At 64.4% G+C, this 57671-nt stretch carries 49 protein-coding genes, 1 pseudogene and 1 riboswitch (2 of these 51 cut by a window edge); of the genes and pseudogenes, 31 read left to right on the forward strand and 19 right to left on the reverse strand.

Going from position 1 to position 57671, the window contains the following annotated elements; translation table 11 throughout:
* Positions 1-1894: the 3' portion of a BCCT family transporter gene (locus VE25_RS06320; RefSeq protein WP_046107747.1), read on the forward strand. 110 nt of this gene lie to the left of the window's left edge; only the last 1894 of its 2004 coding nucleotides appear in the window; its start codon lies off the left edge, out of view; it ends in the stop codon at positions 1892-1894.
* A gap of 96 nt (positions 1895-1990) precedes the next feature.
* Here VE25_RS06320 and VE25_RS06325 read toward each other — a convergent pair whose 3' ends face one another.
* The gene (locus VE25_RS06325; protein ID WP_046107748.1) at positions 1991-3718 is read right to left on the reverse strand and encodes a hypothetical protein; all 1728 of its coding nucleotides are present in this window, start codon (positions 3716-3718) and stop codon (positions 1991-1993) included.
* A 131-nt stretch (positions 3719-3849) separates the two neighbouring features.
* On the opposite strand from VE25_RS06325, the gene VE25_RS06330 reads away from it, so the two are divergent.
* The 3 genes from VE25_RS06330 to VE25_RS06340 are packed head-to-tail and all read left to right on the forward strand — an operon-like array spanning position 3850 to position 6491.
* Positions 3850-4953: an inositol-3-phosphate synthase gene (locus tag VE25_RS06330; protein WP_046107749.1), complete on the forward strand. Its 1104-nt coding sequence runs from the start codon at positions 3850-3852 to the stop codon at positions 4951-4953.
* The gene (locus tag VE25_RS06335; protein ID WP_046107750.1) at positions 4950-5546 is read left to right on the forward strand and encodes a histidine phosphatase family protein; all 597 of its coding nucleotides are present in this window, start codon (positions 4950-4952) and stop codon (positions 5544-5546) included. The genes VE25_RS06330 and VE25_RS06335 overlap by 4 nt, the downstream gene beginning before the upstream one ends.
* Before the next feature lie 9 nt (positions 5547-5555).
* On the forward strand, positions 5556-6491 hold the full coding sequence (locus VE25_RS06340; RefSeq protein ID WP_046107751.1) for a glycoside hydrolase 5 family protein: 936 nt from the start codon (positions 5556-5558) through the stop codon (positions 6489-6491).
* 4 nt (positions 6492-6495) lie between these two features.
* Here the strand turns inward: VE25_RS06340 and VE25_RS06345 are convergent, their stop codons facing one another.
* Positions 6496-7833 carry a Coenzyme F420 hydrogenase/dehydrogenase, beta subunit C-terminal domain gene (locus tag VE25_RS06345; RefSeq protein WP_046107752.1) on the reverse strand — a complete coding sequence of 446 codons (1338 nt, stop codon included), beginning with the start codon at positions 7831-7833 and terminating at the stop codon, positions 6496-6498.
* Between the two features lie 41 nt (positions 7834-7874).
* On the reverse strand, positions 7875-8963 hold the full coding sequence (locus tag VE25_RS06350; RefSeq protein WP_046107753.1) for a polysaccharide pyruvyl transferase family protein: 1089 nt from the start codon (positions 8961-8963) through the stop codon (positions 7875-7877).
* A gap of 144 nt (positions 8964-9107) precedes the next feature.
* Between VE25_RS06350 and VE25_RS06355 the strand changes: the two genes are divergently transcribed.
* The gene (locus VE25_RS06355; protein WP_046107754.1) at positions 9108-9329 is read left to right on the forward strand and encodes a hypothetical protein; all 222 of its coding nucleotides are present in this window, start codon (positions 9108-9110) and stop codon (positions 9327-9329) included.
* Between the two features lie 8 nt (positions 9330-9337).
* Here VE25_RS06355 and VE25_RS06360 read toward each other — a convergent pair whose 3' ends face one another.
* Genes VE25_RS06360 through VE25_RS06375 form a run of 4 tightly spaced genes read right to left on the reverse strand, consistent with a single transcriptional unit; the run spans position 9338 to position 13028 of the window.
* Positions 9338-10366: a Gfo/Idh/MocA family protein gene (locus VE25_RS06360; RefSeq protein ID WP_046107755.1), complete on the reverse strand. Its 1029-nt coding sequence runs from the start codon at positions 10364-10366 to the stop codon at positions 9338-9340.
* Positions 10363-11349 carry an MDR/zinc-dependent alcohol dehydrogenase-like family protein gene (locus VE25_RS06365; protein WP_046107756.1) on the reverse strand — a complete coding sequence of 329 codons (987 nt, stop codon included), beginning with the start codon at positions 11347-11349 and terminating at the stop codon, positions 10363-10365. Before VE25_RS06365 ends, VE25_RS06360 begins: the two co-directional genes overlap by 4 nt.
* A 16-nt stretch (positions 11350-11365) precedes the next feature.
* Positions 11366-11632 carry a hypothetical protein gene (locus VE25_RS06370; protein ID WP_046107757.1) on the reverse strand — a complete coding sequence of 89 codons (267 nt, stop codon included), beginning with the start codon at positions 11630-11632 and terminating at the stop codon, positions 11366-11368.
* 22 nt (positions 11633-11654) lie between these two features.
* On the reverse strand, positions 11655-13028 hold the full coding sequence (locus VE25_RS06375) for a UDP-glucose dehydrogenase family protein (protein ID WP_046107758.1): 1374 nt from the start codon (positions 13026-13028) through the stop codon (positions 11655-11657).
* Between the two features lie 522 nt (positions 13029-13550).
* Here VE25_RS06375 and VE25_RS06380 point away from each other — a divergent pair.
* The 9 genes and pseudogenes from VE25_RS06380 to VE25_RS06420 all read left to right on the forward strand — a co-directional run bounded on the left by VE25_RS06380 (position 13551) and on the right by VE25_RS06420 (position 22353).
* Positions 13551-14654: an NAD-dependent epimerase/dehydratase family protein gene (locus VE25_RS06380; protein WP_046107863.1), complete on the forward strand. Its 1104-nt coding sequence runs from the start codon at positions 13551-13553 to the stop codon at positions 14652-14654.
* Between the two features lie 26 nt (positions 14655-14680).
* Positions 14681-15772, forward strand: a pseudogene (locus tag VE25_RS06385) (SDR family NAD(P)-dependent oxidoreductase); the annotation flags it as partial.
* On the forward strand, positions 15769-16914 hold the full coding sequence (locus tag VE25_RS06390; protein ID WP_046107760.1) for a glycosyltransferase family 4 protein: 1146 nt from the start codon (positions 15769-15771) through the stop codon (positions 16912-16914). The pseudogene VE25_RS06385 and the gene VE25_RS06390, both read left to right, overlap by 4 nt.
* Before the next feature lie 10 nt (positions 16915-16924).
* Entirely contained in the window at positions 16925-18055 is a 1131-nt protein-coding gene (locus VE25_RS06395) for a CgeB family protein (protein ID WP_046107761.1), read from the forward strand.
* On the forward strand, positions 18052-19146 hold the full coding sequence (locus tag VE25_RS06400) for a CgeB family protein (RefSeq protein WP_046107762.1): 1095 nt from the start codon (positions 18052-18054) through the stop codon (positions 19144-19146). The genes VE25_RS06395 and VE25_RS06400 overlap by 4 nt, the downstream gene beginning before the upstream one ends.
* Positions 19143-20267, forward strand: coding sequence for a CgeB family protein (locus VE25_RS06405; RefSeq protein ID WP_046107763.1), 1125 nt, complete (start codon positions 19143-19145; stop codon positions 20265-20267). The genes VE25_RS06400 and VE25_RS06405 overlap by 4 nt, the downstream gene beginning before the upstream one ends.
* Complete coding sequence (locus VE25_RS06410; RefSeq protein WP_046107764.1) at positions 20264-21298, forward strand: UDP-glucuronic acid decarboxylase family protein; 1035 nt, start codon at positions 20264-20266, stop codon at positions 21296-21298. Before VE25_RS06405 ends, VE25_RS06410 begins: the two co-directional genes overlap by 4 nt.
* Entirely contained in the window at positions 21295-22050 is a 756-nt protein-coding gene (locus VE25_RS06415) for a TIGR04290 family methyltransferase (RefSeq protein WP_046107765.1), read from the forward strand. Before VE25_RS06410 ends, VE25_RS06415 begins: the two co-directional genes overlap by 4 nt.
* Positions 22051-22110: 60 nt before the next feature.
* The gene (locus tag VE25_RS06420; RefSeq protein WP_046107766.1) at positions 22111-22353 is read left to right on the forward strand and encodes a hypothetical protein; all 243 of its coding nucleotides are present in this window, start codon (positions 22111-22113) and stop codon (positions 22351-22353) included.
* Positions 22354-22444: 91 nt separating this feature from the next.
* On the opposite strand, the gene VE25_RS22920 is transcribed toward VE25_RS06420, so the two are convergent.
* Positions 22445-22621, reverse strand: coding sequence for a hypothetical protein (locus VE25_RS22920; protein WP_160299956.1), 177 nt, complete (start codon positions 22619-22621; stop codon positions 22445-22447).
* Between the two features lie 220 nt (positions 22622-22841).
* Positions 22842-23912: a LacI family DNA-binding transcriptional regulator gene (locus VE25_RS06425; RefSeq protein ID WP_083988765.1), complete on the reverse strand. Its 1071-nt coding sequence runs from the start codon at positions 23910-23912 to the stop codon at positions 22842-22844.
* 190 nt (positions 23913-24102) lie between these two features.
* On the opposite strand from VE25_RS06425, the gene VE25_RS06430 reads away from it, so the two are divergent.
* The 7 genes from VE25_RS06430 (at position 24103) to VE25_RS06460 (ending at position 31339) form a co-directional block, all read left to right on the forward strand.
* Positions 24103-25386 (forward strand): ABC transporter substrate-binding protein, encoded by a 1284-nt coding sequence (locus VE25_RS06430; RefSeq protein WP_046107767.1) that lies wholly within the window; start codon positions 24103-24105, stop codon positions 25384-25386.
* Positions 25387-25466: 80 nt separating this feature from the next.
* Complete coding sequence (locus VE25_RS06435) at positions 25467-26360, forward strand: carbohydrate ABC transporter permease (RefSeq protein ID WP_046107768.1); 894 nt, start codon at positions 25467-25469, stop codon at positions 26358-26360.
* A gap of 4 nt (positions 26361-26364) precedes the next feature.
* Positions 26365-27204: a carbohydrate ABC transporter permease gene (locus tag VE25_RS06440; protein WP_046107769.1), complete on the forward strand. Its 840-nt coding sequence runs from the start codon at positions 26365-26367 to the stop codon at positions 27202-27204.
* A gap of 38 nt (positions 27205-27242) precedes the next feature.
* A complete protein-coding gene (locus tag VE25_RS06445; RefSeq protein WP_046107770.1) occupies positions 27243-28712 on the forward strand; it encodes an alpha-L-arabinofuranosidase C-terminal domain-containing protein in 1470 nt (489 codons plus the stop codon).
* A gap of 14 nt (positions 28713-28726) precedes the next feature.
* A complete protein-coding gene (locus tag VE25_RS06450; protein WP_046107771.1) occupies positions 28727-29767 on the forward strand; it encodes an ABC transporter ATP-binding protein in 1041 nt (346 codons plus the stop codon).
* A gap of 74 nt (positions 29768-29841) precedes the next feature.
* A complete protein-coding gene (locus VE25_RS06455; protein WP_046107772.1) occupies positions 29842-30573 on the forward strand; it encodes an SDR family oxidoreductase in 732 nt (243 codons plus the stop codon).
* A 40-nt stretch (positions 30574-30613) separates the two neighbouring features.
* Complete coding sequence (locus tag VE25_RS06460) at positions 30614-31339, forward strand: SDR family oxidoreductase (RefSeq protein ID WP_046107773.1); 726 nt, start codon at positions 30614-30616, stop codon at positions 31337-31339.
* Positions 31340-31816: 477 nt separating this feature from the next.
* On the opposite strand, the gene VE25_RS06465 is transcribed toward VE25_RS06460, so the two are convergent.
* Entirely contained in the window at positions 31817-32881 is a 1065-nt protein-coding gene (locus VE25_RS06465; protein WP_046107774.1) for a hypothetical protein, read from the reverse strand.
* A 434-nt stretch (positions 32882-33315) separates the two neighbouring features.
* On the reverse strand, positions 33316-39738 hold the full coding sequence (locus VE25_RS06470) for an ATP-binding protein (protein WP_046107775.1): 6423 nt from the start codon (positions 39736-39738) through the stop codon (positions 33316-33318).
* Positions 39739-40255: 517 nt separating this feature from the next.
* Between VE25_RS06470 and VE25_RS06475 the strand changes: the two genes are divergently transcribed.
* The 5 genes from VE25_RS06475 (at position 40256) to VE25_RS06490 (ending at position 44062) form a co-directional block, all read left to right on the forward strand.
* Entirely contained in the window at positions 40256-41428 is a 1173-nt protein-coding gene (locus VE25_RS06475) for a phosphoserine transaminase (protein ID WP_046107776.1), read from the forward strand.
* A 27-nt stretch (positions 41429-41455) separates the two neighbouring features.
* A complete protein-coding gene (gene alaE, locus VE25_RS06480) occupies positions 41456-41905 on the forward strand; it encodes an L-alanine exporter AlaE (protein ID WP_046107777.1) in 450 nt (149 codons plus the stop codon).
* Between the two features lie 89 nt (positions 41906-41994).
* On the forward strand, positions 41995-43584 hold the full coding sequence (gene serA / locus VE25_RS06485; protein ID WP_046107778.1) for a phosphoglycerate dehydrogenase: 1590 nt from the start codon (positions 41995-41997) through the stop codon (positions 43582-43584).
* A 38-nt stretch (positions 43585-43622) separates the two neighbouring features.
* The gene (locus VE25_RS22235) at positions 43623-43835 is read left to right on the forward strand and encodes a type II toxin-antitoxin system HicA family toxin (protein ID WP_244466877.1); all 213 of its coding nucleotides are present in this window, start codon (positions 43623-43625) and stop codon (positions 43833-43835) included.
* A 5-nt stretch (positions 43836-43840) separates the two neighbouring features.
* Positions 43841-44062, forward strand: coding sequence for a type II toxin-antitoxin system HicB family antitoxin (locus VE25_RS06490; RefSeq protein WP_052731772.1), 222 nt, complete (start codon positions 43841-43843; stop codon positions 44060-44062).
* A 15-nt stretch (positions 44063-44077) separates the two neighbouring features.
* Here VE25_RS06490 and VE25_RS06495 read toward each other — a convergent pair whose 3' ends face one another.
* On the reverse strand, positions 44078-44734 hold the full coding sequence (locus VE25_RS06495; RefSeq protein WP_046107780.1) for a hypothetical protein: 657 nt from the start codon (positions 44732-44734) through the stop codon (positions 44078-44080).
* Between the two features lie 170 nt (positions 44735-44904).
* The gene (locus VE25_RS06500; protein ID WP_052731773.1) at positions 44905-45873 is read right to left on the reverse strand and encodes a DMT family transporter; all 969 of its coding nucleotides are present in this window, start codon (positions 45871-45873) and stop codon (positions 44905-44907) included.
* Between the two features lie 217 nt (positions 45874-46090).
* Here VE25_RS06500 and VE25_RS06505 point away from each other — a divergent pair, with 217 nt between their 5' ends.
* Both VE25_RS06505 and VE25_RS06510 read left to right on the forward strand, forming a co-directional pair.
* Complete coding sequence (locus VE25_RS06505) at positions 46091-47380, forward strand: adenylosuccinate synthase (protein ID WP_046107781.1); 1290 nt, start codon at positions 46091-46093, stop codon at positions 47378-47380.
* A gap of 47 nt (positions 47381-47427) precedes the next feature.
* Positions 47428-49590 carry a hypothetical protein gene (locus VE25_RS06510; RefSeq protein WP_152664529.1) on the forward strand — a complete coding sequence of 721 codons (2163 nt, stop codon included), beginning with the start codon at positions 47428-47430 and terminating at the stop codon, positions 49588-49590.
* Between the two features lie 343 nt (positions 49591-49933).
* Here the strand turns inward: VE25_RS06510 and VE25_RS06515 are convergent, their stop codons facing one another.
* From VE25_RS06515 to thiB, 3 genes are read right to left on the reverse strand one after another with little or no spacing between them, the layout of a single operon-like run.
* Positions 49934-50566 carry an ATP-binding cassette domain-containing protein gene (locus VE25_RS06515; RefSeq protein ID WP_046107783.1) on the reverse strand — a complete coding sequence of 211 codons (633 nt, stop codon included), beginning with the start codon at positions 50564-50566 and terminating at the stop codon, positions 49934-49936.
* A complete protein-coding gene (locus VE25_RS22925; RefSeq protein WP_052731774.1) occupies positions 50553-52160 on the reverse strand; it encodes an ABC transporter permease family protein in 1608 nt (535 codons plus the stop codon). The genes VE25_RS06515 and VE25_RS22925 overlap by 14 nt, the downstream gene beginning before the upstream one ends.
* 43 nt (positions 52161-52203) lie before the next feature.
* Positions 52204-53208 carry a thiamine ABC transporter substrate binding subunit gene (gene thiB / locus VE25_RS06525; RefSeq protein WP_046107784.1) on the reverse strand — a complete coding sequence of 335 codons (1005 nt, stop codon included), beginning with the start codon at positions 53206-53208 and terminating at the stop codon, positions 52204-52206.
* A 95-nt stretch (positions 53209-53303) separates the two neighbouring features.
* A riboswitch (TPP riboswitch) is annotated at positions 53304-53402 on the reverse strand.
* A 27-nt stretch (positions 53403-53429) separates the two neighbouring features.
* Between thiB and VE25_RS06530 the strand changes: the two genes are divergently transcribed.
* Both VE25_RS06530 and VE25_RS06535 read left to right on the forward strand, forming a co-directional pair.
* Positions 53430-54119 carry a thiamine diphosphokinase gene (locus VE25_RS06530; protein ID WP_052731775.1) on the forward strand — a complete coding sequence of 230 codons (690 nt, stop codon included), beginning with the start codon at positions 53430-53432 and terminating at the stop codon, positions 54117-54119.
* Between the two features lie 95 nt (positions 54120-54214).
* Complete coding sequence (locus tag VE25_RS06535) at positions 54215-54493, forward strand: hypothetical protein (protein ID WP_046107785.1); 279 nt, start codon at positions 54215-54217, stop codon at positions 54491-54493.
* 69 nt (positions 54494-54562) lie between these two features.
* On the opposite strand, the gene rpoH is transcribed toward VE25_RS06535, so the two are convergent.
* Positions 54563-55447, reverse strand: a complete 885-nt coding sequence (gene rpoH, locus VE25_RS06540) for an RNA polymerase sigma factor RpoH (RefSeq protein WP_046107786.1) — start codon at positions 55445-55447, stop codon at positions 54563-54565.
* 554 nt (positions 55448-56001) lie between these two features.
* The gene (locus VE25_RS06545) at positions 56002-57027 is read right to left on the reverse strand and encodes an RluA family pseudouridine synthase (protein WP_046107787.1); all 1026 of its coding nucleotides are present in this window, start codon (positions 57025-57027) and stop codon (positions 56002-56004) included.
* On the opposite strand from VE25_RS06545, the gene VE25_RS06550 reads away from it, so the two are divergent.
* Entirely contained in the window at positions 57026-57379 is a 354-nt protein-coding gene (locus VE25_RS06550; protein ID WP_046107788.1) for a DUF6476 family protein, read from the forward strand. The two genes, VE25_RS06545 and VE25_RS06550, sit on opposite strands and share 2 nt — an antisense overlap.
* Before the next feature lie 65 nt (positions 57380-57444).
* Here the strand turns inward: VE25_RS06550 and VE25_RS06555 are convergent, their stop codons facing one another.
* Positions 57445-57671 carry the 3' end of a hypothetical protein gene (locus VE25_RS06555; RefSeq protein ID WP_046107789.1) on the reverse strand. 934 nt of this gene lie beyond the right edge of the window, so only the last 227 of its 1161 coding nucleotides appear in the window; the start codon falls outside the window, past its right edge; it ends in the stop codon at positions 57445-57447.

Raw genomic sequence — 57671 nt, forward strand, 5'->3', positions numbered from 1 at the left:
GGCGCTGCAGGGTTGGGTGCTCGCGTCCTTCGGCTGGTGGTATCTGCTTGCCGTGGCGATTTTCATCGGTTCGGCCATTCTCTTTGCCGCGAGCCGGTTCGGCAGCCTCAAGCTCGGGCCGGACGATTCCACGCCCGACTTCCACTACATGTCCTGGGTGGCGATGCTCTTTGCCGCCGGCATGGGGATCGGCCTCATGTACTTCGCGGTCGGCGAGCCCATGACCCATTTCGCCGCTCCGCCGGAAGCCGAGCCGCTCACCATCGCGGCGCAACGCCAAGCGATGAGCGTCACATTCTTCCACTGGGGGCTGCATGCCTGGGCGATTTACGCGGTGGTGGGCCTGTCGCTCGCCTACTTCGGCTACCGCTACAACCTGCCGCTCACCGTGCGCTCGGGCCTTTATCCGCTGCTCAAGGAGCGCATCGACGGGCCGATCGGGCACGCTGTCGATATCTTCGCCATCTGCGGAACGATCTTCGGCATCGCCACCTCGCTGGGCTTCGGCGTGCTGCAGATCAACGCCGGCCTCAGCTATCTGCTCGGGCTGCCCAATAGCGCCATCGTCCAGATCGTCCTCATCGCGATCATCACCGTCATCGCGACCATCTCCGTCGTCACGGGTGTCGACAAAGGCATCCGCCGCCTGAGCGAGCTCAACCTGGTCGTCGCGATCCTGCTCATGCTCTTTGTGCTCGTCGTCGGCCCGACAGCCCAGCTCCTGCGGGACTTCGTGCAGAATATCGGCTTCTATCTCGACACGATCGTGCTGCGCACCTTCAACATCTACGCCTACGAGCCGCGCCCCTGGATCGACGCGTGGACGCTGTTCTACTGGGCCTGGTGGATCTCCTGGTCGCCGTTCGTCGGCATGTTCATCGCGCGGATATCGCGCGGCCGCACGGTACGGGAATTCGTGATCGCCGTCCTCTTCGTCCCGGCGGGTTTCACCTTCATGTGGATGACGGTCTTCGGCAACACCGCACTCCACATCGACACGACGATTGCGAACGGGGCGCTGTCCACGGCGGTGGAAAGCGACCTCTCCGTCGCCCTCTTTCAGTTTTTCGGATACCTGCCGCTTTCGCCGATCACCTCATCGCTCGCGGTTTTGCTGGTCGCGGTGTTTTTCATCACCTCTTCCGATTCCGGCTCGCTGGTCGTCGACACGATAGCAGCCGGCGGCGAAACGCAGACGACCACGCTGCAACGCGTGTTCTGGTGTGCGCTGGAAGGTCTGGTTGCCGCCGTGCTTCTGCTGACCGGCGGCCTTGCCGCGTTGCAATCGGCCACGATCGCCACCGCGCTTCCCTTCTCGCTGATCATGCTCGCCTTGATCTGGGCTCTCTTTAAAGGCATGAAATCCGATCTGGCGCAGTATCGGCTCGGTCAGGCGGGGTCGGCACCGCAGGCGCATCCTGCCGCCGGGCTCACCTGGCAACGCCGGCTGGGCCTGATCCTCAACGCTCCAACCGAAAAGCAGGTCGCCACGTTCATCGACGATATCGTGACGTCGGCGCTCGGCAACGTGGCCGGCGAGATGGAAAGGCGTGGGCGCGAGGCGACCGTTTCCCCCGGGGACGCGGAGCACTCCGTTTCGCTCACGATCCCGGCCAGCGGCATGCGCGATTTCGTCTATGGCGTTCAGCCGGCCGCCCATCGTCTGCCGGTCTTCTCGGCGCTGGAGGCGGCGCAGGCCGACCAGCGTTTCGAAGCGCGCACATTCTTCAGCGACGGCAGCCGCGGCTATGATCTGATGGGCATGACGCACGAGCAGGTCATTTCGGACGTGCTGGCGCAATTCGATCGCTATCTGCAACTGGTCCAATCACCCGAAGCCTCGCTTGTGATCGGTGCACCCGAACATGCGCCCGAGGCGGACTCGTCCCGCTGACGGCTTTCGCCAGCCGGTAGCCTTCAATCTGGAGCGGTTCTTCGATCGGTAGCGTAGGATCTATGGACTCGTCGGCCGCCACGACCTGGTGCTGTCCTATCGCTGCATTTCGATCAGCTCCTCAAGCAATCGGGCATATCTCCCCGCCTGCTCGTTGCAGAGTTCGTCTCCCGTGCCTGCGGCGAACGTCCACAGGCCAAGCTGGAATGCGAGATAGCAGGGCTCCATCGTCTGGAGCAGGCGGTGGTCTATGGAACGGCCGGTGAGTTGGCCGATGCGTTGGACGAGAGCGTCGCGCTCCTCGCTTGAAAGGTCGAGCTCGACCATCGCGCCGATGATGTCCCAGGCCGGATCCTGGGGGCCAATGAGATCATGGGCGCCGCTGTGGTCGAGGGCGTCGGTCTTGAGCAGGCGCCCGTTGGGGGTGACCAGCCATTCCCAGGCGTGCATGCGGTTGTCGGTATCGACGGGATGGAAGGGCAGGTGGTCGATATCGGCGAGGGCGGCTTCGAGGCCAGCGGCACGGGATTCGCCGAGAGCTTCGCGGGTGTTGGCCACGGCCATGGCGGCGAGTGCGGACGGGTCTGCGCCGGGGGTATAGACCGGAAGGTGCTGGATGCGGAAGGCGATATAGTCCACCAGGCGCTCGATGAGGGCGGCGCGGTCGCCGGTACTCGAGTCGAGCGGTGTGCCTTCCTGCCACTCCTCGACGAGGAAGCCGTGGCATAAGCCCACGGGACGGGGCGAGAAGCCCGCCGCTGCGAGCTTGCTGGCTCTGACGAGCTTTCGTTCCGCATCCACGCCGAGGCCGGCGAACTTGACGAGGAAGCGCTGTCCATCGGCGTGGGCAAAGAACTTGCGACGCTCCAGCCGTCCATCCGCCGGCGGTGGGGGAGCAGGGTGCAGCTTACGCCAGGCGCCGCCGGAGATCTCCTCCAGCGGTGCTTGCAGAGGGCCTAGGAGGTCGGAAAGCCAGCTTTCGAGCTGGTGCTCGGGGCGTCCGGCGTGAAGGATGAGGGCATCGAAGTCGACGACGTGCCTCGGGCGGCGTTCCCATCGGGCGCGGTGTTCCGGGCGGGCTTGCGGGCCGAGGGGCCCGCTATGGCCGGGAAAGAAATGCAGACGTTCTTCATCGATGCCATGCTCGACGAGCCAGTCGGCGACGCCGCCGAAGGAGCTGCCGGAGAGGCCCGGGCCCTCATCGACGATGGCGAAATCGGCTTCCGGGTCGTTGAGGATGTGCGTGGCGAGCTCGGGTGAGATCTCCGGACGCCGTTCGAAGGGGTGACCGGTGGGGCGGAGCGTGATGGGAGGACCCGCGCCAAGGCTGGCGGCGACCATTGCGGCGAGGCTCGTGCCGATGCTGCGGATGCCGATGATGCGGGTGCGCGAGCTAAGGCCGGAGCGCTTGGCCGCGGCATAATAGGCTTCCGGATAAAGAGCGTAGAACGCGTAGCCCTCGGGGCGCCGGACGGTTATCGGCGATGGGCCGGCGAGGGCGGCGAGGAGTTCGGGCCAGCCCGAGGGCAGGGTGGGTGGAGCGGCAAAGCCGCTCTCCCAGGAGAGCGCTACGGCCTTCGCGAGCGCCAGCAGAAACTTGCTTTCGGTTATATCGGCTGACGACCAGCCATCGGCGCCGGCGTGCGCAAAGCGAGCATCGGCAAGACCTTGCGCCAGTTCGCCGGCGAGGATGAAGGCGCCGACCAGACGTTGGTGGCGGGCAAGGCCCGGTGGCGCGGCGAGGCCCTCCGAGAGCGCGTCAAGGACGGCGGCACGCAACTCTGTGGGGTCCGCCTGCAGTTCTCCATCGCCATAGACCAGCATCGTTCGCTCCCGCGCTCGCGCGGGCACAACGCGGTGAACGGGCTGCCGATCCACCGATTTTCCTGCCGGAACAAATCTCCGGTGGCTCCGTTGAGGCCAAGTAGATGCTCACCGCCTCAAAGGAAACGGACATGACCGCAAGTACCGTCCGCGTCGGCATCGTCGGTGTCGGCAATTGCGCCTCATCGCTCGTGCAGGGCCTGACCTATTACCGCGATGCCGAGGGCAACGAGCCGATTCCCGGCCTGATGCATACCGACCTCGGCGGGTACCGCGTTCGCGATGTCGAGATCTCGGCGGCATTCGATGTGGCCGATACCAAGGTGGGCAAGGATGTCGCCGAGGCGATCTACGCCGAACCCAACAACACGCACCGCTTTGCCGATGTCGAAAAGATCGGGGTGCGCGTCGAGCGGGGCCCGACCTTCGACGGGATCGGGCGGTACCTGCGCGAGGAGATCACCGAATCCGACGAGTCGGTGGCGCCGGTGGCGCAAATCCTGCGGGAGACGCAAACGGACGTGCTGGTCTCCTATCTGCCGGTCGGTTCGGAGGAGGCGACGCGCTGGTACGCCGAGCAGGCGCTGGAAGCCGGTTGCGCGTTCGTCAACTGCATTCCGGTGTTCATCGCCTCGCGGCCCGAATGGGACCGGCGCTTTGCCGAGCGCGGCCTGCCGATCGTCGGCGACGACATCAAGAGCCAGGTGGGCGCGACGATCGTCCACCGTCAGCTCGTCAATCTCTTCCGCGATCGGGGGGTGCGGATCGACCGCACCTACCAGCTCAATTTCGGCGGCAACACCGATTTCCTCAACATGCTCGAGCGCGAGCGGCTTGAGACCAAGAAGATCTCGAAGACCCAGGCGGTGACCAGCCAGTTCGACGTGCCGCTGCCGGCCGGCGACGTGCATGTGGGCCCGAGCGACCACGTGCCGTGGCTGACTGACCGCAAATGGGCCTATATCCGGCTCGAGGGCACGACCTTCGGCGGCGTGCCGCTCAATGCCGAACTGAAGCTCGAGGTGTGGGACTCGCCCAATTCGGCCGGCGTCGTCATCGACGCGGTGCGCTGCGCCAAGCTCGCGCTCGACCGGGGGATCGGCGGCAGCCTCGTGGGTCCGTCGAGCTATTTCATGAAGTCGCCGCCTGAGCAGTTCACCGACGCCGAGGCTCGCCGCCGCGTCGAGGATTTCATCGCCGCCGACGAGGATCGGCTGCGGGGGGCGGCGCAGTGACCCTCTTTTTCCTTGTGCGTCACGCGGCGCACGACAATGTCGGCAGCTTTCTTGCCGGCCGCTCTGCGGGGATCGCTCTCGGCGAAGCGGGCATCGCCCAAGCCACCCGGCTCGGTGAGCGCCTGCGGCGCGAGCGTATCGAGGCGATCCACGCCAGCCCGCGCGAGCGCACGCAGGAGACGGCGGCGGCAATCGCCGCGGCTTGCGGCCTGACCGAAGTCGATATCGCCGAGGCGCTCGACGAGATCGACTTCGGCGAGTGGTCGGGCAAGACGTTCGCCGAGCTCGACGCCGACCCGCTCTGGCACCGCTGGAACAGCGAGCGGGCCCTAGCGCGTACCCCGGCCGGCGAGACGATGTCGGACGTCGGCCGGCGCATCCTCGCCTTCATGGAGGCGCTCGCCGCCCGGCGCGCCGATGCCAACCTGGTGCTCGTCAGCCATGCCGATGTCATCAAGGCGGCGGTCTGCCGCGTGCTCGACCTCTCCTTCGACGCCTGGCCGCGGTTCGACGTGAGCCCGGCTTCCATCACCACCCTTCTTGCCCGTGACGGCGACGCCCGGCTCGTCACGCTCAATGAAATCGTGCCTTAGGAGCAGACCATGATCGAAGCCGCGATGATCTGGAACGAGCCCAACAACAAGTCGCACTGGGATCCGGAGCTTGACCCGGACTGGAGCCGCTTCGCGGAAATGGCGAGCCTTGCAGGAGATGCCATCGCCTCGCAGAACCGGGCGGTCACGCGAGTGCTCGGCGGCATCTCACCGATCGATCCGGGCTTCATGGGGCGCATGCGCGATTTTGGTGTTCTCGACCATGTCGATGCGGTGGCTGTCCATGGCTTTCCGCTCGATTGGAACCTCTGGCAGATCGACGAGTGGCCAAACCGGCTGGAGGAAATCCGCACCGTCACCCACCTGCCGGTCTGGGTGAGCGAGGTAGGCGTGTCGACCTTCGGTGCCGAGGAGGTGCAGGTGTGGGGTCTCAAGCGCACAGCCGAGCTGCTGAAGGGCAGGGCCGGACGCATCCAGTGGTACAGCCTCTACGACCTGCCCAGCGCCTGGGAGGCGACGACCCGCCACAAGGAGGCGGAAGGCTCCTCGTACTACCGGCATTTCTACATGGGGCTGCTGCGCGAGGACGGCAGCCCGAAACCGTCGCTCGAGGAATTCGCCCGCCACACGCCCGACCTGGGATTAGTGCAGTGGTTCCACTATGAAGACCCCCGGCTCGAGGATGCGGTGGCGTGGATGAAGCGGCTGGGCGTCACCTATGTGCGCACAGGTCTTTCCTGGGCCGACAGCTTCCGCCCGAACGCGCTCGACTGGTTCGATCGGCAGATGAAGGCGCTCGAGGACTTCGACGTGACGGTGACCTTCTGCTTCACGCCGGAAGACTTGGGAATTGCGCCGCACCACACCAGCCCGCCGCTGCGGCCTGAAGGGTTCGCGGAGTTCTGCGCATGGATGATCTCGCGCTATGCGCCGGCGGACGTTTCACGTGCGGCCCGGCAGATGGAGCTGCGGCCGGGACTGTAAAATACTAGCCATCCCGACCCGCAAGGCCGAGACCATCGATGAAGCGGCCCAGGCGTCCACGCGAGTAGGTGAGGGCCTGATAGAGCCGCAATGCGGCGCGCGCCCAAGCGATATAGAGGCGTGGCTGTCCGGTGCGGTGGGCAAGCCAGAAAACGCGATGGCTCCAGAAGGCGATCCCGGCACGCATGCGGTAGATGAGCTTACGCCGCAGCGTATGGCCGCGCCGGTCCGGCGCGACGCGCTTGACCGGCCGGATGCCGCGGCGGCGCCACGTGAGGCGGTAGGCCAGCCCCTCGCGCCGGTGCCGAAGGCCTGCCGCCTGCGTCGCGGCGACGAACTCGGCATCGACCGGCTGGAGGGCAAGCCGGCCCTGCATGATGCCGTCGCGAACGATGTCGTTCAGCACCGGTGAGCGCGCGATGACGACGTTGGTTCCGTTGCCATCCGACGCATAGGGCTCGACCCACGCGTCGCCAAACGCGATGTCGGCGGTCTCGGCCGTGACGTCGTCGCAGAAATTGCAGGCCGGGTTCTGGAAGAAGCCGGCGCCCCAGTCGCCATCGGCAAGGTGCCACCAGTCTTGGGCGGCGGTGCCGCCGTCCCTGAGGTTAAGGTGCGCGCGGTACCAGTTGGCGGGGCGATCCGGGTCCTTGAGGCGGTAGTCGAGGCTGGTGACCGCTTCAAGCGGCACGCCCATCTGCCAGGCGAAGCTCTCGACCATGCGCAGGCTCTTCATATGCCCGCAGAAGAGCCCGAGGGTGAAGACGATGCGCTCGGCGAGCACCGGGTCCGTCGCACGTAAGAGATGCACGGCCTTGATGAAGCAGGGGATGCCAACAACGGCGTAGCGGCCGGGCTCGACCCGTATGGCGTCGATGACGCCCGAGAGCTCGATCGGGTGGTAGCGCGACTTGGCGCCTGCGTTTAGCTCTTCGAGGCTGCGCGAGATGCGGTAGCCGAAAAAGCCGCCGTCCGGGGACGGATCGGTCGCTGCCACATGGGCGACGCCGTCGACGAGCCGGCGCGACAGGAGCTCTGCGGCCATCCACGTCACCATGCCGCCGGAGCTGCCCTGTGCTCGGTAATCGCCTTCGGCGACGTGGCCGACATAGGTGGCCTCGAAGCGGCCGACCTTGCGGTCGCGCTGCGGGGCGGCGGCGAACCGCGCGCCGGCAATCGCGTCTTCGTCGGCGGCGAACGGCGAGAACGGGCAGAGGTGCTCGAAAGTTTCGGGCCGCGCGGCGTTCTGCGGCTGCAACTGTCCATAGCGGTCATACGCCATGCGTCCATTGCCGCCGGCAACGCAGGCGCCGCAGCCGATGCAGAGACCCGCCCGCACCATGTCGCAAGGCTCGAGCGGCCGTGGCGGAAGCGCGAGCGTGCTCACTGCAGTACACGCTCGAGGTAGCGGCGCGAGTGCCTGCGCAGCGCCGCGATGGAACGTCCTATCGCCGAATCGAGCGGTTCGCCGAGGAGCCTTCCGAAGCGGGACGGCGGTGTTTCCGAACTCGTCAGATGGGCGGAGGCGCCGACCATGGCGGTGAGGTCCCGCACCTTGTTGAAGCGGTAGTCGGAAGGAGCGCACGCGAACGGCTTGTTGTTCATCAGGGCGAAGACGCAGCCGTGGAAGAAGTTGGTGGCGACCGCCTCGGCGCCGGCCATGAAGCTCGCGAACTCCAGCGGCCCCGCCGTCAGCCATTGCCGGTCGGCCCAGTCGTTGCGATAGCCGATGCTGATGAGCTCGAGGCCGCGCTCCCAGGCGAAGCTGCGGACGGCTTCCGCGAACCAGTCCGGAAAGCTGTGGCCGTAGACAGCGAGATAGGGCCGGCCGAGACCCTCGGCCGTCACATCCGGCGGAAAGAGCAGGCACGGGTCGAGCACCAGCTCGGGCATGCGATGCGTCGCCCGGGCGACGATCTGCTGCGAGTTGCGGTCGCGGATGGAGATCTGCGCGAAATTGCCAAGCCGCTCGGCCCAGTAGGGCTCCAGTCCCTGCGTCTGGCTGCCGAAGCTCGCCGCGTAGGCGACCAGCCGCCCGGCCCGCAACCCTTCCCCGTAGAACAGGGGATGGCCGCCGTACCAGGGATGGTTGAGGTTCCACACTTCGTCGCTGCCGATGACGACGACGTCGTAGTCGGCAGCGAGACGCGAAGGGTCATCGAGGGGAAAGGGGGCGGAGGTGGGCAGGTCGGCAACGGCTTCGAAGAAGCGGCGGGTCTTGCGGTCGTAGAGCGGATAGTCGCTCTGGGGCGTACGCTGCGGCAGCAGCGGCTGCAGGGCACAGCGCCATTCGGCACGGTTGACCCGGTCCGAGACGTGCTCGAGCAGTTCCGCTTCGTACCCCAGCCCACGCAGGCCGTCGACGAGGCATCGGGCCTGCCAGTAGGAGCCGTAGTTGATGCAGCGATGGAAGGTCAGCACGCCGACCTTAAAGTGAGGGTCCGGCATATTGATGGAAAGCGCTACGCTCATGGAAACCCCTCGGTTACCACCAAGGTTCAATGCCGAGCCGGCACGCTGGTTCCGCTTTCCGGCAGGCCCATACAGAAGGCAAGGCATGCAACCAAACCGGCGCTTCCGGCTTGCCCGGATGACGCAAGCGATGGGAGAAAAGCCATGCCGCAGCGAAAGAAGATCACGACCGGACCCAACGACCGTCCGGTGGACGAGTCCATTGGCCAGACGGCTCCGGGGCTGCCGGACGACAGCTCGCGCAGCCCCGATGTCGACGACCGCGACGTCGAACGGGTGAAGCGGAAGATCGTTGACGATCCGCGCGCTCGCCTCAAGAAGGAAGTCGACGAGGCGATCAAGGCCTCCGAACGCGGGTCCGAATAGGACCTGCGTTAGGACCCCATGTTGCTCCGGTAGATCTCGTCGAGCACGCGCGCCACGGTGACCAGCTCCGCGGCCTCCGGCGCAAAACGTCTGTCTTCCCGCAGTCGTTTCGCCCAACGGAGGGCGGCGCGGCCGCCCCAATCGTCGGGCGGTTTGGTGAGAACTTCGCTGCCGGTGCCCTTCCACGCTTCCGCACCGAAGTCGTAGAAGGAGCCGTTGCGGTTGGAAAAGCCCGCACCGCCTTGCGTGCCGTAGAAACGGGCGCTGATCTCGGCGTCACGCCCGGCATGCAGCCGCCACGAGCAGGAAATGCGCACCGTCGCGCCGGTTTCGAGAACCAGCGTTGCGTCGGCGAAATCCTCGACCTCGTCAGGACGGCTCACGCGCTTGCCGCCGGCATGGAGGCGGCTGGTGACGGAGGTGACCTGCGGAAAGTCGAGCGCCCACAGCGCCAGGTCGACGAGGTGGATGCCGAGGTCCATCACGCATCCGCCGCCCGCAAGGGCTTTGTCGTAGAACCAGGGCTTGTCGGGCCCGTAGGCGTTGTGGAAAACGAGATCGGCCGCGAAGACGGAGCCCAATGCGCCACTCGCGATATGTTCGCGGATCGCCGCCATCGCCTCGGTGAAACGGTAGGAGAGATCGACGCCGAGCAGGCGATCCGCCCGCCGGGCGGCCTCGACCACGGTACCGGCTTCATCCATGTTGCGTCCCAACGGCTTCTGGCAGAAGACCGCCAATCCGCGTTCCAGCGCGGCGATGGACTGCTCGGCGTGAAGGGCGCTGGGCGTTGCGATGACGAGGCCGTCGATATCGCTTTTGAGCAGGGCTTCGAGCGAGGGCAGGATTTCCGCCTCGGGGGCGAGCTTGCGGGCTTCCTCGGCCATCTCATGCGACGGATCGGCGATGGCGGTGGCTTCGACGAGGCCTGCGTCGATCAGCGCCTTCATCCGGTGCCGGCCGATCCAGCCGACACCGAGAAAGCCGATGCGCGGCAGAGGAGGGGCCGGAGCGAGTCTGCGGTCTTCCGCGATCATTGGTAGACGACCAGCGCTTTGAGGAAGCCGTCCGGCCGGTCGCGCGTCATGTCGAGGGCGGTGCCGAGGTCTTCGAGGGGGAAGCGGTGCGTGTAGAGCGCGGAGGGATCGAGCCGGCCGTCGAGCATGGCGTCGATCGCGTCGCGGACGCCCCGCGCATAAACCGCCGGGTCCCGCTCATGGGCGTTGATGACGTCGAGGCCGCGCCAGTTCCAGAGCTGCATGTTGACCTGCCGGGGACCATCCTGATGGTAACCGGCGATGACGAGCCGCCCGCGCTCGCGGGTGAGCTCGGCGGCAAGGTCGAGGGGCCACTGCCTGCCGACGGCTTCGATCACCCGATCGCAGAACTGTCCGCCGGTCAGCGATTTCACCTCCTCGATGATCCGCCAGTGGTCGTCCATCGCGATGGTCTCCTCGGCGCCCATGCGCCGGGCGACGTCGAGCGCCCACGGACGACGCGAGATGGCGAGGACGCGCGCGCCGGCGCGACTCGCGAGTTGTGTGAGGAGCGCGCCGAGAAAGCCGATGCCGACGATGGCGACGGTCTGCCCCGCCTCGATGCCGCTGCGCTTCAAGATGTTCATGGCGCAGCCGAGCGGCTCGCCCGGCAGGGGCTTGTCATCGAGGGCGGAGGGGAGCTTCACCACCGCCCCGGCATCGGCGATGTCGTGCGTGGCGTATGAGTGGTAGGAGAGCGAGGCGACGCGGTCGCCGGTCTTGAGGTCGCTGACGCCAGGCCCCACCGCGTCGATGACGCCCCAGCCTTCGTGGCCGAGGCCGCCCGGTTCAGTCGGGAACTGCATCCATTCCGGTCCGGACCACGGGCCAAGATTGGACGCGCAGACTCCGCAGCCTTCGAGCGCGATCCGCACTTGCCCCGGTCCGGGTTCGGGCAGGGGAACGGCTTCCACATGCATCTGCCCGGCGCCGGTAACGACTGCGGCGCGCATGGTGCGGGTGTCTGCCAATGCCTCGCTCATCGACGGCTCCTCAAGCTCAGTTGCTGCGTTCGACGAACTTGTTGAAGCGGCTGGTGCCGCCGTCCTGCGTCTTGTCCTGGTAGAGGAAGGCGAGCTTGTTCTCATCGAAGATCTTGAAGAACTCGTCCCAGGAGATCTCCTCGAGTTCTTCTTCGGGCTCGCCGAAATCGATCCGCAGGACCCCGCCGCGGCCCTTGGTGCGGATCACGGCCGGGTGTCCGTCGCGAGCTTCCGCCCACTTGCGGATATCGTCGTGGCGGGTGGTGGTCTGTGAGCTGCTCATGGGGAAAGCTCCTTTCAGTACGTCATGCGGGCGAGGCTGCAATGCCGACGCGCTCAGCAAGTCCGGCGCGGGCCGACCGGTTGGCGGCGGCCATCGGCGGACGGCCGAGGCTCACATAGCGCAGGCCATGCCGGATAACTTCGGAAGGCTCGAACACGTTGCGGAAGTCGACGAGCGTCTGGCCGGCCATAGCGCCGGAAAGCCGCCGCAGGTCGAGATCGCGGTATTCGGCCCAGTCGGTGAGGACGACGGTGAGGTCGGCGCGCTCGGCTGCCTGGTAGGCCGTGGCGCGCCACTCGACGTCCTCCAGGTACTCGGAAGCTGCCGCGCGCGCCTTGGGGTCGTGCGCGCGGACCTTGAGGCCGGCCCGCTGCAGGAGCGGGATGATGGTCAAGGCCGCGGACTCGCGCACGTCGTCGGTATTGCCCTTGAAGGCGACGCCGAGGACGGCGACGGTTTTGCCGGCAGGCTTGTCGCCGGCTTCGCGGATGATGCGGCGGGCAAGCTCGCGCTTTCGCGCCTCGTTCTTGTCGACGAGCTCCTCGATGAGATGCTGGCGGGCGGCAAGGCGCCGGCCAGTCTGGACGAAGGAACGCGTGTCCTTTGGAAAGCACGAGCCGCCGAAGCCGGGGCCGGGCATGAGGAAGGCCGTGCCGATGCGCTTGTCGAGTCCGATGCCCCGGGCAACGTCGCTTACATCCGCCCCGGCCCGTTCGCAGAGGTTTGCCACATCGTTGATGAAGCCGATCTTGAGGGCAAGGAACGCATTGGCCGCATATTTGACGAGTTCGGCGTTGACCGTGCTCGTAGACACGAGAGGAATGCCGTTCCCGGTCAGCGGTTCATAGACCTCTTCCAGGAGCGCTCGGGACGCTTCGTCGTCGGCTCCGGCCACGATCCTGTCCGCGCCCAGAAAATCGGCGATGGCCGAGCCTTCCCGCAGGAATTCGGGATTGGACGCGACGGCTATGTCGCTGTTGCCCCGTCGGCGGGCGATGAGCTGGCGGATGCGCCGGGCCGTGCCGGCAGGGACCGTGGATTTGAGCACCACCAGCGCCTCTGAACGCAGCAGCAGGGCGATGTCGCGCGCCGCCGCCTCGACATGGGTAAGGTCCGTATCGCCATCCTCCCGCGCCGGCGTTCCGACGGCAATGAAGACGACGTCGGCAAGCGGGACGACCGTATCGGGACGGGATGCGAAATGCAGATGCCCGGCAGCGGCCTGCATACGCACGAGCTCGGCCAGCCCCGGTTCGAAGATCGGCATCCGCCCGTGCACAAGCTGCGCGATCCGCTCGGCATCGAGGTCGACGCATGTCACCCCATGTCCGAGATCGGCAAGGCACGCGCCGGTCGTCAGCCCCACATAGCCAGCTCCGATGATGACGATGTTCATGTCTTCGGCCTCGTTCCGGTTGAAGCGGATGTAGCTGCTGCCTGTTGCTGCCGCTCCTGGGGCAAACGGTACCCTCCTCGACGGGTTCCTGAAGAAGCCATTGAAGAAGAAGGCGCGGGGGTAAGAAGATGAAGAAGAAGCCGGTATTCGCGCGCTCGACGGACGAGGCCGACATCGCGCGCAGACTGCGCATTTAAGTGGCCGTGGCTGCTGGCAGAACGGCCCAGGGCCGGCTTGGTGCGAAAGTAAACCGGCAGGCTTAATCCAGGTTAGCGTCGTCCCTGTGGACGCAAGGATGATCGATGCGTCCGGGCGGGGCAGGCGCTGCCTCCGTTCGTCGGCCGATCCGCCGTCGAACACGCGTTGCAGGCCGTTGCAGGCGCCTTCCGGCTGTCTGCGCTCCTGGACCTTTGTCCGCAAAGACCCGTTCGTCGGCAGCTCGCTCCATCCTGGCGGACCGGAACCGGCAAGCTTCTTACCTTCTTCCTGCTGCACCAGAACCATCAAACCATCGGGTGCAAAGTGACACATATTCTGATCACCGGCGGGTGCGGCTTCATCGGACGGCATGTGGCCGAGGAACTGCGCGAACACGGCTACCGCGTGCGGGTTCTCGACGTCTTCGTCGAACAGGTGCATGGAGACGCCGCACATGCGCCGGACGGGGTCGAACTCGTCAGGGCCGATGTGCGTGACAAGGCGGCGGTGCAGAATGCGCTCGCCGGTGTCGACGGCGTCGTGCACCTTGCCGCGGAAGTCGGCGTCGGCCAATCCATGTACGAGATCGCCCGTTATGTGAGCGGCAACGATCTCGGCACGGCCGTGTTGCTGGAGGCCATGATCGACATGCCGGTACGCCGGATCGTGGTCGCCTCCTCGATGAGCGTCTACGGCGAAGGTCTCTACGTGTCGCAGAGCGGCGAACGCTTCGAGCGGGTGCGGCGCCGGCCCGGCGACATCCGGCAGGGTCGGTGGGATCCGGCAGGACCGAATGGCGAGACCCTGCAGTCCGCCCCGACCGATGAGGAAAAGCCCGTCGATCTGGCCTCCATCTACGCCCTGACCAAATACGCCCAGGAGCGGGCGGTGCTGATCTTTGGCGAGGCCTACGGGGTCGAAGCGGTGGCGCTGCGGCTCTTCAACGTCTTCGGACCGGGCCAGGCGCTCTCCAATCCCTACACGGGAGTGCTCGCCAATTTCGCCTCACGCCTCATCAACGGACAGCCGCCGACGATTTTCGAGGATGGCCGGCAGCGACGCGATTTCGTCCATGTGCGCGACGTCGCCCGGGCCTTCCGGCTGGCGCTGGAGCAATCCGAGGCGCCCGGCCACGTGATCAACATCGGCAGCGGGCGGGCTTATGCCATCTCGCAGGTCGCGACCCTCCTCGCCGAGGCGATGGGCGTGCCGGAAATTATGCCGGAGATTCTCGGCAAGGCCCGCTCCGGCGACATCCGCAATTGTTTTGCCGACATTTCGAAGGCCCGCGACCTCCTGGGTTTCGAACCGCAGCACCGGCTGGAATCCTCGCTCGACGAACTCGCCGGCTGGGTGCGGCAGGCCCAGGCGATCGATCGCGGCGCCGAGATGCGGCGTCAACTCGAGGAACGGGGACTGGTCTCATGAGCACGTCGACACCCCCTTCTGCAACTTCCCGTATTTCCGCGCCGATGCTGCGCACGCGAGCCGCGCCCATCGTCGTCACCGGCGGCAGCGGGTTCATCGGCTCGAACCTCGCCGACAGCCTGCTGGCCGATGGCGAGGAGGTGATCGTGCTCGACAACCTGAGCCGTCCCGGTGTCGAGCAGAACCTCGCCTGGCTGACGGAAAAGCATGGGAAACGGGTCCATTCCTTCGTTGCCGACGTGCGCGACCTCGCCGGGATCGAAGGTGCCTTGGCCGATGCCAAGGCGGTCTATCACCTGGCCGCTCAGACGGCGGTGACGACGAGCCTCGTCGAGCCCATCGAGGACTTCGAGGTCAACGCGCGCGGCACGCTCAATGTCCTCGAGGCGGTGCGCAGGGCCGGCGGACAGGCTCCGGTCGTCTTCGCCAGCACCAACAAGGTCTATGGCGGACTCGATGACATGGCGATGGCCGTGCGCCGCGGCCGCTACGAGCCGGCCGACGAGCTGACCGCCGCGCGCGGCATTGGCGAGGACCGCAGGCTCGACTTCTGCACGCCCTACGGTTGCTCGAAGGGCGTAGCCGACCAGTACGTGCTCGACTATGCAAAGTTCTATGGCGTGAGGACCGCGGTGCTGCGCATGAGCTGCATTTACGGGCCCCGCCAGTTCGGCACCGAGGACCAGGGATGGATCGCCCATTTCCTGATCCGCGCGCTGAAGGGCGAGCCGATCACCGTCTATGGCGACGGCATGCAGGTGCGCGATGTGCTGCACGTGGCCGACGCCGTCGCCGCCTATCGGGCTGTGCTGAAGGCGATCGACCGCGTGACCGGTCGCGCCTTCAATCTCGGCGGCGGGCCCAAGAACGCGGTCAGTCTCAAGATGGTGCTGCGCGAGATCGGCCAGATGGCCGGCCAGCCGGTGCCCGTGAGCCACGGCGAATGGCGCGCCGGCGACCAGCTCTACTTCGTCGCCGATACCGGGCGGCTCGAGAACGAGCTCGGCTGGAAGGCGCGGATCGGCTGGAAAGCGGGTCTGCGCGATCTTGCTCGCTGGCTGGAGGTCAACCGTACCGGCCGGTCTCTTCCGGGAGAAGAGAGGAGGGCCACGGCATGAACTCGCCGCAGGAAGCTGCATTCGGCAGCGCGTCCCCCCGCCCGGTCGGGCAGGCGCCGACCCGCGTATTGATGACGCTCGATGCCGTCGGCGGCGTATGGCGCTATGCCATGGACCTTGCCTCGAGCCTCGGCGAGGAGGGGTTTGAATTCGTTTTCATCGGCCTCGGGCCGCAACCCTCGCGGCGCCAGGAGGCGGAGGCCGAGCCGCTGGGCACGCTCCGTTGGCTCGACGCGCCCCTCGACTGGACGACCGACGAGGAAGGCGACCTCGATACGCTGGCGCCGCAGCTGGCCGAGCTCGTCGAGAGCGAGGAGATCGACATCGTCCATCTCAACGCGCCGTCGCAGGCGGCTGGGCTGAAATTGCCGGTGCCGATCGTTGCGGTATCGCACTCGTGCGTCGTCACCTGGTTCGCCGCCGTGCGCGGCACCGGCATGCCGCGCGATTGGCTCTGGCAGGAACGCCGCAACCGCGCCGGGTTCGATGCGGCCGACGCCGTGATCGCCCCCAGCAACGCGCACGCCGCCATGCTGCGCGACTGCTATGGGCCGATCGCGGGGCTGGAGGTGGTGTACAACGGTGCCCGGCCGGCGCCGGCATCCCTCGAGAAGAGCGATTTCGTCTTTGCCGCGGGCCGCTGGTGGGACGACGGCAAGAACGGCGCCGTTCTTGACAGGGCGGCCACGAGCTGCGCTTGGCCGGTGGTGATGGCCGGCGCCAATCGCGGTCCAAAAGGCCAGCATCTCGAGATCGTCAATGCCGACCATCGGGGCGAGTTGGCGCACAGCGAAGCGCGGGCGCTGATGGGGCGCGCCGGCATCGTCTGCTCGCCATCGATCTATGAGCCTTTCGGGCTGGTGCCGCTGGAGGCGGCAGGCGTGCGGGCGGCGCTGGTGCTGGCCGACATTCCGACCTACCGCGAGCTCTGGGACGGAGCGGCCGTGTTCGCCGATCCGCGCGATCCCGGCGCATTCGCCGCTGCCATCGACGCGCTTGCAGGCGATCCCGAGCGACGGCATCGACTGGCGGAGGCCGCCTTCATCCGCTCGCGGGCCTATTCGCTCGCCGCCCAGGCGGAGGCGACCGCGACCGTCGACCGCCGGCTGCTCGCCGGCCGGCTCCTCGTGCGCAGTGCGTGAGGTGGGCCCCATGAAATTCGTCTTCTACACCCACTCGCTGGTCTCGGACTGGAACCACGGCAACGCGCATTTCCTGCGCGGCGTGATGCGCGAGCTGATCCGCTACGGCCACAAGGCGATGGCGCTGGAGCCGGCGGACGCGTGGAGCCGCCGCAATCTGCTCGCAAGCATCGGACCGGCCGCGGTCGAGCGGTTCGCCGACGATTTCCCGGACCTCACCTCCCGCCAATACGACGCTCGCTTCGATCACGAGGCGGCGCTCGATGATGCCGACGTGGTGATCGTCCACGAATGGACCGATCCGACGCTCGTCGCCCGTGTCGGCCGGATGCGTAAGCAAGGAGGCGAGTTCACCCTGTTCTTCCACGATACGCATCACCGCGCGGTCTCGTCGCAAGGCGATATCGCTAGACTCGACCTCTCCGGCTGTGACGGCGTGCTCGCCTTCGGCGAAACGCTGCGCCAGCGCTATCTACGCGCCGGCTGGGGTCGGCAGGCCTTCACCTGGCATGAGGCGGCGGACGACCGGCTCTTCCGCCCGCAGCCCGACATCGTGCCGACCCGGGATCTCATCTGGATCGGCAATTGGGGCGATGACGAGCGCACCGCCGAAATCGGCGAATACCTGATTGGTCCGGCACGGGCGCTTCGGCTGAGGGGTACGGTACGCGGCGTGCGCTATCCCGAAAGCGCGCTGGCGCAGCTGCGCCATGCGGGCCTCGACTACGGCGGCTGGATCGCCAATGCCGACGTGCCGCGGGCGTTCGCGCGCCATCGCGTTACGATGCACATTCCGCGCCGGCCCTATGTCGCCGGGCTCCCGGGGATACCGACCATACGCATGTTCGAGGCGCTGGCCTGCGGCATTCCGCTGATTTCGGCGCCCTGGGAAGATACCGAGGAACTCTTCCGCCCCGGCCGGGATTTCCTTTTCGCCCACAGCGGCGCCGAGATGACGCAGCTGCTGCGCGAGGTGCTCGAGGACGAGGCGCAGGCCACCTCGCTTGCCGCCTCCGGCCTCGAAACCATCCGCTCCCGCCACACCTGTCGGCATCGCGTCGACGAGCTCATGGCCATTCTCGCCAATCATGGCACCGCGCGTGTGCGCGACGCTATCGCTGCTAGGGAAGCTGCCCAATGAAAATCGCGTTCTATGGATCGAGCCTGCTCTCCGCCTACTGGAACGGCGCCGCGACCTACTATCGGGGGCTCCTGCGCGCGCTCGCCGAAAAGGGGTACGACATCGCCTTCTACGAGCCCGACGTCTACGACCGGCAGAAGAACCGCGACATAGACCCTCCCGACTGGTGCCGCGTCGTCGTCTACGACGGCACCGTGGAGGCGCTGAGGAAGGTCGCGGCCGAGGCGGCGAAGGCCGACATCGTCGTCAAGGCAAGCGGCGTCGGCTTCGAGGACGACCTGCTTCTTGCCGAGGTGATGGCGGCGGCGCGACCGCAGGCGATCAAGGTCTTCTGGGACGTCGATGCGCCGGCGACGCTCGCTGAAATGCAGGTCGCTCCCGGTCACCCGCTGCGCAGGGCACTCGCCTCCCTCGATCTCGTCCTCACCTATGGTGGGGGCGAGCCGGTGGTTGGCGCCTATCGAAGCTTCGGTGCCGCCGAATGCGTGCCGATCTACAACGCGCTCGATCCGCAAACCCATCATCCGGCACTGCCCGATCCGCGCTATGCCGCCGATCTCGGCTTCCTCGGCAACCGCCTGCCGGACCGGGAGGCGCGGGTGGAGGAATTCTTCCTCGATCCCGCCGCGCGGCTGCCCGAACAGAAATTCCTGCTCGGCGGCTCCGGCTGGCAGGATAAGCCCATGCCGGCCAATATCGCCTATGTCGGTCACGTGCCGACCGGTGCGCATAACGCCTTCAACGCCACGCCCAAGGCGGTGCTCAACATCTCGCGCGCCAGCATGGCCGCCAACGGCTTCTCGCCGGCCACCCGCGTGTTCGAAGCGGCGGGCGCCGGAGCCTGCCTCATCACCGACTATTGGGAAGGCATCGAGCTCTTCCTGTCGCCGGACGACGAGGTGCTCGTGGCGCGTGACGGGGCGGACGTGGCGGAAATCCTCGCCGGCCTTACCTCTGAGCGGGCGGAGAGCATCGGCAAGGCCGCGCTCGAACGGGTGCTGGCCGACCACACCTATGCCCGCCGCGCCGAGGAGGCGGACCGCGTCTTCCGGCGGGTGGCCGAGCAGCGCGCCATGGAGGCTGCCGAATGACCCGCGCGTTCGACATCGTCTTTGTCGGCCTGACCCTCTCCTCTTCCTGGGGAAACGGGCACGCGACCACCTACCGCTCGCTGCTGCGCGGGCTCGAGGCGGAAGGCGCGGATGTCCTCTTCCTCGAGCACGATGCACCGTGGTACGCCGAAAACAGGGACCTGCCGCGTCCGGATTTCGCGACGCTTGCCTATTACTACGACGCCGAGGAGCTCGTTTCCCTCTTCGCGCCGACCATCGCCCGCGCGGACACGGTCATCGTCGGCTCGTATGTGCGCGAGGGCGTCGACGTCATCGACGCACTGGCAGATCTCGGGCCGAAGCGCCTCTGCTACTACGACATCGACACGCCCGTGACGATGGCACGGCTTGTCCGCGGTGACGAGGAGTATCTCGCACGCCGCCAGGTACCGCTGTTCGATGCCTACTTCTCCTTCTCGGGCGGACAGGTGCTCGACCGGTTGGAGGAGGAGTTCGGGGCGCGCCGCGCGCTGCCGCTCTACTGCTCGGTGGACGAGAGCCACTACCGCCCGACCGGCGACACGCCGGTCTGGGACCTCGGCTATCTCGGTACCTACAGCCCTGACCGGCAGCCGATGCTCGACCGGCTGCTGATCGAACCTGCGCGACGCTTGCCGCATATGCGCTTCGTCGTCGCCGGTCCGCAATACCCCAGGCAGATCGACTGGCCGGAGAACGTCGAGCGCATCGAACACCTGCCGCCCGACGGGCATGCGGGCTTTTACGCCCGGCAGCGCTTCACCCTCAATATCACCCGCGCCGACATGGTCGCCGCCGGCTGGTCGCCGAGCGTGCGCCTCTTCGAGGCAGCCGCCTGCGGCACGCCCATCATCAGCGACGCCTGGCGCGGGCTCGATGAGCTGCTGCCCGAAGGCGAGGCGATCTTCATTGCGCACGACAGCGACGATGTCGTCACGGCCTTGACCGAGTTACCCGCCGCCCGCCGCGAAGCCATCGCGGACGAAGCGCGCCGGCGCGTCCTGCAATTCCACACCGGCCGGGCGCGGGCGAGGGGGCTCCTGAGGGCGCTCTCTGCGATCCCTTATCGAACCGGCATCCGGCCGGAGAGGCCGGTAGTCCTAGTGAGAGAGACACAATGAAGATCGATACAATCCGTCATCGCAAGACCATCCTCGTCGCCGGCGGCGCCGGCTTCCTCGGCTCGCACCTTTGCGAGGCGCTGATCGGGCAGGGACATCACGTGATCTGCCTCGACAGCTTCCTCACAGGGCGGCCGCAGAATATCGAGCCGCTGCGCAACCATCCGCGTTTCGAGCAGATCGAGCACGATATCTGCGATCCCATCGCGCTCGATCGGCCCATCGATCAGGTCTACAATCTCGCCTGTCCGGCATCGCCCCCGCACTATCAGGCGGATCCGATCCACACCATGATGACGAGCGTTGCCGGCACCGGGCAGCTTCTACGCCTGGCCGAGCGGTACGGCGCGCGATTCCTGCAAGCCTCGACCAGCGAGGTCTATGGCGACCCGGAGGAACATCCGCAGCGCGAGAACTACTGGGGCCACGTCAACTGCACGGGGCCACGCGCCTGTTACGACGAGGGCAAGCGCGCCGCCGAGGCGCTCTGCTTCGATGAGCTGCGCTCGCGAGCGGTCGACGTGCGCGTCGCACGCATCTTCAACACCTATGGTCCGCGCATGCGCGCCGACGACGGGCGGATCGTCTCCAATCTCATCGTCCAGGCCCTGCGCAATGCGCCGATGACCATCTACGGCACCGGCAGCCAGAGCCGCTCGTTCTGCTACGTCTCGGACCTGATCGCCGGGCTCATGGCCCTGATGAACGTCGAACCGAACCCCGGCGTGCCGGTCAATCTCGGCAATTCCGGCGAGTTCACCATTGCCGAGCTCGCCAAGATGGTGACCGCAATGGTTCCGACGACCTCGTCGATCATCCATGAGCCGCTCCCTGTCGACGACCCGCAGCGCCGCCGTCCGGACATCACCCGGGCGAAAGCCATTTTGGGCTGGGAGCCCAAGGTGCCGCTCGCCGAAGGCCTGCCGGCGACGATCGCCTGGTTCGCCGCCGACCTGGCGGAAAGCGAGCCGGCGCCGCCGCTTGTCGCCGTGGGCCGGACGCGCGGGACCATCGAGGGGATTGCCGGATGAACCAACAGCAAAGCAACGCCACCCTTGCCCGGCGGATCGCCGAACTCGGCCCCTGGTTCCACAACATGCGGATCGGCGGCATCGCGACGGCGCCCGACCACTTCCTCGGCGACTACCCGGCGTTCAAGTGGGCAAAATTCAAGCAGGTGGTGCCGGAAAACCTCGAGGGCAGGAGCGTTCTGGATATAGGCTGCAATGCTGGTTTCTATTCGCTCGAGATGAAGCGGCGCGGCGCGGGGAGGGTGGTTGGGATCGACTCCGATCCGCACTACCTGCGCCAGGCGCAGTTCGCCGCGGAGCAGGCGGACACCGATATCGAATTCCGTCAGATGTCGGTCTATGACCTGGCAAGCCTCGGCGAGCGCTTCGACCTCGTCATCTTCATGGGCGTCTTCTACCATCTGCGCCATCCGCTCCTTGCGCTCGACCTCATCCACGAGCACGTGGCGCGCGACCTGATGCTCTTCCAGTGCATGCAGCGCGGCGAGGCGAAGGCGGGCGAGGTGGAACTGGACTTTCCATTCGCCGAGGAGGAAGCCTTCGAGCGTCCGGATTTTCCGAAGCTCTTCTTCGTCGAGCACCGCTTCGCCGGCGACCCGACGAACTGGTTCGTGCCCAACAAGGCGGGCGTGGAAGCGATGCTGCGCAGCGCCGGCTTCGTCATCGAGGCCAACCCCGAGCGCGAGGTCTATCTCTGCCGGCGGGGCGGGCGCCCGGAAGCCGTCGAGCCGCCGCCGAACATTGCGTCCTGAGCTATCCAGCAACTTGCAATCTTTCGCGCATCCTTTTGCTTGGTTTGAGGATTGTTCCTCATGCAGGAGGATCAGATGCAGGTACTGGTATTGATCTCCAAGGCCAACGGAAGCGAGCAGAGGCCAACTCTCCTGGTGTTGCGCAACGAGTCCGACGCGGCCATCCCCAAGCACCTGAAAACCGTCGAATGGATCTATTTCGCGACGGTCGCCATTGACGACAAACTGCTCGGCGCACCGCCGGAGGCGGTGGCGGCAGACCTCGAGCGGCAGGGCTACGCCCTCGTTTCGCCCACCCACTAGCGCGTCGGGCCGATATCAACATGCAAGCCGCTGTGGAGCGTTGTAATGGGCGGCAGCGATTGGTGAATTCCGCGGCTTGGCGCCCGCATTTTCAGTCGTTGCGGTCGGGAGACTTTGGCTGGCCGCCGCGATGAGGATCCTTGCCGGCGGCGCGGCTGCTCTGCTGCGGCCGGCCATTCTTGTGCTGGTCGCCGCTCCGGTTGCCGCCATGGCTCCCTTGCGAACTCTCCTTGCCGGTGGCCACCGGCATGCGCTTATCCTTTACCATTCGCTATGTCCTTTCATTGGCCCCGTGCCCTCATGCCTTGTAGGTGCCGACGAACTCGGCTTCCTCGAGCACGTGCTTGCGCGCCTCGCTCCAGACCTCCGCCGCGCCCGCTTGCGCAGGAACGGTCAGATTGGGAACGTCGAGCGCCGCCAGGCGGTCGTGATCGGCCGGGATATTGAAACATCGTGCAGTGGTGGAACGTACCCGGGGGCGGCGGTAGCTATTTGGTGGCGCGAATTTCGCGGGCCGTCTGAAGAAGATCGTCTGAGTAGTCTTCCACACTCGAACCGCGCACGATGAGCCTGGTGTCCACCAAAGCGGACGTATTGCCTGGCTTTTGTCCGCTCATCAATTCGATCAGCATTTCCGCCGCCAGTTTTCCGGAGGCGTAGGGCTCGCTTGTCACGGTCGTCAGTGCCGGCCTGAAGAACCGGGCCGCGCTGATGTCATCGACGCTTGCTACGGCGATGTCGCGCGGGATGAGGTACCCGGCGTCCTGGACCGCGGCCATGGCGCCCATCGCCACAGCGTCGCTCGTGGCGAATATCGCGTCGGGTAGCGGCGTAGCGCCGAGCAGGTCGAGCATGGCGGCATAGCCGCTTTCCATGCTGAAATTGGCGTGAGTGACAAGCGCGGGCTCGATCGGGAGTCCTGCCTTGCGCATCGCCTCCACATACCCCCGGAAGCGAAGGTCGACTGCATAGATCCCGGACTCAGCGTAGGCGATATGCGCGATGCGACGTCGGCCGAGCGAGATCAGATGTTCGGTGGCCACAAACCCGATCTTGAAATCGTCGATGCGGACCGAGACCTCCTCCTTGAGTCCTTGCGATCCCATTACGACGACGGGCCGACCCGACTTTATGAGCCGGCGGAGAGATTTGTCACCGTAGTTCGGATTTTCTACGATCATCCCGTCGATGCGTCCGGAGTCCATCAGGTCTCCGAAGGGATCGCCACTGCCTTCGCGAATGCTCTCGACCAGGACCCGGTAGCCTTGGTCACGTGTGGCCTCGAGAATGCCCTTGAGCAGCGGGAGCAGGAAGGGGTCGACCCCGATCAGATCGAGGTCGCGGATGACCAGACCGATCGTCTCCGTTCGTCCCCGGACAAGGCTGCGACCAGCTGCGTTGGGCCGGTAGTTGAGTTCTTTGGCGGCCTTGCGGATTCTTTCCTGCGTTTCGTCGCTGAGACGAGCCTTCTTGGCGTTTCCACCCAGCACCAGGGACACGGCACTGCGCGAAACCTCAGCGCGACGCGCCACATCCGATGCTGTAGGTGCCTTGGTCATCGTTCCTTTATGAGTGGCAAATATGCGATTGACAACTGCGGTCAAGGTAGCTTAGCTAACTCGTGTTAGCAACATAGTTCCGGCGGCGATGCCCTTATAGCGAAGACGAGATCGGGCAGGGGGAGCGCAACAAGATGAGCGGTTTGCTAACACGAGTTAGCAATGGAATTGCTAAAGGGAGGATTTAGACATGGTTCGCAGTTCGATCACCGGCAAGGTGCTGAGGGGCGTGGCGGTGGGGGCGCTGTCGCTGGCCATCGGCGCCACTGGCGCAAACGCCGAAACGTACCACTACATCACGGCCAAGCAGCCGAACGGCCCGGTGCTTCAAGCGCTTATGGATGTGGTCGCCGAGTTCAAGAAAACCCATCCCGACTTCGACATCACGCTCGAGCATATTCCGGATCGCCCCGCCTACCTGCAGAAGATCAAGATCCTGGCCACCAGCGGCGAGCTTCCGGAGCTGTTCGATGCCGATGCCGAGCCATATTACGAGGATATCGTCGAAGCGGGTCTCGTGGCCAATATCGGCGAGATTTTCGACGAGATCGGCATCACCGACAAATACATTCCCTTCGCGCTCGATTACGAGCGCTTCGACGACGGCAGTCTCTGGCTGATCCCGTGGGAGGCCAACGTCGAGTACTTCTACTACCACAAGGACATGTTCGAGGCCGCCGGGGTCGACCCCCCGGCGACGATCGGCGACTTCATGGATGTCTGCACGACGCTCGGCGAGTCTGGCGTTACTCCGGTCTCCGTAGCCGGCAAGGAAGGCTGGCCGATGTACCGTTACCTGTCTATGCCGTCCTGGCGGCGGATGGGCAATGAGTTCCTCGACAGGCTCAAGGTGGGCGAGATCTCGATGGGCAGCGAAGCGGGCCTGGAGGATGCACAGTTCTTCCAGGAACTCGGCGCCAACTGCTTCCAGCAGGGCTTCGCCTCGGCGGACTATACCACCGCGCTCAACATGTTCCTGAGCGGGCAGTCGGCGATCTACTACGTCGGCACCTGGGAGTTGCACAGCCTGCTCGACGAGAACAGCGAGCTCAAAGACGACATCGCTTATTTCAAGATGCCCATCATCGACGAGAACGATGCGACTGGTCCCGACGATTTCTACGCACACTCGGGCATCGGTACCGCCATCAGGGCCGATGCCGCAACCGACGAGATGAAGGACTTCCTGGCCTTCCTCGCGGACCGGTTCGGCGATATCAGCCACCACACGTATGGCGGCCTGCCTTCGCTCAAGATCGAGGTGACCGACGAGATGCCGCAGATCTATAAGGACATCCTCGCCGACATGGAAGCGGTCGGCGAATACGCCCGCGTCTGGGACGTCAAACTCGATGCCGCGACGGTCGACACCCTGTTCCGGCAGAGCCAGTTGCTCGGCCTGGGCGAGATCACTCCTGAGCAGTTCGCCGAGGAGATCGACCGCTCCATCCAGCAGTACGTTTCCGGCCAGTAGGCTTTCTCATCTCACGACGTCCTCCACGCACATCCTTCTCCCGCCCGCGGGAGAAGGGACTACTCGAGAGGAGGCGCATCTTGCGCAAGAATAAGCTGCTGGGTACGCCCAGCTGGGCGGGGTGGCTCTTCGTGACGCCGGCGCTGGTGTTGTTTACCGCGGTCGTCATCGTTCCCATCGGTTGGTCCTTCTATCTGAGCCTCGGGGCCTGGAACGGCCTGGGTAAGTGGCGGTTCACGGGGATAGCCAACTATCTCAACATGCTCGGCGACACCGTTTTCCGCCAGGCATTGCTGAACAACATCTTCTTTTCCCTGGTGGGCTCGGCGGTACAGCTGGTGGTGGGCATGGCGATGGCCGTGTCTCTCATCAGCATCGCCAGGTTCCGCAACGTCATCCGCGTCGCCTATTTCCTTCCGGCAGTGATTTCGTCCGTGGCGATTTCCCAGATCTTCGTGCAGCTGCTTTCGGCTGACCCGGAAGGCTTCATCAACGGAGCCCTCAAGTCGGTGGGGCTGGGAAGCTTTGCGCAACCGTTCCTGTCCAACACCGGGCTTACGCTGCTGATCGTCACCTTGGTGGACGCCTACAAGTTCTGCGCCATCTACATGGCCATCTTCTACTCGGCCCTGGTGTCGCTCGATCAGGACGTGCTCGCGGCCGCCGAGATCGACGGCGCCAACTGGCTGCAGCAGCTTTTCCTGGTGCGGCTGCCGCTCATCTGGGCGACGATCGCCGCCAGCGTCGTCCTGGTCGTCAGCGGAACGCTGCGCGGTTTCGACATCCCCTTCGTGATGACCGGCGGCGGACCTGGCACATCCAGCGAACTCGTCTCCACCTACATGTACAAGACATTGTTCCGCCAATCCAATTTTGGCTACGGTAGCAGCCTGGCGATCTTCCTCGTCATCGAATGCCTCCTGATCGTGGTGATCATCCGGAAGGCCTTCAGCGCCACCGAGAAGACCGGTTAATCACATGACATCTCGTCTCAAGCTCACCACCTGGCTGCCTGTTCTCCTGGTCGCCATTTTCCTCGTCATCCAGCTCTTCCCGGTCATCTGGGTCATCTCGGCCTCGCTGCAGACGCCCGAAGCGCTTGCTCGAGGGCCCTCCAACCGGCTGATCCCCGATACCCTCTACCTCGGGAATTACGTGCGGGCCTTCGATACCAGCCCGCTGCTGCAGTACCTGCTCAACAGCACGATCATCGCCGTGCTGACGATCGGATTGACGATCATCCTTGCGGCTCCCGCCGCCTATGCGATCGAGAAGATGCGGTTTTCCGGCAGCCGGATCGTGCTGAACTACTTTCTGCTGGGACTGATGATCCCGGTCTTCGTTTCGCTGCTGCCGATCTTCCAGTCGCTTGGTTTCTTTGGATTGCGCAACACCTACTGGGCCGTGGTGCTGCCGCAGGTCGGCTTCCAGCTGCCGGTGGCGATCTATCTCTATACCTCTTTCTTCAGGGGCATTCCCAATGAGCTTCTGGAGGCGGCGTCAATCGACGGGGCGGGCGTGTTCCGCACCTTCTGGTCGGTGGCGGTTCCCCTGTCGATCAACGCCACCATCACCATCGTCGTCTACAATTTCATCTTCGTCTGGAACGAGTTCGTTTTCGCCAACACGTTCCTGACCAACGACGCCATCAAGACCCTGCCCGTGGGCCTCAACGACTTCGTCAGCGACATGGGGCGCCGCGACTACGGCGCCACGTATGCGGCCATCGTGGTGTCGGTCCTGCCGACGGTGGCGCTCTACCTCTTCCTCAACCGCAGGGTCATCGACTCCATGACGGCCGGCGCCGTCCGCGGCTGATCGAACGCAACACCAACATGACCACAGCAGAGGGAAAAATGGGTGCCAACACCACGACCATAATTGCAGACTCGCGCCTCGGCGGGCAGCGCTGGGACCGGATGATCTTCGGCCACTTCATCGAGCACTTCCATACCCAGATCTATGGCGGTCTCTATGAGCCCGGCTCGCCCCTGGCCGATGACCGGGGTTTCCGCACCGACGTCATCGAGGCCATGCGCGAGCTCAAGGCGCCCGTGATGCGCTGGCCGGGCGGCAATTACGTCTCGGACCACCATTGGTACGAGGCCGTGGGGCCCAATCGCATCCCGTCCTACAACAAGGCTTGGCGCGTTCCGGAGCCCAACACCTTCGGCACCGATGAGTTCATCGCGTGGTGCAAGGCGGTCGGTTGCGAGCCCTATATCTGCACAAACGGGGGCAACGGCACCGCCGAGGAAATGAGCAACTGGGTCGAGTACTGCAACGGCCGCTACGACACCCGCTATGCCCTGCAGCGCCAGCAGAACGGCAACCGGAAGCCCTTCGGCGTGACATACTGGGGTATCGGCAACGAAAGCTATGGCGATTGGCAGATCGGCGCCAAGACCGTGGCGGAATGGGGTCCCTACGTCGCCGAATCCGCCAAGATGATGCGGGCGGTCGACGAGGACATTATCCTCTCGGCCGCCGCCGTGCCGGACACCGAGTGGACCCTGGCGCTGTTGCGCGCCGCCGGTCGCTATCTCGACCTCATCTCCATCCACGGCTATTGGGATCACACCCATCAGGTCAACGAGCCCAAGGACTACCTGACCTGCATGATGCGGGCCGAAGAACCCGGTCAGATGATCGAGCGGACGCGGCACGTCATCGGTGCCGCCGGTTTCACCGACAAGGTCAAAATCGCCTTCGACGAATGGAACCTGCGCGGCTGGCACCATCCGGACGGCACGGGCCAGGACAAGATCGACGCACGCGATCTCAACGACCTGCCCGAGACCTACACCATGGCGGACGCCCTGTTCTCGGCCTCGTTCCTCAACGCCTGCCTGCGCAACGCGAATGTCGTCACCATGGCAAACGTCGCCCCGAGCGTGAATACGCGCGGGCCGATCTTCGCTCACAGAGACGGCCTCGTGAAGCGCACGACCTTCCACGCCATGAAGCTCTATGTCGATCACGTCCGTGAACTCATGGTTCCCACCGACGTCGCCGGTCCGCGGCTCCAGCACGGCGCCAGGAGCGTCGCCACCGTCGATGCCGTGGTCAGCAAGGACGGGACCGGCAGCACCATCACGCTCGTCAACCGCGATCCGGTGGCCGCGGCGGAATGCCGGATCATCCTCGATGGCCAGGTGCTCACGGGCGCGTGGTCGGCGATCATTCTCGATGGAGATTCACCGGATGCATTCAACTCGATTGACAAGCCCGATGCCGTCGCGCCCCGCAGCGTGACCATGAAGGACGCGGCCGGCTCTTACTCCATCCCGCCGCATGCGCTCTGCATGCTGCAGATCCCCGCATAATCCGGAGACGCAGAATGGCTGACGTGAGCATTCGCCGGCTCGGCAAGCACTTCGGGACCGTCAAGGTCCTCAAGGACGTGTCCCTCGACATTGCCGACGGGCAGTTCGTGGTTCTCGTCGGCCCTTCCGGATGCGGCAAGTCCACGCTCTTGCGGACCATCGCGGGGCTGGAGGAAGTCAACAGCGGCGAGATTCGAATCGCGGATCGCCTCGTCAACGATGTTCCGGCCAAGGAGCGGGACATCGCCATGGTGTTCCAGAGCTACGCCCTCTATCCGCACATGACGGTGAGCGACAACATGAGCTTCTCGCTCAGGCTCAAGGGCGTGCCGAAGGGTGAGATCAAGGAAAAGGTGGCCCGGGCCGCCGAGATCCTCGATCTTGGACACCTGATCGATCGCTATCCGCGCCAACTGTCCGGCGGACAGCGGCAGCGTGTCGCCATGGGTCGGGCGATCGTGCGGGATCCAGCGGTTTTCCTTTTCGACGAACCACTCTCGAACCTCGACGCCAAGCTGCGCGTGCAGATGCGGGCCGAAATCAAGGAGCTGCATCAGCAGCTCGGCACCACCATGATCTACGTCACCCACGATCAGGTGGAGGCCATGACGATGGCCGACACCATCGTCGTCATGCGCGATGGCGTGATCGAACAGTCGGGCTCTCCGCTGGAACTCTACGATCGACCGCGAAATCTCTTCGTCGCCGAGTTTATCGGTTCCCCCTCGATGAACTTCCTCAAGGGAACCTCCGGTTCACACGGCTTCCTTACCGACGACGGCGTGGAGGTCTATTCCGGCGTGCTGCCGGCCGGAACCACGACCTTCGGCATTCGCCCGGAAGACATGGTTCTGGATCCGAACGGGCTTGACGTCGAGGTCGTGGTCGTCGAGCCCACCGGGCCCGAGACGCATGTGATCGGGCGCCTCGGCAAAAGTCCGGTAGCGGTCGTGATCCGCGAGCGTATCGAGATCAAATCCGGAGAACGCATCCGCTTGCTTCCAAACCCCTCGCGGGCGCATTTTTTTGACGCCAACGGCACGCGACTGAACTAGCCTCAGGCACAATCCGTTGGCGCCTTCCGCTGGAGCTGGCGCCGGACCGGAAAAGATCAATAGGAGAACGCAAAATGCCAGAGGTGTTGCAGAACAAGATCGCCGTCATCACCGGTGCCGCTTCCGGAATTGGCCTGGCCACCACCAAGGCCCTGTTGGGAGAAGGTGCCAGCGTGGTGATGGTCGACCGGAACAGGCAAGGACTTGATGACCTGGCGGGTACGCTGGGAGCAAAAGCCATCCCCCAGGTCACCGACCTGCTGGACGCCGAAAGCTGCAACGCGATGGTCCCCGAGATCCTTCAGAAGGTTCCCCACATCGATATCCTCTACTGCAATGCGGGGACCTATATCGGCGGTGATCTGACCGAAACGACGCCGGAGGCCATCGACAGGATGCTGAATCTCAACGTCAATGCGGTCATGAAGAACGTACATGCTGTCGTTCCGCATATGATCGAACGCAAGACGGGCGACATCGTCGTCACCTGTTCGATCGCCGGTCACTTCCCCACATATTGGGAACCTGTCTATTCGGGATCGAAATGGGCGATCACCAGCTTCGTCCAGGGCATGCGCCGCCAGATGATCCCGCATGGGGTGCGCGTGTCCCAGGTGTCGCCGGGGCCGGTGGCATCGGCCCTGCTGGCCGACTGGCCGGAGGAAAACCTGCGCAAGGCCAAGGAGAGCGGCAGCTTGATGGATCCCGAGGAAGTCGCCGACGCGATCGTCTACATGCTGACCCGCAAGCGGACAGTCACCATTCGCGATATGATCGTGCTGCCGACCAACTTCGACCGGGTCTAGAGGCAATCGTCCACAGCACGAAAAACTCCAGCGAGGCGAAATGCAGTTCTCGGGCAAGTCCGTCATCATCACGGGGGCGGGAAAGGGCATCGGCAAAGCCTGTGCGCAGCTGCTTTCGGCGCGTGGGGCCGAGGTGATAGCCATAAGTCGGACGCGGTCGGATCTCGACAGCCTCAAAGACGAGATCGGATGCCGGACCATACGCGTCGACCTTGCGGACCCCACGGCCGCTCGGGCCGCGATGGCCGAGGCAGGCACCTGCGATTTCCTGGTCAACAGCGCCGGCATCAATGTGCTCGAGAGCGTTCTCGAGATGACCGAGGCGGGATATGAGGCCGTTCTAGGCATCAACCTGCGCGCTGCCCTGATCACCAGCCAGGAGTTCGCCCGCCGGCGCATCGCCGCCGGCGAGGGCGGCGCGATCGTCAACGTCACGTCCATCGCCGGGCATCGCGGCTTTGAGGACCATTTGTGCTATGCGGCCTCGAAGGCAGGTCTGGAGGGCGCCAGCCGCGTGCTCGCCAAGGAGCTGGGACCGCATGGCATCCGCGTCAACTGCGTCGCGCCCACGATCACCCTGACCGAGCTTGCGGCCGAAGCCTGGAGCGACCCTCAGAAGAGTGGTCCGATGATGGTCCGCCACCCGATCAACCGTTTCGCGGTGGCCGAGGAAGTCGCCGGGAGCGTCGCCATGCTGCTCTCGGACGACAGCACGATGATTTCCGGAGCGGTTCTACCCGTGGATGGCGGCTTTCTCGCGGTATGAGCAGCAGGCGCAGTCGAATACGGAACCACCTGACCGAAAGGGCCTGCATTGATACCCGAGCTCGGTCTCGGTGACATATAGACGACAATTGGTCGTTCGAGCTTAGCAGGAGCATATTCCAGACCTTTCTCGTACGCACACAGGAGGAGGGAGGTGTGCGCTACATGAAAACTCTGGAATGAGCGTCTGCTAAGTGTTTGATTTTCAGAGACTCGTTCAGCGAAATTCTCGAATGGGGTAGGGATAAAGTCTGGAATGGAGGGCAGCCGATATAATACGGCCGCTTGCGCCCTTCCGGTCACCCCGACTGGTTCGGCGTTGGCTGCAGCTCGCGTGTCTTTAATGGACTGGGTAGCCGTCCGACAGCTGCCAGTTAGGAACTGGTCGAAGCAGACACTCTTAATCGCATGTGCCATCGCTCGCTCGGTCTTGCCTCATAGCGCAAGGCCCGCTCCACCAGCGAGCGAGGGGTTGGTTTTAGAATCGCTTCGAAGCCTGATGGGGACGAGCCGAAGTTTGAGTGGCGGCCATCTCAATTTTCGCGCGGACTTCTGGAATGAGCCAGTTTCTAAGCGCCAGATGAACGACAGTCTCGAGTTCAAGCTTAGAAGAATCCTGCAGCTGCGCAGCACTGCCGCCGCCCATGCCACCAAACTCATTGAGCATTAACCCGGAGCCATGGGCGATCCGTGACCGCAATTTGTAGAACTGGTGCTTTTCTTCTTCGTGGCCAGGAACCGCCTCATCGAGCAGAATGCGAAACCCGCGAACCACACTGTCAATGTTCCCGCATTGAGGACATGCGTGGTCCACAGCTTTAGGGGCGATGGCTTCTAGGGCAGTGACAAGCGCGACCAGCCCGGCAGATTCGGAGACGTGCTCCAACTCGGGGTATCGGCCGTACCAGTGCGCTGCGACGTCGAACGCGTCTCGATCCGCCTCGCTCATGGCATGGTAATTGTCGAGCATCTCATCGATATCGTCGGGCAAGGTGAATCCCCCCAGATTGTCGACCCGCCCCTGATAATAGGCATCGGCTTGAATTTGCCGGATTGCGGGCATCTCCTTGATGTCGAGGAAGTCCGCACCTGAGGGCACCGGATACGTGTATCCTTTCTGCGCGTAATATGATCCGCCTGACGGCGTCATCACCCAATCTTTCTCCACTGAGCGAGGCGTAGGAAAAATATGGGCGTCGGCCAACGCATTGAGCAGCGAGATGAGCTTGGCGGTTGCGACGGCCCGTCTTCTACTGTCGATGGCGATGTGCTCGGTCCCTAGGTAATTGAACTCGAGAATGAAGGGCCACTTGCCATAAAATTCTCTCGGCTTGGGGGCATCGGTGTGGACGGGGACGATCTGGAATTCGTTCCGGTATCGGTAAGCCCCAACAATCTTGATGTCGCTGAACGCATGCTGGCGGATGTGGAAGAGCTGCGAGCTTAATAACAGAACCTCTAGGGCTGCCTCTATGGCGTCAATGTCATTGTCACGCAGGCTAGGTCCGGATTTCGCGTCCCAGGAGCCTGCGCTTCTTGTCAAAGTACAGCGTCAGCGCCGGCTGATCGAACCGATAAGTTCCATGCGAATATTCTACGCGGTCATCGTGGAAGCTTGAGTTCCCAAAATGCCAGCCGATAATCTCCTCAATGTCGACGAGGTCGAGTTTGAAGGCGGTCAAACGTTTGAACACATCGGATGGCATAAAGGGCCCTTGAAGCGGCGGTTGCGGCTACGTCAATTCAGCATAGCTTGGCACCGCCTTAAAAGGTGATCAGAAGGGAAAGGGCCCACGGCCTCGGCTGACTGCTGCGAAGCGTCTATGATGTGCCCCATTCCGGCTGTTGGAAGAGCGTCAGTGCCCTCCTAAAAAGGATATCGCCGCCCGACCCAGCTTTTGACCAGATCGGGTCGTGTGCGGGCATGGGAGCTGCACACCCGTTGCATCCCCCAGGCAAAGCTTAACAGTCGCGTCGTTACCCCGCGGCCCTCTTGGCATGCCAACTTCTGTAAATGCCGCCTTTGTCATACAAAAGCACATAAGCGCTGCTGATTTGCTGGACTTCTTCGAAGTCGTAGCGGGATTTGTACTTCGAGAATGATACGGTCAGTACCAATCGCTTGCGCTGCCGTTCCAGGACATTGTCGAGCCAGTTCGGGTTTGCCAGCAGCAACTCGCCATTGTTGTTCTCGTCTTCCCGATGGTCATACTCGTTGGGCTGCCACTCGCCCCAGACCTGGCTCCTGATCGCCAGATCGCCGTCCGTCGTGCGCCACTCGCGCAGGTCCGCGTCCGGCGACAAACCCAATGCCGACGTTAGCTCGATACCCAGCCGGGGTCGCGCAGCAGCACTGGGAGTCGCAAGTTTATCACCCTCATCGATGCCGCGCGGATACGGGTCGAAGTCCCAGACCAGGGGCTCAAAGGGGCTTACCTGCCGGTACTCGTCGTCATACCCCTCATTGTCAAAGATCGGTATCCAGAACTCATGATCCGGTCGTTTGGAAAATTGCTGACACCGCCCTACTGCCCCCTTCAAGGGCGAAAGACCCGCCGTTATGCGAACCCAAACGCCATCCACGGACTTCCAGCGACCGTACAGCGGAATTTCGCCACCCGGCTGGCCGGTAAAACCAAGCCTGTTCAGGAGAATGTCGACTGGTTCAAGGGCGGGTTGCCTGTCTTTCAGACGCGCCAGAAGATAGGCTTTCGCGCATTCCGGGACGGCGTCTTTATGGTCAGACAGGAAAGAACCGTCCTTGAAGGCCACGTCATACCGCCCAAGCCAGTCGTGATACGGGCCTAAACCATCCATTTCATAACTTCGGCGAACGACCGGCAGCGTTTTCAGGAAAGTCGTGGCGGCATGCAGGAGGGCATGTTTTTGGACATGCTCCCTGAAGAATTCATGCCGGTCGGACCGATGCCATCGATACCGCTCATGACCTGAGAAATAGTCCATCCCTGTCGCAGCAGGCCAGCGCTTCTTGATCTCCGCAGCCATCTGATCGATGACCTCGCCTTGCGAGAGCCCAAACAGCCTTGCGAGGGTACTTATTTCCGATTTCGAGAACTCGTAGTCGAAGGAGAATCCAGACTGGGGCTCCACCGGCTTTGGATATCCCTCCTTGTCCACGTATCCATGTGGTGGTTCCGCGATTTCAGAATGCAGTTTGGCCAGCGCGGCATCATACGTCCCGTCACTATTGAGATGCTGGAGGCAGCGCTCCACATGCAGTTTGTCGATGACGTGAAGATCGTCACGGTTGGCCAAGGTGACCAGCAAAGGTCCAAGATAGCCCAATTCATGTCCGAAACGGGCCGTTGCCCTCGCAAGACCCATGAGAAGCCATTGCTGCGAGTTCAGATACGGCAGCGGCTGGTCTTTCGTCTCCAAAGCGCCAACGGCCCTCTCATCGAATAGATCGAAGAGAGCCTTCAGGTCATCGTGGAGGCCAAGCGCGGCCAACGTTGAGATGCATTTCGCGGCCGTCCACCGCATATACGCATCATCCGCTCCAAGGAAGTGCCATATGAAGGTCGCGAGGTGCTGTGCCTCTGTGATGTCCGGAGCAAACTCAGGACGAAACGGACCCTCCCCAATTTCATCGGCTATCCGCGCAGCAGGGCTCGACAGGAGCTTTTCCAACGCCTCAAGGCCGGTTGATGGCGACGTGTCTTTGCAAAGGTTTGTCGCAACCTGCAACCATTCCTCGCCACCAAGATCCACTTCTTCGTTCGCAACGGTCAGCAGAAGCTGGCGCATTACGAATCCATGATCCTGGCACAGCTCCGAAAGCTGATTGACCTCGCGCGAGATATTCGCAAACCGCAGCTCGAAAATCTCAGAGCCCCGGAACGCGAACAGGCGTTCGGCCACCGCCTTTGCCTCAGCCCGCAAATGGGTAGAAGACTCCGACCAGGCCTGCATCAGGTCGACGATGTGTCGGATCACGTCGTCGACTTCGAGACCCGAAACCTCGCAGAGCGCAAACAGGAGCTTCGCTCGCTGATCGTAGGGGCACTTTTCCTTGAGCAGCCCGAAGAACTGTTGCCTTGCATGGTAAGGGAGTGGCGGCTCCCCCGTGATCTGGGCGAGCGCTGCGTCGATGGAGACCGCCGATGTGAGGTCGCAACTCTCAACGAGCCTGACAATACTCTCGTCAGCCTCGGTTTTCTCGTCGGTGTCGTCGACGCCCGACACGAAGAGATGCTCACTGCCTGGATTATTCCGGCGGTTTATCTCGTCCGTTCGCTTCTGGGCCTCAATCGCACGCTCTTCCAGGGCCTTCTGTTCTTCGCCCGAAATTACCTCGGGGAACCGTGCGGCAAGTCCGGCAAAACCCTCCCATAGCGACGCCCAACCGCCCAAGGGATGTTCCGCCCTTACTTTGTCCCGTACGGCGGCAAAGATACCCGGTCGTAGTTCAGGCGCCGCCCTGCCCAAAACGTCGGCCAGACTGTCTCCCAGCTTCCAGTCGTACCAGCCAATGTCCTCGCACAGGATGAAAATGACCGCCGCCCACCGGGGATCAAGCCGCCCTTTGGCCGCAGAGAATCCAACGAACTGAGGGAGCCCATACGAAAAAGGCGCTACATCCTGATCGGCCCAACGCACGAACTTATACGCTGCCGGCATTCCGATAGAGTTTGCAGCGGCCTTGGCCAGCAATGTCCACCCGAACTTGCTGGCATCGTACATGATGGTCTGACAAAGATTCAGCAGCCTGTGGCCGAGTTCGGGACGAACAAGGCCTCCCGGCTGTACCGCCGCGAAATTCAGTATCGCGTAGATGATGTCGTGGTCGTCGCCCCCCATCTGATCAAGTTCTGCAAGGCCCTGACGATAATACTCCCGAGCCTCTGCAACACTCATTGGGAGCAGATTTTCCGCAAGCTCCCGGTAGTTGTTCCCACGCTGATCGATCGACTCGTTCCGGCGAATGCTCTCCGCAGCCTTCTGCGCGAAACGCCCTGTCAGATTGTGAAGATTTGGCCGCTTTGCGAGGAGGTTAAGTATCGTCAGCCGGTCCTGGACACGAAACTTGTTGCTGGAAACAATCTCGATCAGCGCGGTGCCCTGGGCCTCGGTGATCTGATCGGCATGTTCAAAGACAGAGGCCGCGAATCCGATCCCGACTGTGCGGCAGAGCACGTCCGTTGCTTCTTCCGCGCGCCAATGAACATTCAGGCGCAACGCGGCCGACCAGGCGTTCAGGAATCCATCGACACACTGGCTCCCGATACCCTGACCGCCCAGAACCGCGGTCTCAATCGGCTCGGCCATAGATCGGATCAATTGAATACCGCTGGCTATCGTACGGCGTTCATTGTCGTCAAGCAGAGGCTTGCGGCCTTCCTTTACTTTACGTCGGCCCGCAGGTCTGCCTCTCACTCGTGAGCCGAATTGTTGCGATAGGAACTCGCGGAGTTCGTCGTTCGATTTGAGCGCCTTGGCTTTCCGGCCAATCTTCAATTCACGGGGAAGCAGGTGGTGGAAGCTGACGCGTTGCCCAACCGACCAGGCGCGAAGGCAGGCGCTGAATGTCGGGGTCCAGATGCGCGAAAAGCCATACCGCTCGCCGTAATCATAACTGGAAGCACGCAAGGTGGTACCCGTCTTCATAATTTGGCGGGACGCCGATCTTGACGAACGAACCAGCGCAGCGAACGCTGCCTTCGAGACGGCGGCTTCTATAACCCGTTCATCATCAAGTCTGACACCTCGGTCGTTCTCGTCATCCCCGGGGTGTTCGACCCTTTTCGCGATAGCGGCAACATGGTGTGGCGCCAGAGAAGCATGCCGGCCCAGCATGGCTATGCGCAGCGCATAGGATTTGCATTCGTCGCTGGCCGCGAAATCGCACAGATCATCCAGCACCCGGCCCAGACCAAGCTGTTCATACTGATGGGCGAGCCTGATCACGCCGTTGCAGACTGATATGGCAAACCGAAGATTCCAGTTCCCGAGATTGCCATCGACACTGTCGAATTCACGCCTCAGGACGCTCAGGAACATGAGAGCGGCAAAGTCATCGTCCTGGGGGCGTGGACCGTCGAGAGGCCTATCTTCATCCTGGTTCTGGTAGCGCCAGTTGATCCAGCCAATGGCACGGTTTTGATGGGTTCTTGCCTCTTCCATCTCTCCGGCAAAACAATATGCCAGCGTGAGACGGACGTTGCGCGCCCCACGCCAGCCTGACCGATCATTGAACAGGCGGCGCGAGACATCCTTGTCCCCAAGCTTGATCCCAAGCCCCGGCGCGCGTCGGATAAAGTCGTCGCCCCGTGCGTTGGCAGCGGCAACCTGCGCCAGCTGTGTCGTAAGCAGGAGGGCACGATTGAGGTCGCCCTGCTTTACTGCCAGACGAAATGCGGCGTGCAGTCGCGCCAGTGTAAGACGGCGGCGTCCATAGTCGGATTGGATCGATGCCGGGAAGTCGGACGATCCAGCCAGCTCGTATGCGCGGTTGCTGTCATTAATCGTGACCAGAAATCTTGGCAGGGCTTCTGCCGCATAGGACGACGTTAGCTGACTGTTTGTGAGCCGCTGCGCAATTGCCTGTTGCGCGCTGGTCTCCTGGGAATAGGTCTTCCAGACATATGTTTCCGTTGGTTCATCGCGAAAGATCGCGCCTTGCGGAACCAGTTCGAGCATGGGAGCCAGGTCGGCAGCAGCACTGTTGACCTGGGTGACCGGCCAGCCAAGCGCGTTTGCCAGTTCATCCAGTGGTATGGGAGGCGGCAGCAGCGAAATCGCCGCAAAAAACTCTTTGATCTGACCGTCATTCCATCCGGCAACGTGAAGGTCCGCGAAGATTTTTTCGCAGCGCTGCGCTACAATCTCTTCGACAGAAATCGGCGTCGATGGCGGATTGCCGGAAACATTCTGATCCCATGACTCGACAAGGTATGCCAGCACGCGGGCATTGCACCGGGATCGCCGAAGGGCGACGGCGACCTCTTCCTCAGTCGCAGTAGGCAGTCTCCCGGCAATAAAGGCGCGCGCCTCCTCGTCCGAGAAGACCCCCAGCTTGAACAGGGTGACAGATGCGCGTCCGATCACACCGTCTTTCCGCTCCGGACGGGCGGTGAGCAGTAATTTTACGCCGTCAATCGGCTCGCGGCTTAGCGAAGCAAGCAGCAGCCTTGGAAAGGCCTCGTCCTTTCGATTATCCGCCTCTAGCTGCGCGTTGTCTGCGGCGTCCAGCACAACGACGATGCCGCTCTTCTCGGACTGTTCCTGTACCGCTCCGGCCGCCTGCTCCAGGCGCCTGCGCATGGCAGTCACGAGTCCCCTGGTATCGGCATCACCTGGCAAGAGAGGATCGCACAACCCGCGCGAAGCGAGTTCATTGGCGATCTGGACAAAACCCACACTGGGCAGGTGTCTGGCCTGATCCTCAGATCGGTATGCGCCGCCGCCGAAGCAGTCGAAGACCACGACTTCAAAGTCACTGGTAAGCTTCGCAGCCAGGCTTTGTACAAAGACGGTTTTGCCAACGCCGCCTTCCGCATGAAGGAGCACAGGGACCGCAGATGACTTTATCAGCGAGAGGACGTCATTCAGCTCCGAGCGCTCAACCACCTCACCCACATCAACGAAGCGGGTATCGGCAGGAAAAAGGTTCTCCGGTTCGCACCCGAGCGCATCAAGGACGTCTTCGCGTTTAACGAGGTTGTTTCGGGCGCCCCCGACACCGGCTTTGTCCACGACAAGTTCTACAAGCTCGTGGACCCGAATTCTTGCACGTCCGTCGTTGCCCGCCGACCAGTCCGTAAGCGAACGGCGCAGCAGGCTTTTTTGTACGGGGAGATTTTTCTCACCTGCCCGAAATTCCGTCATGCTGAAAAGACGGTGCGGATCGACGCCCCGATCCCGGCACCACTGCGACAGATAATCAAACTGATCCTTGGCACTCCCGTCCATGGGAGGCTCGCTGCCTGCCTTTAGGGCCGCAATCGCGTTCCAAAGGGACGTTGAAAACTGACAGTTTGTTACAAAGCCGAAGGAGAGCTTCTTGTCTACTTCGTCAACGGTCGCTTCCCTCTCGTATCCAAGGACGCTATCGGCGAATTTTTCGATGGTCTTCTTCAAGTAGGAGGATGTAACAGGTGTCTGGTCGACCCTGTACTTGAACTGCAGCGTCTGGATAGCCGAGGCGGATGCAAAAGTATCCCCGGCGCCATAGTATAGAACCAAGTCTGCGATTTCCTGCGCCGTGTCTCCTGGTTCGGCTTCCTCATTGGTCGACAGACCTTCTATCGCTATCGCGTAAAGATGATCGCTTGGGAAAACCAGTTGCAGGGCGCGCCGCGCCGTCCATCGCTCATGGAAGTTGTGGCCCGTTCGAGACGCCCGGACAGAGTCGACGGTGATAGTTCTTTCTTTTGGCAAACGAACCTACCAGCAGTGCTAATTATCCAGAGTACTCTTAGTAAAGGCAGGCTGACCGGATGCGAAGGGTTCATGTACGTGCGGTCGCGACTGAGATGAGTCGTCGGGGGTATGGCGGTTCCCGGCAATGCGCAGCGAGGACTGACAATTGACGGCCGGAATCGTTGGTACTAGGCCAAAAGCTGACTGACAGCTTCCGGCCCCATTACGGTCACTGGCTACGGATATCGTTATGTGTGCCAGGATTCAATTGAGTTCCGGAACAGCCTGCGCCTCCAAGGGAGTAGATCGGTCAGTTGAATGTCCAACGCAACCGGCCCCGCGCTTCCCTTGTTGGAATCTGAGAAAGCCCGAAGTTTGGCGACTTCAACACGACATGATTGGAAAATCTCCCAACCTTTGATGGAAGTTGCAGGAGTGCCCCTAAAGGACGATTGACGCCAAGCCGGCGCGGGAGTATTTGCGGCCTCAGGACATCTCGCCCTAACGCGAGACAATCGACCTGGGAGGGTCGCTCATGACTGACCATATGACCGCGCCGGCGGTGAAACCGGCCAATCCCAATTTTTCGTCGGGTCCGTGCGCCAAGCGTCCTGGTTGGACGGTTGAAGCGCTCGCCAACGCGCTTGTCGGACGTTCGCACCGCTCCAAGCCGGGCAAGGCGCGCATCCAGCGCGCCATCGACCTGACCCGCGAGCTGCTGGAAGTCCCGCAGGATTACCTTATCGGCATCGTTCCGGCCTCGGATACGGGCGCGGTCGAGATGTTCCTGTGGTCGGCGCTGGGCGCCCGCGGCGTCGACATGCTCGCCTGGGAATCGTTCGGCGAGGGCTGGGTGACGGACGTCACCAAGCAATTAAAGCTTCAGGACGTGCGCATCCTCAAGGCGCCCTATGGCGAGCTGCCGGACCTCACTCAGGTCGATTTCAGCCGCGATGTGGTCTTCACCTGGAACGGCACCACCTCGGGCGTGCGCGTGCCCAATGGCGACTGGATCCCGGCCGATCGTCAAGGGCTGACCATCTGCGATGCGACCTCGGCGGCCTTCGCGCAGAACCTCGATTTTGGGAAGCTCGACGTCGTCACCTTCTCCTGGCAGAAGGCGCTCGGGGGCGAAGCCGCCCACGGCATCCTCATCCTCTCGCCCCGAGCGGTCGAGCGGATCGAAACCTACAAGCCCGATCGCCCGCTGCCCAAGATCTTCCGCCTCACCAAGGGCGGCAAGCTCATGGCGGACATCTTCGAGGGCGCGACGATCAACACCGTCTCGATGCTCTGCGTCGAGGACGCGATCGACGCCATGGAATGGGGCCTCAGGGCCGGTGGCCTCAAGGGGCTGCAGGCGCGGGCGGACGCCAATGCCAAGGTGATCGCCGATTGGGTGGCGACCTCCGATTGGGCCGATTTCCTCGCGCTCGATCCTGCCGTGCGGTCCAACACTTCGGTGTGCCTCAAGATCGTCGATCCCGAGGTGACAGCGCTCTCCGACGAAGCGCAGGCCAAGCTTGCCAAGGCCGTGGTTTCGCGGCTGGACAAGGAAGGCGTGGGCTACGACATCGGCGGCTATCGCGATGCGCCAACAGGCTTTCGCGTCTGGTGCGGCTCGACGGTGGAAACGGCCGATCTCGAAAAGCTCGTGCCGTGGCTCGATTGGGCATTTGCCGAGGAAAAGAAAGCGGCGCTGGCCTAAGGAGAAGCCCAGGCGGGAGATGGCGAGATGGCAAACCAACGTCTCCGCAGCTTTGCTGCCGACACGCTGGCGCTGGTCATCTTCTTTACGGTGGTGAGCGGGCTCAACGAGCGGTTCATCGCCGGGATGAGCTGGCCCGAAGTGGCCACCTCCCGTTCGATCGGCGCGGTGCTCATGGTGCTGACGGCCCGGCCTTATGGCTACTGGCGGGACTGGTTTCTGAACACGACCAAACCCTCCACGCCGACCGCCACCCTTCTCATGGACTCCATCGCGCTGCTCAGCTTCCAGGTGCCGGTTTATGTGCTCATCATCTTTGCCAGCGGGGCAAGGGGCATGGGCATCGTGACTGGAACCATTGGATTTGCGGCGCTGATGCTGGTCCTGGGGCGGCCCTATGGCCTGTGGCTCGACTTCGTGCGCAGGCGGTTCGGATTGAGCGGGCCGGGGCAAAAGCCGATGTCGCTGGGCGGATAGACACAACAGTTTCCCGGGCGCTCGGAGCGGCCGGTCATTTGACAGACATTTTTGAGGGCCGCGGCCCGCATCGAACAAGGAACAGGGATATGCCCAAGGTACTCGTATCGGACAAGATCAGCCCGGCGGCGATCGAGATTTTCAAGGCCAACGGCGTCGAGGTGGACTATCTTCCCGATGTCGGCAAGGACAAGGAAAAGCTGGCGGAAATCATCGGCCGGTATGACGGCCTTGCCATCCGCTCGGCGACCAAGGTGACCGAGAAGGTCATTGCCGCTGCGACCAACCTCAAGGTCATCGGGCGGGCCGGCATCGGCGTCGACAACGTCGATATTCCCGCCGCCACCAAGAAGGGCATCATCGTGATGAACACGCCCTTCGGCAACTCGATCACCACGGCCGAGCATGCCATCTCCATGATGCTTTCGCTCGCCCGGCAGATCCCGGAGGCCGACGCCTCGACCCGCGCCGGCAAGTGGGAGAAGAACCGCTTCATGGGCGTCGAGGTCACCAACAAGGTCCTCGGCATCATCGGCTGCGGCAATATCGGCACCATCGTCGCCGACCGCGCGCAAGGCCTCAAGATGAAGGTCCTCGCTTTCGATCCGTTCCTGTCGCCCGAGCGCGCTGTCGAGATTGGTGTCGAGAAGGTCGAGCTCGACGATCTCCTGGCGCGGGCCGATTTCATCACGCTGCATACGCCGCTGACCGAGCAGACCCGCAACGTGCTCTCGGCTGAGGCCATCGCCAAGACCAAGAAGGGCGTGCGCATCATCAACTGCGCGCGCGGCGGGTTGATCGATGAAGCCGCTCTCACCGACGCGTTGAAATCGGGTCAGGTCGCGGGCGCGGCGCTCGACGTCTTCCTCGAGGAGCCGGCGACGGCCAATCCGCTGTTCGATCTGCCCAACGTCATCTGCACGCCGCATCTGGGCGCATCGACGACGGAGGCGCAGGAGAATGTCGCCCTGCAGGTGGCCGAGCAGATCTCGGCCTACCTGATGACCGGCGAGATCTCCAACGCCTTGAACTTCCCTTCGATCACCGCCGAGGAGGCGCCGCGGCTCACCCCGTTCATCCGGCTCGCCGAAATGCTCGGGTCCTTCGCCGGTCAGCTGACGGAAACCTCGATCCAGGGCGTCCGCATCGAATTCGAAGGTGCGGTTGCTGACATGAATACGCGCCCGATGGTCGCGGCGGCGCTGACCGGCGTGATGAAGCCGCTGCTCGCCGACGTCAACATGGTCTCGGCCCCGCAGATCGCCAAGGACCGCGGCATGCAGGTCGAGACCGTCACTCGCGAGCAGCAGGGCGCCTACGAGAACTATATCCGCCTGACCGTCATCACCGAGCGGCAGGAACGGGGCGTCGCCGGCACGATCTTCGCCAACGGCAAGCCGCGCATCATCCAGGTCAAGGGCATCAACATGGAGGCGGAATTGACGCCCTCCATGCTCTACGTGACCAACGAGGACAAGCCCGGCCATATCGGGCGCCTCGGCACGCTTCTCGGCGACCTCGGCATCAACATCGCCAACTTCAACCTCGGCCGCATGGACGTCGGAGGCGACGCCATCGCACTCGTTTCCATCGACGGGGAGCTCACCGAAGAACAGCTCGGCCGCATCGCGGCGCTGGAGGGCGTCAAGCAGGCCAAAGCATTGAAGTTCAATATGTAATCTCGCTTCGATCCATCATGTCGAAGCGCTTGGAGCAGATGCGGCAGCACCCTCGGGGCGATTGGTCGATCCGGGATGTGGTCGCACTCTGCAAGGAGCATGGGATCACGTGTGAACCGCCTCGAGGAGGCGGTTCACATTACAAGGTCTATCATCCCGCAAGGCCCGAGATTCTGACGATCCCTTTCAAACGCCCGATCAAGCCAGTATATATTCGAAAGCTCGTAGCCTTCGTTACAGCACTGGGGTGAGAGACGTGACCCGACTTGAGTATCCGGTGATCATCACGCCGCTGACCGCAGAAGAAGGCGGCGGTTTTGCCGCGACCGTGCCCGATCTGCCCGGCTGCATGGGCGACGGCACGACTCCGGAAGAAGCCATTCGGGACGTGCAGGAAGCTATCGCGGCGTGGATCGAGGCCGCCAAAGACCTTGGCCGCCCGGTTCCGCCGCCGTCCCGTCACCTCCAGATCGCCTAGCCTAATCTCTATACCCTACGCTCCAGCCGGAGGTTGCGGCCCCGCGGTTGACGTGACCGGCTGGTGCTTCTTGTAGATCGAGAAGCTGTGGCCGGCGAGCTGGCCGATATAGATGAGCAGCGCGCAGCCGGCCGGGGCGCCGATCTCGTTGACGATCATTCCGAGGATCTGGGGCAGAGCGAGCTGCGCGCCCTCGGCCAGGCTGGCCTGCCAGGTCAGCCAGAAAAGGATGGAGCCGAAGCTGATGCCGATGGCGGCGCCCGTGCCGATATAGGGACCGGGCCGCACGACCTCCTTTTCGGTGAGGATCGCCAGCAGCCAAGCGAGCAGTCCGTATTCGAAAGCGCGCACGACACCGACTGTCGCGAGCGACAGCGCCGCCGGCTGCTCGAGGACGCCGATAACGGCGAGCATCGCCCTTTGGCTCGCCTTGGCGAGTGCCAGCGCCAGCGGCGCGAACAGCAGCCCCATCAGCCCGGCGAGGGCCTTGCGCGCTTTGCTCACCGACACGCCGACGGCGACGCCCGCGCAGACGATCACGGACCAGGTCACGGTCTGCGCCAGGTCGGCGAGGAGCGTGACGCCTGGGAACGCCCCGCCGCCGAGCAGCCTGGCGAGGATCACCAGGGCCTGCATGACAAAGCCCAGCCCCACGGCCAGCAGCGCAATCAAGGCAATTCTGTTGAGCGTCGCGCGCGCCTCGCGCCCGCTCGCGGGAACAGATTTTCTTTTGCTGTCAGAATCTTTTACCAAGAGCATACCTCGGAGGGACTAGCTCGCCGCAAGTCAATTGACGTGGTTTGCTTGAATGGCCTCTCAAGCCGCGGTCGCGGACTTTACGCCTATTTCCGTTGGGCCGAAACCCAATTGTGCTGGCGCCTTGCCGTCCATTCGGCGAGCACGATGCCGGCGACGATGAGCGTGCCGGCAACGAGGTGGAAGAGCTCGAAACGCTCGCCCAGCACCACAACCGATCCAAGCGTTCCGAACAGCGGGATGAGGTTGATGAAGAGGCTCGCCCGGTTCGGCCCGATGAGCTCGACGCCGCGCACGTAGAGCATCTGCGAGAAGACCGAAGGGAAGACGAGGACGTAGACGACGATGATCCAGCCCTGCGGCGTGATATGCGGCAGGGCCGCGGCGAACTGGCCGAGCCCACCGCCGAGCGTTGCCTGGTAGGCGAAGCCGGCGAGGATCGCTCCGAGGAACGTGCCGACGAGGAAGCTCATCCAGCCCATGGGCGGGCGGTAGCGCAGCGCCAGCGAGTAGCCCGCATAGGCAACGCAGGCGAGAATCACCAGTGCGTCGCCGAAATTGACGTCGAGCTCCAGCAGCCGCGTCAGCTCCCCGTGCGTTGCCGTGATGGCGACGCCGGCGATGGTCAGGGCGACGCCGAGCAACTGCAGCGCCCTGACCCGCACTCGGAAGATGATGAAGTTGCCGAGCATGACGAAGATGTTGACCGCCACCTGCTCGATCGAGGCGTTCACTCCCGAAGTGAAGTAGACCGAGACGTAAAGCAGAACGTTGAAGGTCGTATATCCCACGGCCCCGTAGACGAGGAGCAACGGCAGGCTCTTGACGAACACCGCGGCATCGCGCCGCAACTGTCCGAGCGCGAAGGGCAGCACCAGCAGCAGCGCGCCGATCCAGCGCAGGATCGTCAGGGCATAGGGGTCGATATGGCCGATGGCGAGCTTGCCCGCCACCACGTTCCCGCCCCAGAAGGCCGTGGTCAGCGTCAAAATGAGAATGGGCCTGTCGAAGAGCCAGGCGGCAAGGCCTGGCCTGTGGGCGGGCAGCTGCGTCATCGTCGTTCCGGGCGGGTGGCGCGAAGTGTTCCACACTTTTGCGCCGAAGAGTTTGCGTCGAGCGAAAGGGGTGATGTAAGGAACGCTTGCACTTATCAGCAATTCGGCTTCCGGCAAACCGCCGCATCGGTCGAGGGGATCTTAAACACCACAGCCGGGCCGCAGCGGGCCGTCGCCTTGCCCGGTGCCGTGTGCCCGAACTTTCAAGGAATCGTCTATGGCAAACGTGGTTGTCGTCGGCTCGCAGTGGGGTGACGAGGGCAAGGGCAAGATCGTCGACTGGCTCTCCGAGCGCGCCGATGTCGTGGTGCGCTACCAGGGCGGGCACAACGCCGGCCACACCCTCGTCATCGACGGGGAGAGCTATAAGCTCTCGCTGCTGCCCTCGGGAGTCGTGCGCGGCAAGCTTTCGGTCATCGGCAACGGCGTCGTCGTCGATCCGCACCATTTCGTCTCCGAGGTGGAAAAGCTCGCCGGCCAGGGCGTCAGGATCACCCCCGAGGTGCTGCGCATCGCCGAGAACGCGCCCTTGATCCTCTCGCTCCACCGCGAGCTTGACGCCATCCGCGAGAACGCCAATTCCGGTCTCAAGATCGGCACCACCAAGCGCGGCATCGGCCCGGCTTACGAGGACAAGGTCGGCCGCCGGGCGATCCGCGTCGTGGACCTGGCCGAACCCGACACGCTGATGGCCAAGATCGAGCGGCTGCTCTCGCACCACAATGCGCTGCGCCGCGGCATGGGGCTCGAGGAGCTCTCGGTCGAGGCGCTGCACACCGAGCTTTCGGACGTCGCCGACAAGATCCTGCCCTATGTCGACCGGGTGTGGGAATTGCTCGACGATAAGCGCCGGTCCGGCGCGCGCATCCTCTTCGAGGGCGCGCAGGGAGCGCTGCTCGACGTCGACCACGGCACCTATCCGTTCGTCACCTCGTCCAACACGGCCGCCGGCCAAGCCGCCGCGGGCTCGGGCCTCGGGCCCACGGCCATCGGCTACGTGCTGGGCATCACCAAGGCCTATACCACCCGCGTCGGCGAGGGGCCGTTCCCCACCGAAGATTTTGGCGTGACCGGCAATTACCTCGGCACGCGCGGCAACGAGTTCGGCACCGTCACCGGCCGCAAGCGCCGCTGCGGTTGGTTCGATGCGGTGCTGGTGCGCCAGACGGTCAAGACCTCGGGCATCACCGGCATCGCGCTCACCAAGCTCGACGTGCTCGACGGGCTCGAGGAGATCAAGGTGTGCGTCGGTTACGAGCTCGATGGCTCACGCATAGATTATTTGCCTGCCTCAATGGGGGCACAAGCGCGCGTTAAGCCGATCTATGAAACGCTTGAGGGCTGGTCCGAGACGACCGCCGGCGCGCGCAGCTGGGCAGAATTGCCGGCCCAGGCGGTCAAATATGTGCGATATATCGAAGAGCTGATCGGCGCGCCGGTCGCTATGCTGTCCACAAGCCCGGAAAGGCTCGACACCATACTGGTGCATGACCCGTTCCAAGACTGATTTTTTTTGTTTACAAGTTGGCGGCAATTGTGAGTACCAAGTAGCCGATGGCGGATTACAGAGAGCTGTTGCGCAGGGCGATCGGCGCCCTGCCGGAGAACAACGGGGCTGCGCGCCGTGCCGTGTACGAGAAGGCGCGTACGGCCCTTGTCGGCCAGTTGCGCGCCATCACTCCGCCGCTCCCGGCCCGCGAAATCACCCAGCACCGCCTGCAGCTCGAAGATTGCATCCGCGAGGTCGAGCAGGAGGCGAGCGAAGCCGTCATCAAGCTCGGCCGCGCCCAGCAGCCCGCGATGCGCCGGCTCGACACCTCGCCCATCGCTCCGTCCCGTCCCGCTCCACCACCGCCGCCCGTCGAGGAGCCGCAACCGGTCGCGCAGGCGCCCGAGCCTGTCGTCGAGGAAGAACCGCCTGTCGAGACCGAGCCGCCCGCGAAGGCCGAGCCTCCGATTGCCGCCGAACCTCCGCCTTCCGCTGCAGCCGAGGACGAGGCAGCCGCGGGGCAATCGATCGAGGATATCATTGCGGCCGCCGAGGCGGACACCGCCCCGCAGGCGGAGGAGCCTGATCAGCCCGCCGAGGCCGAGGCAGAGCCTCTGCCGGAATCGAAGGTCGTCGAGCTGGACTCCCGCAAGCTGGAGCCGCCGCCGGTAGGCGAGCCGCCCGAGGCCGAAGAGCCGGTCGGGACCGAAGAACCCGAAAAGAACGAGAAGCCCGGAAAACCGGCAGAGGAGCCGCTGCCGGCCCGGCCCGGCCTACGTCTCTTCACGTCCAACCGCAAGGCTGAGCCCGCGCCGGACCCGGCGCCGCGCGCACCGGCGGTCGAGACGCGAAGCGAGCCCTTCCGCATCGCCGCCATTGCCGGCGATACGCCAGCCGCGGCGAGCGGGCGGGTCGAGACGACGATGGGCGGGCAGGCTGCGGCCCGCAAGTCCGCGCCCGATTTCGAGCCGCTGGTGGTCGTCGAGGACCAGCCGGTCGAGGCGGCGCTTTCCAGCGTTCGGGAAGTCGAGGTCGAGCCGGCCGACAACAGCGAGACCCGCGAGGCGGAGGGCGCCATTTCGCGCGCCATCGAGACGCTCGATCGGGCCGCGCGTGGCGAGGCCCTGCCGGAACCCGAGGCGGCCGCCGCCAGCGAGCCGGCCGCCGAGACGCGCCGCGAGCGGAGCGATCTTGCCGCCGACCGCGAGGATGCCGATTTCGAGCCGGCTGTCGAAGGGCGGGCCAGCAGCGGGCTGACCATTTTTCTCGTCGTTTTCGCCTTGCTTCTCGCCGGCGCCGGTGGCGGCGGGTATTGGGCGTGGCGCGAGGGATATATCGATCTCGACCAGATGTTCGGCCGCAGCACCGCGACGGCGCAGGCCCAGCCCGCCGAGCAGCCGTCGCCGGCCGATGGAGGCCCGACGGCCGGCAACGATCCGGCCCAGCCCGCGCCCGAGCTCACAGGCCCCGGCAATACGGCGACCGAAACGGCCGCGGCCGAGCCGGCAACGGCGCTGCAGGGGATCGTCAACGAGGACAGGCTCGAGCCGACGCCGGAACCCGAGGTTCCCTCGGCGGACGAAGAAGGTCCTGCCGCCGAGGACCCGCTTGCCGACGAGCGGCTGCCGAGTTCCGATGGCGACGTGGCGCTTGCCGACGATCCGTCCGCTTCCGTCGATCCGGCGGTGCTTGCCGGCAGCCAGTCGTTGCTGCTGGAGGCGTCCGATGACGGGCGCACCGGCGCCGTGCCGTTCTCGGGAACGGTGGAATGGAGCCGCGGCGTCGACGAGGTCGGCATGCCGACGCTGATCGCCCAGGCCAACATTCCCGCCCGGAACCTCGGCGTCGAGGTCACCATCCGCCGCAATGCGGACCCGAGCCTGCCCGCCAGCCACCTGATGGAGATCGACTTCGACGTCGCCGATACCTTCGCGGGCGGCGGCATCTCGAGCCTGCCCGGCGTGCTGCTCAAGAACGAGGAACTGGCGCAGGGCCAGCAGCTCGTCGGCGCCTCGGCGCGTGTCGTCGGCAACTCGTTCCTCTTCGCCTTGAGCGCCTCCGAGCAGGACGCGGTCACCAATCGCAGCCTGCTGGGCTCGCGCAAATGGATGGACCTGGCTGTCATCTACGCCACGGGCAAGCGCGCGATCATCACCCTCGAGAAGGACGACGAGGCCGAGAGCCTCTTCACCGAAGTTCTCGCCGAGTGGGACTCGGCGGGGAACTAGATCCCGCGCTATCCGATGGAACGGGAACGGTCCTGGTGTGCAAGCACCAGTTTCTCCGGCGTCATCGCCCGCTTCAAGCGGGCGATCCAGCTGCGTCGCGTCGGCGGCGCGTAGGGATCTTCCCTCCGACAGACGCCCGCATGAAGCGGGCGATGACGACTGAGCCTGACAAGGGAACGCCTCGTGCTGCTTGGAGGATTAGGTTGTGTGGACAGTTAGGTCAGGGTGAGCCGAAAAGGGTGGTTTTTGAGAACCGGCGCGCAGCGTACGTTGGGGTACGTGAGCACCGGAAGCGCAGAAAACCGCCCTTTGCAGGCCGCCATCACCTAAATGTCCACACAACCTAGGCCATCTCCAGCTTTCCGCCGACGATCCTGTATTGCCGGCTCGCCAGCGCCTCGACGTCGTCGCGATAGTGGCTGACGAGGATGGTGATCCATCCATGCCGCTCGGTCAGCTCGCGCACCAGCGCGCGGATGACCGTTCTGGTGTGGTCGTCGAGGGCGGAGAAGGGCTCGTCGAGCAGCAGCACCTTGCGGTCGCGCAGCAACGTTCGGGCCAGCGCCACGCGCTGCTTCTGCCCGCCGGAAAGGGTCGAGGCGCGCTGCCGGCCGATGTCCTTGAGGCCCGCCTCGGCGAGGGCCTGGGCGATGCGGCCGGCTGCATCCGGGGCACCAGGCGGCAGCCCGAGGCCCACATTGCGTTCGGCCGAGAGATGCTCGAAGAGGCTTTCCGACTGCAGGAGCAGGGAAACAGGACGTTCCTCGGGCGGCAGCGGCACGAGGTTCCGCCCGTCGAGCGTGAGGCTGCCGGAGGTCGGCGCGAGGAAGCCGGCGACGAGATCGAGCAGCGTCGACTTGCCCGAGCCCGACGGGCCCGAGATCGCGGTGATCTGGCCGGGTGCGGCTTCCATCGAGAAGGCATAGGGGCTGGCCTGTCCGGGATGGGCGTAGGTCAGGCGGTCAAGCACGAGCATGGGCAAGTCTTTCCAGCAGCCGCGGCAGGCCGACGAATGCCACGGTGACGAGGACGAGGAGGATGGCGGCGATGGCCGCGGCGTCATTGGAGCGATAGGAGCCGAGCGCGGCATACATCATCAGCGGCAGGGTGGAGAAATCCTGGGTGCCGAAGAGCGCGATGACGCCGAGGTCGCCCAGCGAGAAGCAGAAGGCGAGCGCCAGCGCGACACCGAGATCACGCCCGAGGAGCGGGTACTCGATGGCGCGGAACTGGCGCGAACCCGAGAGTCCCAGCGAACGGATGAGCTTGCCGCGGGTGCGCGCGATGGCATCGAGCGGGGGGCCGAGCGTTGCCGCGACGAACGGAAGGGAAAGGAGCGCGTTCGCCACCACGACGACGAAAGGCGCCGCCGTACCCGGTGCGATCCCGGCGTTACGCACCAGCAGGAAGAAGCCGAAGGAGAGCACCACTGCCGGCACTGCGAGGTAAGCGAAAACCGGCAGGCCGAGGGTGGTGCGCAGCAATGGGATGTCCGTCGCCGCCCGCCCCATGCCGAGGGCGATGGCGAGGGTGACGCTAAGCAGCGCCGAGCCCGAGCCGATGGTCAGGCTCGTCGCAGCCGATCGCCAGAAGGTCGGCTGGCCCAGAACGCCGAAGCCCGCCGCCAGCCCGTCCGCCAGCACCGCGAGCAGCGGGGCGACGAATGCTACGAGGCAGATGGCCAGCAGCAGCCACTGGATCGCCTGGGCTGCCGGTCGATCGCGCCAGCGCTGCCCGGCCGAGGGGCCGAGCGCCGTCGGAACGGGGGGAAGCGCCGAGGCGGCAAGGATCACCAGCGAGCAGGCGGCGATCTGGACGAGGGCGAGCAGCACCGCGCCGCGCAGGTCGAAGTCCTGCCGTACCGCGGCATAGATGGCGACCTCCAGCGTCTGGTTGGCCGGCCCGCCGCCGAGCAGCAGCACGATGGGGAAGCTGGTGAAGGCGATGAGGAAGATGATCGCCGCCAAGCCGGGAATCGTTCCGGCGATCGCCGGCCAGTCGATGAGCGCGAAGCGCCGCAGGGGCCCCAGCCCCAGGCTCTGGCCGATCTTGAGGCGTGCATCGGGTATGGCGTCGAGCCTTGCGAGCAGCACGCGCGCGGCGAACGCGGCGTCAAGCACCACATGGGCGAATAGAATCCCGCCGAGACCGAAGGCGATGTTGCCGATCGGCGCGCCGAAGAGGGCTTCCGATGCCCGGTTGAACCAGCCGTTTCGGCCCCAGACCGACAGCAGCCCGAAGGCGACGACGATGCCGGGGGTGACGATGGCGGCCGAGAAGAGGCCCACCACCAGCCCGCGTCCGGGAAAGCGCAATCGATTGAGACACCAGGCGAGCGCGATGCCGACGATGAGCGAGAGGATGGTGGTCAGTCCCGCCTGGATGCTGGTCATCCGCAGAAGGTGCCAGATGTCGGCGCGCATGGGCGCTGTCGGCTCGCCCGCCGCCGCGGCGAGGATCGCGCCGAGCACCGCCGCGATCAGCAGGCCGATGGCGCAGGCGAGAAGGACAGCCGCGCGTATCCGCCAGGGGCGGGGCGGCAGGTGAGCGGAAATCGATGCGGTGCTCATGGTTGGGTCGCCGGGGCGAAATGCCCCGGCACCTCGTTTGTCGTTACTGCACCGCCGCCAGCATCTCGTCGATCCAGGCGCGCGAGTTGGCGGTGATCTCCTCTTCGGGCAGCGTCAGGGTCTTTTCCGGCTGCGGAAGCGTGGCGAACACGGGATCGAGCTCGTCGCCGAGATCGACGACCGGGAACATCCAGTTGGTGGTGGGGATCACCTTCTGCCCGTCGGGTGAGGCGAGATAGGCGAGGAACTGGCTCGCCAGCTCCTGCTGGTCGGAGGATTTGAGGATCCCGGCGACCTCGATCTGCGGGAAGTGCCCCTCCTCGAACAGCGCCGCCTTGATGGTCTCGTCGCCGTCCTCGATGATGTGGTAGGCGGGCGAGGTGGTGTAGGAGAGGACCATGTCGACCTCCTCGTCGAGGAAGAGCGAATAGCTTTCCGACCACTCGCGGGTGACGGTGAGGATATGGGGGCGCAGTCCCTCCCAGATCTCAGCCGCCCGGTCGCCATAGGCGGCCTTGACCCAGAGCACGAGGCCAAGGCCGGGCGTTGCCGAACGCGGGTCCTGGATGGCGATCTTGATGTCTTCCGGCAGCGCGATCAGCTCCTCGAAGGATCTGGGCGGCTCCGGCATCATGTCGGTGTCGTGCATGAAGGCGAAGTGCGAATAGTCGACGGGCACGAACTGCGCGTCGGTCCACTCGTTGGGCAGCGCGAGGTTGTCGAGTGCCAGCCCGTGGTCGGCGAAGAGCCCGGTGGCGCGCGCCTCTCCGGCAACGGCTGTGTCGAGGCCGACGATGATATCCGCCTGCGTCGTCTCCCCTTCGAGCTGCACGCGGCGCAGCGTTCCGATCGAGGAATCGGCGGCGACCCAGTTCACAGTGCAGCCGCAGGTTTCTTCGAATCCGGCCTTCAGCGGCACGCCCGGCCCCCATTCGGAGGCGAAGCCGTCATAGGTGTAGATGGTGAGGGTGGGCTTGTCCTGCGCGAGGGCCGCCGTAGAGGCGAGCCCGGCAAGGACCGCAAGCGCCAGACGGGTGACGTTGACCATGGGTCAATCCCTTTCGTGGCGGAACGCGTTGTCGCGTTCCAGTTGCGGCCACACGGGAAGGGGGAATGCGCGTCAAATGGTGGGGCGCGCGAGCGCCCTTGCCATCTCGAACTTCCTCCGCCAGCATGACCTGGTTCAGGTTCAATGGGTAACTCTCAGCTCCGGCTGCAACCGGAACACCCCAGCGAGACGCGCAAACACATAAAGAGAGTTGTTGCACCGTGCAAGATGCAAACCTGGATTCGACCCCGCTGGTCTTTGACGACGTCTTGGTGATCGTGGGAGGCGGCACGGTCGAGGTGCCGCTGCTTCAAGCCCTCTCGCATGAGGGGGCGCGGCTCGTCGGCGCCGATGGCGGGGCGGACGCGATCATGGCCGCCGGCCTGGTGCCGGACGCCGTCATCGGCGACCTCGATTCGGTCTCCGATCCCGAGGGCTGGCCCGAACCCACCCGCGTCCTCCACATTTCCGAGCAGATCACCACCGATTTCGAGAAATGCCTTTATTCCACCCGCGCGCCGGTGACGGTGGCGCTCGGCATGACCGGCAAGCGCTTCGACCACACGCTCTCGGCCATCAGCGCGGCGACGCGCTTTGCGCGCGAGCGGGCGATCATCCTCGCCGACGAGCACGATGTGGCACTGGCCCTCAGCGGTCCCTTCCGCTTCTCGGTCACGCCAGGCGAGCGCGTCTCGATCTATCCGCTGGCGCCCATCGATTTCCTCTTTTCCAAGGGCCTCCTCTATCCGCTCGACGGGCTGCACCTGGAGCAGGGCGGACTCATCGGCACGTCGAACGAGGCGGTTGAGCGCGAGGTCGAGATCGTGCCGAAGGGCGACACGCCCTGGCTCCTCATCCTCGAGAAGTCGCACCTGGGCACGCTCATCTCGGCGTTGCAGGCGGACGCCTGAAGCCGGGCTGAACGGCCCGTTCAACGCCGTTTCAGCCGAGGTCTGCGACAAGGAACCCAGCCGGCGTGACCGGCGACAAGAGAGGGGTTCCGAAAATGTCGTTCAGCAGATCCGCAGCCATCGTCCTCACGCTCGCCTGTGGCCTCGTCGCGGGCAGCGCGCAGGCGAACGAAGTTAGCCAGCGTTCCGGCCTTTCCGAAAGGGCGATCATCATCGTCGGCGGCAAGGGCGAGACCGTCAGCCTCAACCCGCAACCGCTGCCTCCCGGCATCGAGAAACAAGGGCTTAACCCACAGCCCCTGCCGCCCGGCTTCACCAATCCCTGGGTGCGCCAGGGCCTCAATCCGCAGCCGCTGCCTCCGGGCCGGTTCTGAGGGCGCAAAAGAAAATCGCCGCCCGGCGGGTGCCGGACGGCGAGTCTGCTTTGGAGATCGTAATGGACGTCAGGCCGCTTCGCCGGCCCGTTCGCGCGCAGCGTGCTGCACTGCGTCCTGGACCTTTTCGAACGCGCGCACCTCGATCTGGCGGATGCGCTCGCGGCTGACGTCGTATTGCTGGGCCAGCTCTTCGAGGGTCGCCGGATTGTCCTGCAGGCGGCGGGCCTGGAAGATGGCGCGCTCGCGTTCGTTGAGGACGTCGAGGGCGTTGGTCAGCAGGCCCATGCGCTCGTCGAACTCCTGGCTCTCGCCGAGAGTCGTCTCCTGATCGGGCGTATCGTCCACCAGCCAGTCCTGCCACTCCGACGAACCTTCGTCGGCGCGCATGGGCGAGTTGAGCGACGCGTCCCCGGAGAGGCGCGAGTTCATCGAAACGACCTCGTCCTCGGTGACGTTGAGGGTCGTGGCGATCTGCTTGATCTGGTCGGGATGGAGCGAGCCATCCTCGAGCGCGGCGATCTGGCCTTTGACCTTGCGCAGGTTGAAGAACAGCCGCTTCTGGGCGGCGGTAGTGCCGATCTTGACCAGCGACCAGGAGCGCAGAACGTATTCCTGGATGGCGGCGCGAATCCACCACATGGCGTAAGTAGCAAGGCGGAAACCCTTGTCCGGTTCAAAACGCTTGACCGCGTGCATGAGGCCCACATTGCCCTCGGAAATGACTTCCGAGATCGGCAGGCCATACCCGCGATAGCCCATGGCGATCTTGGCCACGAGCCGCAGGTGGGACGTGATCAGTCGCTGGGCGGCGTCCGGATCCCCATGTTCCTTGTAACGCTTGGCCAGCATGAATTCTTCGTCCGGTTCCAGCATCGGGAACTTGCGGATTTCCTGAAGATAGCGGCTCAAGCCTCCGTCCGAGGAGAGGACGGGCAGATTGGACTGGGCCATAGGCGCACCCCTTTCATTTCCCCCGCATGGCGCGGGCAGACATATCGGCCTCCATCCGTAACGGCATGGAGACCGATCTGGATGCTTATATAGGCGCGAAAACGGAAAATTTAAGAGCGAGCGAAGTTACAAAACGTTCATGTGAACAAGAGGGTTCCATCGCTTCGTCCGCAGCGCCATCCGCCGCCTGCCACCCGGCGAAAGCCGGAAATCAAGTTGAGGGGCACTGTTTATCCCTACCCACCGGCTGTCATCCCGGCGAAAGCCGAGACCCAGTACACACTGGCTTGCCGGCTCTCGCGCGCCGCCCCACCATCTCACGGATTACTCCCACACAAGCGGGAATCTCCGTTCAAAACCGCACCCGCGCCGTTTACTGGGTCCCGGCTTTCGCCGGGATGACAGCCGTGGGTAGGGCAGGTACGTGCCACCAGCACCATCCGCCTCCCTCCCCTTGTGGAGAGGGATTGAGGGTGGGGGTGGTTCAGTAAGCCACCGATGGACCCTCAGCCCCTGCCTCGGGGGAGGGGAGCAGCGCCGCGCCCCCCTCAGCGTCACCCCCGTCCCGGTAGCGAGCGATCATACGGCGCCAGCGCATCGTCCAGCGCCTGCAGGTCTGCCGGCAAGGGACTTTCGAACATCATCTCCTCACCGGTCGCCGGATGCTCGAATCCGAGTTCGGCTGCGTGCAAGGCCTGGCGCCCCAACGCGCGGATCGCCTCCTGGGCTTCCTGCGGCAGGCGATTGATCTTGGTTGCAAACCCGGGTGCATAGACGGGGTCGGCCACGAGCGGGTGGCCGATATGGGTCATGTGCACGCGGATCTGGTGGGTGCGGCCCGTTTCCAGCTCGCAGCGCAGCCGGGTGACGTCCCAGCCCTCCTCGCCGAACCGCGCTTCTACCGCGTAATGGGTGATGGCTTCGCGCCCGTCGCGACGCACGGCCTGCTTCAGCCTGTTGTGTTGGTCACGCCCGAGCGGGGCGTCGACCGTGCCGGTCGCAGTCTGCGTGAACCCCCAGGCATAGGCGATATAGGCGCGGTGGAGGGGGCCTGTGCGGCCATGGTCGGCGAACTGGGCGGCGAGCTTGCGCATCGCCCGCTCGGTCTTGGCGACGACCATGACGCCCGAGGTGTCCTTGTCCAGCCGGTGGACGATGCCGGGACGCTTCACCCCGTTGATGCCCGGCAGGCTGTCGCCGCAATGGTGGAGCAGCGCATTGACCAGGGTGCCGCCGGGGCTGCCGGGCGCCGGGTGCACCACCATGCCGGCCGGCTTGTCGACGACGATGAGGTACTGGTCCTCGTAGAGCACGTCGAGCGGGATTGCCTCGGGCTTTGGGGCGGAGTCTTCCGGTGGCGGGGCGACAAGAACGATTGTCTCGCCGGCCTTCACACGATAATTGGGCTCATCGACGGTCTTGCCGCCGATGGTCACGGCGCCTTCGAGGATCAGATCCTTGATGCGGCTGCGGCTCAAAAGGTCGTGGGCTTTGGCAAGAACCGCATCGAGCCGCGCGCCGGCGGTCTCGCCGTCGATCACGACCTCGACTTCCATCTCTTCAACGGGCAGTTCCTGCATGAGCGATCCTTCCACCGACAGCCGCGCTTCCGAAACCAAGCCAGAGGCGCTCACCCCCGAGGCGCAGGCGGTGCTCAAGCGCGCGCGGCGCTCGTTCGGTGTGTCTGTCGGCATTCTGTTGCTGGGCTTTATGGCGATTGCCTTCGCCCTTGTCTATCGCGTCATGCGCGACGCTCCCCCGCCGGCCGTGGCCGAGGTGGTGACGCTTCCGGCCGGAGCCGAGATCGTCTCCTCGCTCGTTGCCGATGGGGCGATCAACGTCACCTACCGGGTCGGCGGACAAACGGTGCTGGCACTCTACGATCCCGCGAGCGGGGACCTCATCCGCCAGATCGGGTTGGAGGCGGAGTAGGGCGTCGGGCGCATTTCCAGCGCTTCGCGCCACCTCCCCACAAAGGGAGAAGGGAAGAGGAGCCCTCAGCTTCCGAGGATCTCGCTCAGTGCCGCCATGCGGTCGGAAAGCTTGCCCTGCGTCTTGGGCGGCCTTGCCGAGCGCGCGGGCTTGGCGGGCAGGGTGTCGACCTTGACGCCGTCGTCGGCGAAGCGTTGCACGCGATCGAAGAGGCTTTCTTCTTCGCGCGCCGGATCCTGGCCTTCAGCCGCATAGACGATGCGGCTGACGTCCGCGGCGATGTCGCCGAGCT

This window comes from Devosia geojensis (assembly GCF_000969415.1).
In the GTDB taxonomy this organism is placed as follows: Bacteria; Pseudomonadota; Alphaproteobacteria; order Rhizobiales; family Devosiaceae; genus Devosia; species Devosia geojensis.

What these genes read in the sequence shown, in the direction of transcription:
- VE25_RS06445 (WP_046107770.1), top strand. Translation starts at nt 27,243, where the DNA reads ATGGGTGCCAACACCACGACCATAATTGCAGACTCGCGCCTCGGCGGG.
- VE25_RS06355 (WP_046107754.1), top strand. Translation starts at nt 9,108, where the DNA reads ATGCCGCAGCGAAAGAAGATCACGACCGGACCCAACGACCGTCCGGTG.
- VE25_RS06390 (WP_046107760.1), top strand. Translation starts at nt 15,769, where the DNA reads ATGAACTCGCCGCAGGAAGCTGCATTCGGCAGCGCGTCCCCCCGCCCG.
- VE25_RS06360 (WP_046107755.1), bottom strand. Translation starts at nt 10,366, where the DNA reads ATGATCGCGGAAGACCGCAGACTCGCTCCGGCCCCTCCTCTGCCGCGC.
- VE25_RS06505 (WP_046107781.1), top strand. Translation starts at nt 46,091, where the DNA reads ATGGCAAACGTGGTTGTCGTCGGCTCGCAGTGGGGTGACGAGGGCAAG.
- VE25_RS06460 (WP_046107773.1), top strand. Translation starts at nt 30,614, where the DNA reads ATGCAGTTCTCGGGCAAGTCCGTCATCATCACGGGGGCGGGAAAGGGC.
- VE25_RS06450 (WP_046107771.1), top strand. Translation starts at nt 28,727, where the DNA reads ATGGCTGACGTGAGCATTCGCCGGCTCGGCAAGCACTTCGGGACCGTC.
- alaE (WP_046107777.1), top strand. Translation starts at nt 41,456, where the DNA reads ATGGCAAACCAACGTCTCCGCAGCTTTGCTGCCGACACGCTGGCGCTG.
- VE25_RS06455 (WP_046107772.1), top strand. Translation starts at nt 29,842, where the DNA reads ATGCCAGAGGTGTTGCAGAACAAGATCGCCGTCATCACCGGTGCCGCT.
- VE25_RS06475 (WP_046107776.1), top strand. Translation starts at nt 40,256, where the DNA reads ATGACTGACCATATGACCGCGCCGGCGGTGAAACCGGCCAATCCCAAT.
- VE25_RS06510 (WP_152664529.1), top strand. Translation starts at nt 47,428, where the DNA reads ATGGCGGATTACAGAGAGCTGTTGCGCAGGGCGATCGGCGCCCTGCCG.
- VE25_RS06410 (WP_046107764.1), top strand. Translation starts at nt 20,264, where the DNA reads ATGAAGATCGATACAATCCGTCATCGCAAGACCATCCTCGTCGCCGGC.
- VE25_RS06365 (WP_046107756.1), bottom strand. Translation starts at nt 11,349, where the DNA reads ATGAGCGAGGCATTGGCAGACACCCGCACCATGCGCGCCGCAGTCGTT.
- VE25_RS06550 (WP_046107788.1), top strand. Translation starts at nt 57,026, where the DNA reads ATGAGCGATCCTTCCACCGACAGCCGCGCTTCCGAAACCAAGCCAGAG.
- rpoH (WP_046107786.1), bottom strand. Translation starts at nt 55,447, where the DNA reads ATGGCCCAGTCCAATCTGCCCGTCCTCTCCTCGGACGGAGGCTTGAGC.
- VE25_RS06415 (WP_046107765.1), top strand. Translation starts at nt 21,295, where the DNA reads ATGAACCAACAGCAAAGCAACGCCACCCTTGCCCGGCGGATCGCCGAA.
- VE25_RS06405 (WP_046107763.1), top strand. Translation starts at nt 19,143, where the DNA reads ATGACCCGCGCGTTCGACATCGTCTTTGTCGGCCTGACCCTCTCCTCT.
- VE25_RS22920 (WP_160299956.1), bottom strand. Translation starts at nt 22,621, where the DNA reads ATGGTAAAGGATAAGCGCATGCCGGTGGCCACCGGCAAGGAGAGTTCG.
- VE25_RS06515 (WP_046107783.1), bottom strand. Translation starts at nt 50,566, where the DNA reads ATGCTCGTGCTTGACCGCCTGACCTACGCCCATCCCGGACAGGCCAGC.
- VE25_RS06420 (WP_046107766.1), top strand. Translation starts at nt 22,111, where the DNA reads ATGCAGGAGGATCAGATGCAGGTACTGGTATTGATCTCCAAGGCCAAC.
- VE25_RS06370 (WP_046107757.1), bottom strand. Translation starts at nt 11,632, where the DNA reads ATGAGCAGCTCACAGACCACCACCCGCCACGACGATATCCGCAAGTGG.
- VE25_RS06350 (WP_046107753.1), bottom strand. Translation starts at nt 8,963, where the DNA reads ATGAGCGTAGCGCTTTCCATCAATATGCCGGACCCTCACTTTAAGGTC.
- VE25_RS06340 (WP_046107751.1), top strand. Translation starts at nt 5,556, where the DNA reads ATGATCGAAGCCGCGATGATCTGGAACGAGCCCAACAACAAGTCGCAC.
- VE25_RS06425 (WP_083988765.1), bottom strand. Translation starts at nt 23,912, where the DNA reads ATGACCAAGGCACCTACAGCATCGGATGTGGCGCGTCGCGCTGAGGTT.
- VE25_RS06325 (WP_046107748.1), bottom strand. Translation starts at nt 3,718, where the DNA reads ATGCTGGTCTATGGCGATGGAGAACTGCAGGCGGACCCCACAGAGTTG.
- serA (WP_046107778.1), top strand. Translation starts at nt 41,995, where the DNA reads ATGCCCAAGGTACTCGTATCGGACAAGATCAGCCCGGCGGCGATCGAG.
- VE25_RS06535 (WP_046107785.1), top strand. Translation starts at nt 54,215, where the DNA reads ATGTCGTTCAGCAGATCCGCAGCCATCGTCCTCACGCTCGCCTGTGGC.
- VE25_RS06400 (WP_046107762.1), top strand. Translation starts at nt 18,052, where the DNA reads ATGAAAATCGCGTTCTATGGATCGAGCCTGCTCTCCGCCTACTGGAAC.
- VE25_RS06545 (WP_046107787.1), bottom strand. Translation starts at nt 57,027, where the DNA reads ATGCAGGAACTGCCCGTTGAAGAGATGGAAGTCGAGGTCGTGATCGAC.
- VE25_RS22235 (WP_244466877.1), top strand. Translation starts at nt 43,623, where the DNA reads ATGCGGCAGCACCCTCGGGGCGATTGGTCGATCCGGGATGTGGTCGCA.
- VE25_RS06430 (WP_046107767.1), top strand. Translation starts at nt 24,103, where the DNA reads ATGGTTCGCAGTTCGATCACCGGCAAGGTGCTGAGGGGCGTGGCGGTG.
- VE25_RS06395 (WP_046107761.1), top strand. Translation starts at nt 16,925, where the DNA reads ATGAAATTCGTCTTCTACACCCACTCGCTGGTCTCGGACTGGAACCAC.
- VE25_RS06345 (WP_046107752.1), bottom strand. Translation starts at nt 7,833, where the DNA reads ATGGTGCGGGCGGGTCTCTGCATCGGCTGCGGCGCCTGCGTTGCCGGC.
- VE25_RS06500 (WP_052731773.1), bottom strand. Translation starts at nt 45,873, where the DNA reads ATGACGCAGCTGCCCGCCCACAGGCCAGGCCTTGCCGCCTGGCTCTTC.
- thiB (WP_046107784.1), bottom strand. Translation starts at nt 53,208, where the DNA reads ATGGTCAACGTCACCCGTCTGGCGCTTGCGGTCCTTGCCGGGCTCGCC.
- VE25_RS22925 (WP_052731774.1), bottom strand. Translation starts at nt 52,160, where the DNA reads ATGAGCACCGCATCGATTTCCGCTCACCTGCCGCCCCGCCCCTGGCGG.
- VE25_RS06375 (WP_046107758.1), bottom strand. Translation starts at nt 13,028, where the DNA reads ATGAACATCGTCATCATCGGAGCTGGCTATGTGGGGCTGACGACCGGC.
- VE25_RS06440 (WP_046107769.1), top strand. Translation starts at nt 26,365, where the DNA reads ATGACATCTCGTCTCAAGCTCACCACCTGGCTGCCTGTTCTCCTGGTC.
- VE25_RS06330 (WP_046107749.1), top strand. Translation starts at nt 3,850, where the DNA reads ATGACCGCAAGTACCGTCCGCGTCGGCATCGTCGGTGTCGGCAATTGC.